Below are 44,751 nucleotides of genomic sequence, written 5' to 3'. Positions count from 1 at the left end.
ACGGCCGGACTTTTCTGTTTGCGGAACTGCATGCAAATTTTCACAAGGGAGGATTATTGGCTACCCTGCCGCCTGCCCGCCGGTTACGCCTTGCGCGGTTGCTCCACCGGCAGCACGATGCGCAGCAGGGCACCGTAAGGCACCAGCATCAGCAGTGCCATGGCGACCTTGACCATGAAATCGCTCACCCCCCAAGCCACCCAGACCGGCGCGTATAGGCTGAAGCCCAAGACGCTATAGGAAGCAACGTCCGTCACGACGCCAGCAAAGGCGAGCGAGAAGAACAGCGCCGTATCGATGGCCGATCCGATAAGACCGGAGGCGAGGGGGGCCCGCCACCATGCCAACCGCCGCAGCCGGTTGAATACCGAAACATCGAGCAACTGGCCAACCAGAAAGGCGATGCCGGAAGCAGCGGCGATTCGCGGCTCCGCCAAGAGCGCGGACATCACGACGGCAATGCAGAAGCCGACGGCGACGAGCCGGCGCGCAGCAGCAACGCCGAACCGGCGATTCGTCAGATCCGTGACGAGGAAGGCAACCGGATAGGTGAAGGCGCCCCAGGTCAGATAATCCTGCAGGCCCCACGGCGTGAACGGGTGCTGGACAGCGATGTTGGAGACGACGACGACAGCGGCCATGGCAGCCACTGGCCACCACAACCGCTTCATCTCCGCGCGCAGGCCGTTCATCGCCGCGCGATCAGTTGACCGGGACTTCCGCGTGCTTCTTCGCGATCTCGCGCTTCAGAGCGCGGGCATTCAGCGAAAGCTCGTCGTCGCCGGCCTTGATCAGGAACGCATCGAGGCCACCGCGGTGCTCGACAGAGCGCAGCGCCGCAGCGCTGATGCGCAGGCGCACGCTGCGTTCCAGCGCGTCCGACTGCAGCGTCACCTTCACGAGGTTGGGAAGGAACCGACGCTTGGTCTTGTGGTTCGAGTGGCTAACGAGATGGCCGACCAATACGGCCTTGCCCGTCAGTTCGCAGCGGCGTGCCATGACGCATTATCCTTGTTAAACGCTATCGAGGCACCGAGCTATCGCTGAAACAGCAAAAACCCGACGTTACCGCCGGGGACGCGGACACCTCATGTCCCATGAAAGATTTGGGGTGTATAGTGTACGAGGCAGGGCATCGTCAAGGCAGTGCGATCATTTTGTCATCGACATGACACGGAAGCGCTGCCCGTGCCCATCCGGGAGGTGGATTTTGGCGGGCTGTGTTTACACATCATTATCCATGGAAGACGATCCTGTGGTGACATTTGGGCGGATGATTCTCCCCGGCGGGGAGTGCGGCGCCGATTCGGTGGGCCAGGAGCGGCCCCATTAACAAGCGGATTCAGGCATGACGCGGCGATTCTTGAGAATGACGGCCTTGGCCGCGCGGCTTGCGGCGGCGGGCATTCTGGCTTCCCCCTGCGCGGCGTTGCCGGCGTGGGCTGCGGAGGCCGACTCCGGCGGCGCTTTCGAGAGCCGCTACGACATTACGCTGATGGGCATGCAGGTCGGCGTCGCGCAGCTCAAGGCGAGCGTGGCGGGTGATCGGTACAAGGTCGAGCTGTGGACCCGCCTGACAGGGCTTGCCGGCGTCATGACCGGCGGCAAGGGGGCGGCGAGTTCCTCCGGCACCGTCGCAGGCGCCATGGTTCGCCCGGCGAAGTTCGCGGTAACGACCGCGTCGGGCGACAGATCCGTCAGCGTGCGCATGGCGCTCGCCGACGGTGCCGTCCGCGCGCTCAAGGTGAGCCCGCCGATTCCCGAACGCAAGCAGCGCATCCCGCTGCGCGAAGGCGACATGCGCGATATCGTCGATCCCGTGAGCGCGCTGCTCATGCCCGTCGCAGGCAGTGTGGCCGCGGGCGATCCGGCTGCCTGCAACCGCACGCTGCCGCTTTTCGACGGTTCGGCCCGTTTCGACGTGCCGCTCTCCTTCGTCCGGGCGCAGAAAATCAACGGCCGGGCCTATGCCGGCACCATCGCGATTTGCTCGGGTCGCTACAAGCCGATTTCGGGACACGTACCCGGCCGTCCCGATACGGATTTCATGGAAAACAACCGTGACATCGAAGTGTGGCTCGCGCCTGCGGTGGAGGGGCGGCTGTTCCTGCCTTACCGCATCTCGGTGCGCTCGCCGCTCGGCCTTGTCGTGATCGAGGCGACGCGCTTCCCAGGCGGCCTGCCCGACACGGCGCCGCAAAGAACGCCGGGCCCCGCGCTCCGCGCCAGCAACTAAAGCGCCCGGCGTTCCGACGGAATCACAGTGTGCGCTCTGAATTCTATATTTTACCGCAACTTGCATTCGATTCGATGGATCGACTTGAATGCAAGTTGCGTTGGGCGGCGCCCGATACCATTTGTTGAGGGCGTGAAGGCGAACAAAAGTCGATTCTGTCGTTGTCTGCGATTCGAGCGCATTTCGTTCCGTTCGCGTTCAGCCGCGGCGGCATCCGCCCGGTCGGGCCGTGCTGACAGGCGAAAAGGCGACTCGGATGGAAAATCCGATGCAAGGCGAGAGGGATAACGCCGCAGACGCGATTGCGCGCGGGCGTTTGCCGTGCGAAAGTACAACTGGGGCACGGTCGCTTCGCTTGACAAGCGCTCAAGCTTGCCATGTGGTGCACGGGGTGGGCCAGCAATCGCGATCAGCGGGAAATGGCCTGCGGGCGGCTCCGTTCAGGAAGGTGGTCGTCATGCGTTGACAAGGCGCTTCGTTTTTTCCGCCCACCGGTTCAATCTCGCCGTTCAGTCGTTATGGCCCTGTCTCCCTTACCCCGCTCCCTGCCTCCGCGTGTCCGCGCCCGTGGCGTGACCGCCGTGCTTGGGCCCACGAACACCGGCAAGACCCATCTCGCCATCGAACGCCTGCTGGGGCACGAGAGCGGCATGATCGGCCTGCCGCTGAGGCTGCTCGCGCGCGAGGTCTACAACCGTGTCGTGGAACGGGCGGGGGCCGACGCCGTGGCACTAATCACCGGCGAGGAGAAGATCAAGCCCGCGAACGCCCGCTACTGGATCGCCACCATCGAGGCGATGCCGCGCGATCTGGACGTTGCCTTCGTCGCGATTGACGAAATCCAACTTGCGAGCCATTTCGACCGTGGACACGTGTTCACGGACCGGCTGCTGAACCAGCGCGGGCGGGCGGAAACGCTGGTGATCGGCGCCGCCACCATGCGCCCGCTGGTGGAACTGCTGCTGCCCGGCGCCAACATCGTCTCCCGCCCGCGCTTGTCGAAGCTGTCCTATGCCGGGGAGAAGAAGATCACGCGCCTGCCGCGCCGCTCGGCCATCGTCGCTTTTTCAGCGGAGGAGGTCTATGCGATCGCGGAGCTGATTCGCCGCCAGCACGGCGGGGCGGCCGTGGTGCTGGGTGCGCTCTCGCCGCGCACACGCAATGCGCAGGTTGAGCTTTATCAATCCGGCGATGTGGATTACATCGTGGCGACGGATGCCATCGGCATGGGGCTTAACCTCGATGTCGATCATGTGGCCTTCGCGGCGAATCGCAAGTTCGACGGCTTCGGGTTCCGCGAACTCAACCCGGCGGAGATCGGCCAGATCGCGGGGCGTGCCGGGCGGCATCTCAAGGATGGCACCTTCGGCACCACGGGCCGCGCGGATGCATTTGACGCCGAGGTCGTGGAAGCAGTAGAGGATCACGTGTTCGATCCGGTGCGCATCATCCAGTGGCGCAACCCCGATCTCGATTTTCGCTCCATTTCGCATCTGCGTTCCAGCCTTGCGGAAATTCCCGCCGAGTCCGGGCTGACGCGGGCGCCCATCGCCGAGGACGAGGCCGCTCTCGACATTCTGGCGCGCGATTTCGCGGTGCGAGACATCACGCAGGGAAAAAGCGCGGTTGAAAGACTCTGGGAGGTCTGTCAGGTTCCCGACTATCGAAAGGTCGCGCCGGCCGCGCATGCAGAACTTGTGGGCACCATCTACCAATCGCTGATGCTATCAGGCACCATCGCCGACGACTGGTTCGCCCGCCAGATCCGCCATGTCGACCGGACCGACGGGGAAATCGACACGCTGTCCGGACGCATCGCGCAGGTGCGCACCTGGACCTTCGTGGCGAACAGGCCTGACTGGCTGCGCGATCCTGCCCATTGGCAGGGCGTCACCCGTCAGGTAGAGGACAGACTATCTGACGCGTTACACGACCGGCTCGCCAGCCGTTTCGTGGACCGCCGCACCAGCGTCCTGATGCGACGCCTGAGAGAGAATACGATGCTCGAAGCCGAAGTCACCACAGCGGGCGATGTCCTGGTCGAAGGCCAACATATCGGCCGCTTGCAGGGGTTCCAGTTCGCGCCGGACGCGGAAGCCGAGGGGCAGGATGTGCGCGCCTTGCGCGCCGCCGCCCAAAAGGCGCTCGCGGGCGAGATCGAGGCACGCGCCGAGCGGCTTTCAGCGAGCCCGGACGAGACCTTCGTGCTTTCCAATGACGGCATCGTCCGCTGGAATGGCGATGCGATCGCCAGGCTGATGGAAGGCGAGAAGCTGCTGGCGCCCGGCCTGCGGCTCATCGCCGACGATTCGCTCGCCGGCGGCGCGCGCGAGAAGGTCGAGACGCGGCTCTCAACCTGGATCAAGGCGTATGTGACGAAGCTTCTCGGCGCCCTTGACCTTCTGGAAGCGGCCGAGGACATCACCGGCCTCGCGCGGGGCGTCGCCTTCCAGATTGCGGAGGCGCTCGGCGTGCTGGAGCGCGCGCGCGTCGCGCAGGACGTCAAGAGCCTCGATCAGGAAAGCCGTGCCACCCTGCGCCGCCACGGCGTGCGCTTCGGCGCCTACCATTTGTACATGCCGCAGTTGCTGAAGCCCGCGCCGCGTGCGCTCGCCGCGCAACTGTGGGCTCTGAAGAACGGTGGCCTCGACCAGCCGGGTCTCGACGATATCGCGCATCTCGCGGCCTCGGGCCGGACGTCGTTCAAGTTGTCCGCGGAGGTGGCAAAGGGCCTCTATCGCGCAGCAGGCTTTCGTGTCTGCGGCGAGCGGGTGCTGCGCGTCGACATCCTCGAACGTCTTGCCGATCTCATCCGTCCCGCCATCGCCTACAAGCCGGGCGTGACGCCCGGAGAGCCGCCGGCGGGGGCCGCCGACGGCGACGGCTTCGTCGTGACGGTTGCGATGACATCGCTTGCCGGATGCGCGGGCGAGGACTTCGCGTCCATCCTGCGCTCGCTCGGCTATGTCCCCGAGAAGCGGACGGGCCCCGCCATCACGGCGGAGCTGGTGCCCGCGCCCCGTCTCATTGCCGCGCCCGCAACGGACTCGTCGGCTCCTGCCGGGCAGGACGCCGCCGAGGAGCTGGCCGCGGAAGCGCCGGTCGCAGGCGATGCCGTCCCGGATGGAACGGCTGAAGCCGCCGCCACGGACACGCCGGCGGAAGCGGCGCCCGACGTTGCGGAAACAACGGAGCTTGCTCCGGCTGAGGCCGCACCGGCGGCGGAGCCGCTGCCAGCCGCTGACGCCGAACCGGCCTTTGCTGAAACCCTTGTGACGGAGGATGCCTCCACGGCACCCGTCGCCGAGGCGCACGACGCGGAGCCGGAACAGGCGGGCGCGCCCGCAGAGGCGGAGGCATCCGCCGAGGAGGCTGCACAGGAGGCCGCAGTACCGGCCGAGATTGATATCTGGCGGCCGCACCGTCATCAGCATGGTCCGCGCCAGCAGCGTCAGCGGGAAGGGCAGGGCGAGCGGCGCGGGCGTGGTGGTGCAGGCCATCCGCGCGGCCAGCAGCGATCTCCCCAGCACGCTCCGGCGGACACCGCGGCCGGCGAGGTCGCCGCACAGGCGCCGCAGGGCGAGGGGGATGCAGCAGCCCCGGCGCGCGAGCATGAGCGCCAGCGCCGGCTCGAACGCTTTGGTGATGCTGCCCGTGCGCGCAACAACGGCGGCCAGCCCGGCGGCACGCGCGATGACGAGAACCGGCGTTTCGGCCGCAACCGGGACGCCGCTGGCGGCCACGGCAAGGGACACGGCGCGGAGCGGCACGGGGGGGACAGGCCCGGCGGCGGCGCAGGGCAGGCCAAATCCTGGCAGGACAGGAAGAGTTCCGGCCGCGCCGAGCGCGCCCCGGATCCCGATTCGCCCTTCGCCAAGCTCGCGGCCCTCAAGCAGGCGCTCGAAGGTCGCACCAAGGAAAAGGGTTGATCGCTCTTGCCCGATCCCGAAGCCATCAGCCGGCAGCGCCTAGACAAATGGTTGTGGCATGCACGCATGGCGCGAACGCGCACGTTGGCGGCACGGCTTGTCGACGAGGGACATGTGCGCATCAACGGCCGGCGTGTGACGGATCCGGCCAAGGGCGTGCGTGCGGGTGATGTGCTGACATTGGCTCTCGCCCACGCGACGCTCGTCGTCAGCGTGTGCGCTTTCGCCGAACGGCGCGGCGGAGCGCCGGAAGCGCGGCAATTGTACGAGCTGCTGAGCGGTCCTGAAGCCGCTGGCCCGGATGAGCATATGCAAAATTCAGAGACCTCCGGCGACAATACGTCGCTTGCACCGGAGGACGATTGCCGCTAGAGCAGTGCTCTCACATTGGAAAGAATCCAGATATAGCGGCCGGTGGGGATGCATGCCCATCATATCCGTTGTTTCGGGTTCTTGAAAACGCGATTTGCCCGATAGACGTTATACGATAATCTGTCGGGATGCCGGGAAGGCCGCCAGCGCAGAGTGCCCGGCCGCAGGAGAGGTGGATGCCATACGTCGTCACCGATAATTGCATTCGGTGCAAGTATACGGATTGTGTCGAGGTTTGCCCGGTGGATTGCTTCTACGAGGGCGAGAACATGCTTGTCATCCATCCGGACGAGTGTATCGACTGCGGGGTGTGCGAACCGGAGTGTCCTGCCGAGGCCATCAGTCCCGATACCGAGCCCGGCCTTGAGAAGTGGCTGAAAATCAACGCCGACTACGCCAAGATGTGGCCGAACATCACTCAGAAGCGCGATGCGCTGCCGGAGGCGACGGAGTTCGACGGCGTGGCCGGCAAGTTCGAGCAATATTTCTCGCCGGAGCCGGGCGAAGGCGATTGACGGACATCAGGCATGTCCTGCCCGCCGGTCGGGACAGCTACAGGTGGAAATCGCATCCGCCACTCTGCCGCGATTTGCATTCAGCTCGATGGATCGAAGGTGAATGCCAACTGCCGCAGGCTGAAAAACGGGTCTCATTTTCCAGTTGAGGTTTCTACGGCCTCAGGCCATCAGATTATCATATTTCTGCCATGCCTTTGGTGCATGGGGATATCGTGTTTGCCCGAGTTCAAGTCCGATTCAGTCTGGCGGCGCATTGTCGCCGCGCTTTCTGATGGCCGATTGCGGCCCGCACCCCCGGCATTGGCCGGCGGGTGGGTTAACTCTTTTGATTTTTGCCGATTTTTGTGTTAGGTTAGCCTTTATTGGTCGATCTGGTGCAGAGATACGCTGCCCGTACCCGGCAGAGGTTCAGCATTCAACGTACTGATGTGACGACGCACAACAGCTCGTCGCCGCTATGTCATGGCGTGACCATGCGGCTACGGCGGTTTGGGCTCGGCTGTTATCCGGTGGCGCGTTGCCGCCGATGGGATTTTTTTGTCCGGGTGGCCCCCGGAGCGTCAGTATATCGCATCCCTTGCGGAGGCGAGAAGGAGGCAATCACAATTATGAACAACGCCAAAAAGACTGCCCATCGCCTGGGCTTCAGGACCGGTGAGTCGATTGTCTATCCTGCCCACGGTGTCGGAGAGATCATCGCCATCGAGGAACAGGTCGTTGCGGGTTGTACGCTCGAACTGTTTGTCATCTCGTTCGAGAAGGACAAGATGACCCTGCGCGTCCCCACCGCGAAGGCGGCGAGCGTCGGCATGCGCAAGATTGCCGAAAATACGCTTGTGGACAAGGCGTTGGAAACTCTTACCGGCCGCGCCCGGGTGAAGCGGACCATGTGGTCGCGTCGCGCGCAGGAATACGAGGCGAAGATCAACTCCGGCGATCTGATTGCGATTGCGGAGGTCGTTCGTGATCTGCACCGTTCCGATTCGCAGCCTGAGCAGTCTTACAGCGAGCGCCAGCTCTATGAAGCCGCCATCGACCGGATGGTGCGCGAGATCGCTGCCGTGAACGGCGGCACCGACACCGAGGCCATGCGCATCGTGGAGAACGCGCTGGCGCAAGCGCCCCGCCGCCCTGCCAAGAAAGCCGCCAACGAGGCACAAGCCGCGGCCGACGAACTGGAAGACGAGGCCGCCTGAACCGGCCCCAGCACGGCGCATTCTTCCTCCATCCAAACGACAAGACGACGGGCCGCCATACCCCCTCATATCGTAAGGCTAAGTGCCTTTCCGGCATGCGGTGCATGGCAGCCCGTCGTCTTGTGGTCTATGGGTACTGCTGCATAAAACTGGGAAATGCGCGCCGTTCTCCTGATAAATTCCGTGCACGAACAAAGAGACGCGGCACGACAGCGTTTCCCGTTTAACGCTTTTTGCCTTACTCCGAGATCACCTTGTAGCGTTCGCCCGGAACCAGGGCCTCATCCGGCCGCAGTCCGTTCAGCACACGGAAGCGTTCGAGCGGCTGGCTGACGCCGATCATGCGCTGGGCCAACGTTTCCGGAGTATCGCCGGCGGCGGCCGCGACAATGCGGATACGCAACGGTTTGATGGCACGTATCTCCGCTGGCGTCATCCGGCGCAGGCTGCCCAGTGCGGTCTGGAAATCCTGCTCGACGGCGGTGTCGCGCTGGCGCGTCGCCACAACGAGGCGGAAAACCGTGTTGTCGATACGGATCGCGCCGAGATAGAACACCCATTCCTTCCCCCGCGCGACGCCGGTTGCGGCCGGAAGGCCATTGATCGTCGTCAGTGTCGTGCTTTCGGTCGAAACGCCGTCGATCCAGCCGGACGACAGGAAAGCGTCAAGCTGCTCGGAAGGCGGCAGTTCCACCGCATCGAGGCGCAGGGCGAGTTCGCCGTTGCGCGCTACGCCCATCAGTGCCTGGAAAGAATTGTCGAGCGCGAAGCCCTCCGGGGCGGTGAAGGTGATGCCCAGGCGCGGGTGGCGGAAGACACGGCCGCGCACATCGCCGTTTTGCGGGTCTTCGCCCCACCTTATGCCATCGATGGCTTCAAGGTAGGCCCGCCGGCCCTTGTCCCCCATGCCGGGTGCCGAAACCTCGCGGGCGCTGCGCAAGGCAAGCGCGATACGTTGCGGCGTGCTCGGGTGCGTTGCCATGAAGCTGGCGGTCGCGGACGACTGCGCACTGCCGCTTCTGCCGAGGCGGACGTTGCGGTCCAGCGCCTCAAGGAAGCGGGCGGAGCCGTAGGGATCGTAACCCGCGCGCGCGCTGGTGCGGATACCGATTCGGTCGGCCTCCAGCTCCTGCTCACGCGAGAAGCCGGCGATGGTGCCCTGCGCGCTGGCGCGAAACGCCTCGTCGCGGGTAGGATCTTTCAGGACCTGCACGTTGACGCGGCTGATGAGGTCCGTCTGCTTCTCAAGTTCGTCGCGTGCCGTGGCGTGGCTGGCCGTCACATGGGCCATCTCGTGGGCCATCACGCCCGCAAGTTCCGAGGCATCGTTGGCGAGCGCCAGAAGGCCGCGCGTGACGTAGATATTGCCGGTCGGCAGGGCGAAGGCATTGACCATCGGCGAGTCGAGGATTGTGACGCGGTAATGCTGGTCCGGCCGTTCGGTGGCTGGCACGAGGCGGGAGGCGAGTTCATCAAGCATGCGCTGCGCCGCCGGCGCCTGATAGGCGCCGCCGAATGCAGCGAGCAGCCGCTGGTGCTCGCGCTCTGCCCGCTGGTTTACGCCGGTGATGCGCGGCGCCGCCGGCGGTACGGCGGCGACTGCCGGCGGCTCGACCACAGGCGAGACTGCGCAGGATGCCAGAGCCATGCCGGTGAGCATGATGGCCGCAAGCTGCGGCAAGGAGCGTTGCAACGAAATTCCCTGCACGACGATCAGTCCGTATCCGAATAGGCGAGGCTTCGCGTCACTGATACCCTGATCGTGGGCGCCCGGCCAGCCGGCGATTCGACGCCTTCCCGTAGCAGGATTTCACCCCTCACCGCAACGCGCCTGCCGTTGAGGGCGGCGGCGGTCAGCCCCTGCTTCGCGAAGTCCTCCCAGTCCTTTCGGGCAATAGAGACCGAAAAGTCCCTCCGCCAGTTCGACCCGAAGTTCAGGAATGTCATGGTGCTGCGCTCTCCGACCGAAACGACCCGTCCCTCGACAATAACGTACTGGCCGGCAAATCGTTGCAACAGAGGAATGTTGCGGGCGTCGAGCGGCAGCGCAGCAGTTCCGCCCCATGCGCCGATTCCCGCGCGGCGCGCTTCCTTTTCCAGCGAAAGCAGCCGGTCCGCACAGGCCGCGGTGACGACGATATTCCGCTTGTCGCCCGCCTTCGCAGCGATTTCTTGCGGATAGAGCAACGCCGCACCCTGCGCGACGAGGTGCTCCACGAGCGTCGTGACATCTCCGCCAGCCCGAATCGCAAGATGGCCGCGATACCGACCCCAGCGGTCGGCATGTCGACTGATGGCGGCAAGCCGGATTTCCCCCCGGTCGAGAACCTTTCGGATAGCGGCAACGGCAGCGGCTTCGTCGACAAGGGCGATGCCGGAGGGGAGGACGATCCGCCCGTCGGAAAGCACAGGCTCCCCCCGCTCCGTCACCCCCTGAACGCGCAGGGCATCGTCCGGCGATGCAACCTCCAGGCAAGCCGGAAACGCCCCGTCCGCCCCCGTCGCGGCCAGCATAAAAACGATCCCTGCAACGAACGCACGTCTCCGGCGGGCGGGGTGTCCTGAAAGGCGGGTTTCTGTGAACAGGTAGGAAAAAGGCCAAAAGAACCGCTGCAAAATCATCACGCCTATGATAGGAGAAACAACCCGTTGTTGTGAAGTGCCACTTTGGCGCATTCCTGGCAAGACGAACGCCACCATCCAGATAATAGAAGGAAGGTGCGCAACGAGGCTCCCGCACGGCACAAAGTGTGATGCGTGGGGCAGGGGAGATAGTGTATTGCGTATGATGGGTCCCGGTAGCTCAGCAGGATAGAGCAACGGTTTCCTAAACCGTAGGTCAGGGGTTCGAATCCCTTCCGGGACACCAATAAGCGCGTTGAAGCCCGAATAATTCGGGTACATTTATACCCGATTTCGGCGGTTCGGCGCGGAAAGTCCCAACGAGATCCTGAGGGATCGTTCGATGGCTGTTCTGATTTCTTGCGTAAGTCCTCACGCTCAACATCCTTGATGGCATCCTTGGACCGGGTCGGGGCCAGCACATGCTTGACATAGGCCGGGAATGCGGCGCCGTCGTAGACGAAGGGCGCGGTCATGCCCGTCTATTGGCGGAGCATGTCTGCCAGGGCATCACGCATCGGCGTGCTGGATATCCCGAAGACGCCGCGATACGGAAAATGCAGGTCGATGATAACGAACATCGCGGTTGAAACGCAGAGGACGCCAATCGCAAGAACCGTCAGGCTCAGTGCGCGCTGTTGCACCTGAAGCCCGAAGCTGAGGAAAACCAGCGCGAGCCAGAAACTGATAACGACGGTGAATAGCCTTCCTGACGGGGCATACGTGTCGTCGATGACGGACCAGCGCCCCGCCAGAACCGTTCCATATTCCGCCCGGCATCTTGCAACGATGTTCTGCGCAGCGCCGTCTGTGGGAACGAAAGAATCGATTGCCAGACCAATGTGAGTCATCAGTTTCGTCAGCGTCGCGTCCTCTCCACGTAACATCATGTGCTGTGGATCGAGGCCGGTTTCGATCCCTGGTCCCTCCTCATCGGGCCAGGTGCTGACAATGACGGCGGCGGTGTATTGGCGCAGCTGCAGCCGCGTCGCGTCCATTTGCGGAGAGAAATTTCGCAGACATTCATCAAGGCTTGCCAGTTGCGTAGCGTAAGCCGCTCTATTGCGGTTGGCGGCGTCAAATGCGGCTTTAGACGTGGAAAGGTGAAGGCTCAGGATGAGTGCGGCAAAAGACACGATCAGACCGGTCACCAAGCGCACAGCATCCATGTTATCTTTCGAAAAGTGGCCCTCGTTGAGATGGCGCCGTAGCGCCAGACCGCCATAGGCGCTCAAGCTGAAAAGCAGCAGAAAGCTCAACCCGTAGACGAATTCCATTCGAGAAAACCGCGATTTGGCCGCTGCCTATACTGACGCACAACAGATTGCCTGAGGCCTAGGCAAAGGGCAATGACACATGAGGGGCGCTGATTTCCTCCGGGATGAGAGCGTTCTGAACAATGTCTCTGAGCGATAGCGCCACTACCTGCTCATCCGCATCGTCGAGGCCGTGAAAGCAGGGAAACCATCGTCCTCCAGCGTCTCGGCCGGATGTGTGGTCATGATATGCAAGCGCGGGGAGATACTTGCGCCGCAGTGGTGATTGACTCTCGTCTAACAGCCTGTTCAATCATTGATACAAATAATGGAGGGGGCTGAAATGGCGCAACTCAGTGGGGTACAGGTCCTGTTCGAGGATCAATTCTCAATCGACGGCACGCTCAACTCTGCAGACTGGAAAATCAATAGGTGGTCTCAAACCAACAATTCGTCCTGGCTGGGCCAAACGCAGATCCGGCAGAGCTTGCCTGTCGCCGAAGGTGGCGTGGCACGAATCCGCCTGGACACCTGGCTCGACGGAAGCGGGTTCAGCGGCTCTGAGGCAATCACGAATAAGGCATGGGACTTGAGTGGTGGCGGCGTCGCTTTTGAGGGCCGGTTCAGGTTCGAAAGCTCCCAGGCGGGCATGATCGCGGGATTCTTCGCTTACCAGGCCTTTGAGTATGCCCAAGGTAAAGAGGATCATGACGAGCTGGATTTCGAGATCCTGACCTCTCAGCTTGCCAAGATCTCTACCAACGTTTTTCTGGAGAGAACTGGTCATGATTACCCTCAATCCATCCCAATAACTGGCAGCTTCGCCGATTGGCACGTCTACCGCATAGAGTGGCTCCCCGACCGGGTCCGCTGGCTCGTGGATGGCCAAGAAATTCGCGTCGACATGGAACATGTCCCAACGCAGCCGCAGAATCTCCACATGAACCTATGGGGGGTGCCCACCGACTGGGGGCCCGGCAGGGGTGACCCTAATGGGCCGAGTATTGGAGATGCAGATTTTGTGCCCGCAGGAAGTGCGGCCGAGAACAAAACCTACTACTTCGATGTCGATTATGTGAAGGTGGAGCAGCTATCGACATATTTTGCCAACGAAGCCGGTGGTCCTGTGCTTGGTGCGGATAGCAACGACGTCATCTATGGCGGCATAGGAAACGATATTATATCCGGATTCGCCGGGGCCGACATCATTCAGCTTGGCGGAGGCGCCGATATTGTGCGCGATTCTTTAGCCAATCTGCACGGCGATTCTATCTCCGGTTTCGGCGTCGACGATGTACTGGACATTGATCAGGCCATCGATCGGAAGGCTGTCTCTGTCGACACGACGGAGATCGGGGTGGAAGTTTCAGTCGCCGACACGCGCTTCCGGCTCGTCGGCGACTTCTCTCAAGGCAACTTCATGACCGTGGCCCGCAATGACGGAACCGGCGCAAACACACTGTTGAGCTTCGTACATTTTCTGCCTGACCTTCAGGAAGCGCAGGCGGTCGACCCCATCGCGATCAATGGCATCGCCAACGAGCCCTATCTCGTGGGCGACGGAGCGACGTCCTTCGCGGCGGAAATCAAGTCTGCCACTTCGAGCTTTCACAATACCCTGGGTGTCTATACGGTTGACGCAGACGGAACGATCGGGAGCGTCCGCATTCTGTTTGCCGATACGCTGAACGTCGGCAGCGAGGCGCGGACCGTCGATCTCGATACGCCGGCAGACGGTGCGCGGTTGGCCTTCTTCCTGATTCAGGACGGCTTCGGCGTGTATGGACAACTACCTGACAATCTCTCCCTCGTCACGTCAGCGGACGCCGACGCCGTCGACGGCGGGGCACTCGTGCTGCGCAGCGCGACGCTGGGTAACCTTGTGACGGCGCCAGTCTTCCACTCCATCGCGGCGTTTAACCCGAATGGGGCGCCCCAGGTGCTGTCGGGCGTTGACGATGACGGCTTGCAACTATTGATTGGATTTGAGGACCTGCCGACTGATACGGGCGACAACGACTTTCAAGATGTCATCCTGGCTATCTCGGTTTCTCCGCGAGACGACTGGTGGGCGGCTTGACGAAACTGAAGACGAGTTTGCTCAAGTCCGTGCCGCCCGTGTCGGAGCCTGGATGACAAACGGGGCGGGTGCATGGTGCATCTGCCCTTTTTGTCAAAGGGAATAACGATATGTTTTCCAATAGGATAGGAGATGTAGTTGCGTGGACTCTCCGGACGGGGATTTGGCGTCAACACGTCGCAGGGTCTCCGATCATCCCTTGCCGAGGTTCCACGATATAGTCTCGTCAGCAAAATGTTCGCTCAATCGCAGGCATCGTCGTCGAGCTACGGCGGGTCGGTTGAACTATATACGAGGCTTGCGAGCGCTACGAGGGAGTGCGGCAAGAGCCAGGAAGACGGGCTCGGTCTTACCAGCCGTGTGTTGTTCGTTCGGCGGCTGGGCGGCATGAAAACTGGGCGGGGCACGGGGGAGCCTTCCCGATCTCCGCCGGCCAGCACCCATGAGCGGGACTGAACACACGGCGCTTTCTTCATCATGCGGCTATTATCCGGATTACACGACAGGTGATGTCAGATTGGCCATCTTTATCGGATAGTCGCGGATCGTATCTTGTCCCGCCAGGCTGCTGCATGCTGCGGCAGCCTGATATCGGGTGACGGGCCGCTGGGCGATGAGCGCTGGCGTCTGTCGCCGTTTCAGCGGAATGGATGGGACAATGGCGGCGGGCGTCGAACAGGGCATCAATCCGCCATCCACGGGTGATGGCGGCGCGTACGGACTGCCAGCCGCCGCCCGGCAGATGATGGATGGACTTCAGGACGGCATCGCCCTCGGGATTCGCGGCATTGCCGACTTCGGCGGTCTGTTCGCTCCTTGGGCCGAAAAAATCGGCGCGGAAGGATATGGCTGGCTGCAGATTGCGGGGCTTGCGCTCGCGATTGGTCTTGTCGGGGCAATCGCCGGTTTCGCTGTTTACCGGTTCGCGGCTTTTCTCCTGCAGCCGCAGCGGCGCCGGTTTGCCGATTCCTTGCCTGGCAGGTTCAGGCGCGCCGGCGTCCAGCTTGCAATCGACCTTTCGGGGTTCGTCCCCTTCGCGGTGGTCACGGGTGTCCTGGCTGGCAGCGTGATACCGCAGGGTACGCTGGCGCACGATAGCGTGCAAGCGCTTCTCAATGTTGCGATAACGGCTTTGGCCTACGCGATATTCGCGCGGCTGCTGTTCGCGCCGGGCGATGCCGCCGCCCGCCTCATTCCGATCCCCAACGCAGGCTGGCATTGGAGGATGGTTGCGGCCTACGGCGCCATCGGCGGTGTGGTGGGGCAGACGGTTCGCCTCGCGCATGTGAGCGGTGCGGACGCCATCGCCATCGAAGGCTGGTTCCTTGCAGGCGCAACTGTCCTGACGCTGCTGAAGCTATGGTGGTTCATCGCTGGTGCCCGCGACATCGAGGCGGCGTTCGCCGGCAGCGAACCCGGCCTGTTCAGGCGTGCGGCTGCGGCCCTTCTGCCTTATTTCTATGTCGTGACCGCGCTGGTCATCTGGGCTGTCGGCTGCCTTGCGGCCGGGAAGCCGCAAAGCACGAGCTGGAACTTCGCCGCCGGCACGACCCAGGTCACCCTGCTGCTGCTTCCCATACTGGCGCTCGGCGCGCACGCTCTTATGTCGGCAGCCGCGGCGGCACGGTTCCGGCGCCGGCAGCCCGGTGCGCTGGAGCAGGCGGCGACGGCCGCCGGCCATACCCTCGTGACGGGGGGTATCTGGCTCATCGGCGTTTATCTGATCGTCGAACTCTGGAAGCCGATCATGGCCGATGGCGCTGCCTTCGCCGCGCTGCGGCTGGTCTCGGGCGCCATGCGGCTGCTCGCGGCCGTCGTCTTCTGCTGGACGGCGTGGAGTTTTCTGAAAACCTGGTTCGAGGCTATTGCGCCCGCGCAGCGCGCGAACCTGCCCGGTGCGGATCAGGATGAAGGCCCCGGCGCCCCGGCCAGCCGCCTGCATACGGTGTTGCCGCTGGTGCGCAATGTTGTCTTCATCGCGGTTCTCGCCATATCAATTCTTGTCGTTCTCTCGTCCCTTGGTGTGAATACAGCGCCGCTACTGGCGGGGTTCGGCATCTTCGGACTGGCTGTTTCATTCGGATCGCAAACCCTGATCAGGGATATCGTCTCCGGCATGTTCTTCCTTGCTGACGACGCCTTTCGCGTTGGTGAATACGTCGACACCGGAAAGCTGAAGGGAACCGTCGAGAAGATATCGCTGCGCTCCGTCCAGCTGCGGCACCAGAACGGCCCCTTGCACACCATTCCTTTCGGGCAGATGCAGGCGATCACCAACTACAGCCGCGACTGGAGCACCATCAAGTTCGAACTGCACTTCGACCGCGACGCGGATCCGGAGCAGATCCGCAAGACCGTCAAGAAGGTGGGCTTTGCGATGCTGGAAGACGAGGAAATCGGCAAGGAATTCCTCGTGCCGCTGAAGATGCAGGGCATCCGCGACGTGACGGACAACTCGCTCGTCGTGCGCCTGAAATTCACCGCGAAGCCCGGCAATCCAAGCTTCATCCAGCGTGAGGCGATGAAGCGCCTGTTGGCGGCGTTCCGCGAGACCGGTATCGCGCTTGCCTCCAATGCCGTCACCGTTCGCGGCGGCGAGGCCACTGCCGCTGCGGCCGCAGCTGTCCGGTTCCCATCCGGAAGAAGCAGCCCATCTGAAGCCCCCGCCGCCCACGCGAACGGATAACAGCTTCCTTGGATAGGGGGCTTGCACAGCATTTAAACTTCATCGAAAGTACTGATCTACAGTACCCTGATACTCTTTATAAAATCACAGTCTTGAAATCGTTTGTGCGTGCGGAGGCCGAAAAGTAGTTCCGCAACTTTGCAGCTGTTGATATCGGGCGATGTGCTGCTCAACTTGCGTCGTCTGTCATGGTTGTGTCGAACCATTTCCCTCCCAGAACTGCATCATCGGCCGTGAGGGCGTGGCCACCCTCGATACTGTGGGAATCGAGGTCGGCGCCGTTACGCCGGAACCACTCTTCCAGTGGCGATGCGAGCTGATCGTAAGGATCGTTGCCGCCGCGTATCATCAGCACCTTCGCTTCCGTCAGGTCCGCGTCCGGCAGGGGGGCGAGGACCGGCATCGCGCGCAGGAGAAGGGCGCGCCGGATAACACCTGGATGCAGGGCCATGACCGCCGCGGCGAAATTCGCGCCGTTGGAAAGCCCGAGAAAGACCATACGCGCCGGATCGAGGCCGTAGCCGGCGATCGCTCCGTCGACAAAGGCAGCGAAGGCTTTAGCTTCCGAGCGGATGTCGGCCTGGTCGAACGTGGTTGCGGTGGTGCGGCGGAACCAGCGCGCGATGCCTTCCTCGTGGGAGCGCCCGCGTACGCCGAGCAGCGTAGCACGTGGCGCGATGCGGTGCGCCAGCGGCATCAGGTCCGCCTCGTTGCCGCCGGAGCCGTGCAGCAGCACGACGGTGTTGCCGTCGGGATCGTCGGGGGTATGAAAGCGGTGCACGAAGGGCAGGTCGCGGCGGGGAGGGCGGGGTTCTCCCGGCAGGGCGAACTGCGGCAGGATCACTTTCAGGGCGTCCGCACGGTGTTGGTCTGATTCCGGGATGAACAGGATTCCGCCGAGCCTGTCGGCTGCCTCGTCGATGGCAAAACCGGGCCCGTCGGTCGCCAGTTCGAAGAGCGTGCCGCCGGGTTCCCGCACGTAGAGCGAGATGAAATATTTGCGGTCGTGGAAGGTTGTCGGCGATGAGTTGAGACCGGCCAATTCACTCTCGGCCTTTCGTACCGCCTCGACGGTTTCGGCGCGGAAGGCGACGTGATCGGCCGTGCCGGTTCCAGGTGCGCCCGGCACATAGCCGGAGGCGTCTCTGATGTCGACGGCGTCGGTATCGGATCGCAGTCGGGTGATCGCTCCCGCTCGCGCCTCCCGCCGGTAGCCGAAGCGGCTGACGAAAGCCGCTGTCTCCTCCGGCGTATCCGTCAGGATCGTGACCGCGCGCAGCCGGGTGATGGCGGCGGGATCGCCGTTTTCGTGGTTCGCGGGGGAAACGTCTGCGCCGACGAGCTTGACGATGATACCGTCAGGGTCTCTCAGCCGCAGGACAGGCTCGCCGAATTCGCGTGACGGCCCCTCGACGGGGACGCCTCGCGCCAGCGCCCGCGTCAACCATTCCCCGATGCCGGATGGCGGCACGGCAAAGGCGATCTCGGAAACCTGACCGTTGCCGACACGGCCCTGCGCGCCGTCCTCCCAGACGAGGAAGGTGACCAGCGAGCCGGGTGACCCTGTCCGGTCGCCGTAGAAGAGATGGAGTTGCTCGCTATCCTCGAAGCCGCCTGTGCGCTTGACGAGGTGCAGGCCCAGAAAGCCGGCGTAGAAATCGACGTTGGCCTGCACACGCCGGGTGATCAGCGTCACGTGGTGAATGCCGGTGGAGAACGTGTCGGTCATGCGCTGGCCATCCTCTTTCGTCCCTTCTCCCATATGCCGCTACGAATTGTGCTTCAATCCCCGATCCGGCTGCGCAGGTACGCGGATTATGGCGTATCCCCGTCATGCATCTGAAGCAAGCCAGGGACAGGCTGCACGTCACGTATGCGTGTGCGCTCCGTCTCCCTCACGGCCAGTCCGCGAAGGAGGCGCCGCCGATGTGTGCCGTGCCGCCCGCGTCGCGAACCCTTGCGCGGAAGGTCGAGGGCGCCATCCGGCTTTTTCTCTTGAAGAAATGGCTGAACTCGGTTGCGTCGCCGAAACCGAGCGAATGGGCGATCTCCTGAATCGTCTCGCCCGACCTTTCCAGCCGGATCGCCGCCTCGCGCATCATCCGCTGATGGACGAGCTGCAGCGGCGAACGTTGCTGGCTGCGCCGGCAGATGCTGTGCAGGCGGTCATATGTGACCCCCAGAAGAGCCGCATAGTCGGCCACGGACATCCGTGAGCGGAAATGCAGTTCCACCAGCCGCCTGAAGCCCTGAAGCAGGTGCAGTTCGCTGCTGCGTCCGAGCGTGGCGGGATCGAAGCTGCCTTCCCGCCAGAAGGAAATCAGCAACAGCCGCAGACAGGCCACGACGGCCATCTGCGATCCGCGCGTTTCACGGTGCATCTCGCGATGGATCTGTTCGGCAAGATGCACGAGATCGGGAATGAAGCGGCCGTCCTCTCCCTGTGCCACGACAAGGCGCGCGCTCACCGTTTGCAGGAGACCGGATTCCGCCTTTGCCCCGACTGCCTCTGTCCGCACCGGGGGGGCGGCACCCAGCAGCCAGCCGCCCGCACCCGCGCCAAGCCTGACGGCCATGGCGGGCGCCGGGGGCAGAATCATCGCGACGGGGCCTTCGAGACGATGTCCGCTGTCGTCGGCTTCGATCGTGACGTCGCCGGTTTCCACCAGCAGGAAATGGGTGAACTCCTCATACATCCCGCGTGACGGGCGCAGGATGACGCTGCGCAGGGCGGGGCGAAGCGGCTCGGCCCGAACCAGACTTGCGAGCGTCTGGACATCGCGGGGCAGGGTTTCGTTGGGCATGAAAAGAACCAGAAAAGCACAAGACATGCCCATAAAATGACATTTCAATCGCCGCTGCAAGGCTTAACCTTTTAAGTGTTCCGAAGAGGGACCGGAACGGACGCCAAATGAAGACAAGCGCCGGTGAACGGTCCGCCGCCCTGTGCGGCGCGATCACACGCCGGCCGCGGATCCCGGAAAGGGATCTTGGGGAGGTAAACCATGGCCGCAGTCGCGCCGGAGGGCGTGCGCCGCGCTTCCGCGATCGCCCCTGTTCGCGGGCCGGCGGGCGAGTTCGAAAGAATCGATCCCGCATCGGGAACCGTTGCCTCGCGCGCGCCGTCCTGCCGCGCGCGGGAGGCGGTAGCTGCCGCCAATGCCGCGGCGAGGGCTTTCGCGAGCTGGTCCGCGACGCCTCCGCAGGAAAGGCGCCGCATCCTGATGCGCGCGGCGGCGCTGATCGAGACCCGAGCGGCCGAGATCGGGGAGACGATGCGGGCCGAGATCGGCGCGACCGACCTGTGGCTGCGCTTCAATATCGAAGTGGGGCGGCAGCATCTGGAAGAGGCGGCCGCCATGGTGACGTCGGTAACGGGCACCGCCACACAAGGGCCGGACGGGCTGTCCTTCGCCTTCCGGGAGCCGGTGGGCGTGTGTCTCGCGATGGCGCCGTGGAATGCGCCCTTCGTGCTCGGAATGCGGTCCGTCGCCACGGCATTGGCCTGCGGCAACACGGTCGTGCTGAAGGCGTCCGAAATATGCCCCGCGACACATCTGCTCATCGGAGCCGTCTTTGCGGGGGCGGGTCTGCCCGACGGTGTCCTGAACGTCGTCACGCACGCGCCGGAGCACGCTGCCGAGGTCGTGGGGGCGCTGATTTCGCATGACGCCGTGCGCCGGGTGAACTTCACGGGATCGACGCGGGTCGGCCGCATCGTGGCGGAGACGGCGTCCCGGCATCTGAAGCGATGCCTGCTTGAGCTTGGCGGGAAAACACCGTTCGTGGTCCTGGAGGACGCCGATCTCGATGCTGCTGCGGACGCCGCGGCTTTCGGAGCGTTTTTCAATCAGGGGCAGCTCTGCATATCCACCGACCGGGTGGTCGTGCTGGAGCCGGTGGCCGATGCCTTCGTGGAGAAGCTGGCCGCGCGCGCGGCGCGGCTCAGGGCGGGGGACCCACGCACGGGTGCCTGGCCGTTGGGGCCTGTCGTCAGCACCGCCGTCGCGCGCAGGCTCGCGGAGCTGGTGCAGGACGCCGTGGCGAAGGGCGCGCGGCTGCGCGCCGGTGGTCCCGCCGACAACACCTTCATGGATGCGACGGTGGTCGATCATCTCGCGCCCGGCATGGCGCTCTACACGGAAGAATGTTTCGGGCCCGTGGCCGGCATCTGCCGTGTCGCGACCGAAGACGAGGCCGTCAGCATCGCCAACGATACCCAATATGGGCTTTCGGCGGCCGTCTTCAGCCGGGATGTCGGCCGGGCGCTCGCCGTTTCGCGACGGATCGAGAGCGGCATCTGCCACATCAATGCGCCCAGCGTTTCCGACCGGCCGGACGTGCCCTTCGGCGGGTTAAAGGACAGCGGCTATGGCCGCTTCGGCGGGCCGGCGGCGCTCGATGAATTTACCGAACTGCGCTGGGTGACCGTCGCGGCGGGCGGGCGGGAATACCCGTTCCTGCAGCAGGACCCGTGAGGCGGCGGTCCCGTCCTCACCTCCCGGCCGGCGCCGGACCAACTGCTTCTTGAAGGAGAACGTCATGTCAACTGAATTGCTGATCAATGGCCAGGCCGTCGCCGCCACCGGAAATCGCACCTTCAGCCGGCTCGATCCGGTGACCGGCGAGGTGGCGACCGTGGCCGCCGCCGCCAGCGTCGCCGATGCGCTTGCCGCTGTCGCCGCCGCGCAGGCCGCCTTCCCGGCATGGTCGCGCACGAGCCCGCAGGACCGGCGCGCGCTGCTGAACAGGGCGGCCGACATCATGGACGCCAGGGCGTCCGATTTCATCGCCGCCGCCGTGGCCGAGACCGGCGCGACCGCGCCGTGGATCGGCTTCAATGTGGCGCTGGCCGCCAACATCCTGCGTGAGGCCGCGAGCATCGTGACGCAGGTCGGGGGTGAGATCATCCCCTCGAACAAGCCCGGCACCCTTGCCACGGCTGTGGCGAGGCCCAAGGGCGTCTGCCTCGGCATCGCGCCGTGGAACGCGCCGGTGATCCTTGCCACACGCGCCGTCGCCACGCCCGTGGCGGTCGGCAATACGGTCGTGCTCAAGTCGTCCGAACTCTGCCCGGAAACCCAACGCCTGATCGGGCAGTGTTTCCTCGACGCGGGCTTCCCGCCGGGCGTGCTCAACGTCGTCTCGAACGCGCCCGAGGATGCCGCCGAAGTGGTGGAAGCACTGATCGGCGCGCCGGAAGTCAGGCATGTGAACTTCACCGGGTCTACCCGCGTGGGCCGCATCGTCGGCCGTCTCGCCGGCGAAAACCTGAAGCCGGCGCTGCTGGAACTGGGCGGCAAGGCGCCGCTGGTCGTGCTGGCCGATGCCGATATCGACGGCGCCGTGAACGCGGCGGTCTTCGGCTGCTTCATGAATCAGGGCCAGATCTGCATGTCGACCGAGCGGGTCATCGTGGACGAGAGCATCGCCGACGCCTTCGCCGAAAAGTTCGCCGCCCGTGCGGCCGCGCTGCCGGCGGGCAACCCGCGCGGGCACGTGGTTCTGGGCGGCCTTGCAACGCCCGGCGCCGGTGAGAAGATGGATGCCCTGATCGCCGACGCGGTGGCGAAGGGCGGCAAGGTGCTGGCCGGCGGCACGCGGGACGGCGCGGTGGTGGCCGCGACGGTGATCGATCACGTCACCCCCGGGATGCGGATTTATGCCGAGGAGAGTTTCGGCCCGGTCAAGCCCATCATCCGCGTAAAGGGCGACGACGAGGCCGTGCGTGTGGCCAACGACACCGAATACGGCCTCTCGGCCGCCGTGTTCAGCCGCGATATCGGGCGCGCGCTCGCGGTGGCGGACCGCATCGAAAGCGGCATCCTCCACATCAACGGTCCCACGGTCGCGGACGAACCGCAGATGCCCTTCGGCGGCGTGAAGGCCTCGGGCTACGGGCGCTTCGGCGGCAAGGCGGGAATCGCCGAATTCACGGACCTGCGCTGGCTCACGATCGAGGATCCGAACCAGCATTACCCGTTCTGACGGGCTTCTCGCATAAATCATAAGGGAGGGATAACCCATGCTTTCGAGGCGCATCTTTCTGCAGGGTGCCGCCGGCGCCCTGACTGTGCTCTCGACCGGCGCGGTCGCGGGGATCGCGCGGGCCGCGGCCGTCGATGTCGTGACGATCGACAGCGTCGAGACGCCGCTTGCCACCGCCGCAGAGGCTTCTCTGGCCGGGCATCGTCACGTCCGTCTCTCGGGCACGCAGCTCGAACGCTACAATACGCTGAAAGCGCTGTTCGGCTCCGCGTCCGGATTGCATGTGCGCGCCCATCTCGACCATGCGGCGCAGGTGCTGCTCGACACCGCGCTGAACGAAACCGGCCGGGCGATCATCGCGCCCGTCCGGCGCGGTGCGTCCATCGGCTTCGTCGTGAAGGCTGCGTAAGGGGAGAGGAACTGTGTCGCTTCTCGATAAATCACTCAGGATCGCCGCTGTCGCGGCCCTCGCGCTCATGGCGTCCGGCCTCGCCGCCACGGCGCGGGACACCGTCACCGAGCGTCTCGACGACAGGCGCATGTTCGGCTCGGGGCGCGAGGCTTTCACCAAGACCTGCGCGCGCTGCCACACCGGCCTCGACAGCGCGGTGGGGCCCAACCTTTTCCAGAAGGAATACGACCCCGAAGTCTTGAAGTACTTCGCGCGCCACGGTTTCGGGCCGATGCCCGCCTTTACCGAATCCATGATCGACAACGCCACGCTCGACGAACTGGCAGCCTATGTCGCCAGGCAGGGCAAAGGAGAATCCCGATGACCACCGCACGCGAAGTGGCGCACATTCCCGATGGCGTGACGAAGGAGGCCTTTCTGGCAGCGCTCGCCAGATTTGAGGCAATCGTCGGCGCGCACAACGTCCTGACCGGGGAGGAGCGGCTCACTCCTTACTACAAGACGATGATGCCGGCGGATGATACGGACTATGCGACGTCGGCCGTGCTGCAGCCGACCAGCACCGAGCAGGTTCAGGCAATCGTCAAGGTCTGCAACGAATTCGGCGTGCCCGTCTGGCCGACGTCGACCGGCCGCAACTTCGGCTACGGCACCTATGCCCAGGGCAACGCGAAGGGGCATCGGCACCAGGTCGTCATCGATTTCCGGCATATGAACAGGATTCTGGAAGTTGACGCGGAACTCGGCACGGCCCTGCTGGAGCCGGGCGTCACCTATCAGCAACTCGTCGACTATCTCGAAGCGAACGACATCCCGCTGTGGGTCTCCTGTCCTGCGCCGTCGGCAATTGCATCGCCGGTCGGGAACACGCTCGACCGCGGTGTGGGCTACACGCCATACGGCGAGCATTTCATGATGCAATGCGGCATGGAGGTCGTTCTGGCGAATGGCGACGTCCTGCGCACGGCCATGGGCGGCGTCGAGGGCAGTAATTCGTGGCAGGTGTTCAAATGGGGCTTCGGCCCGTATCTCGATGGCATCTTCACCCAGTCGAACTTCGGGATCGTGACGAAGATGGGCCTCTGGCTCATGCCGAAACCGCCAGCGTACAAGCCGTTCTACATCCGGTTTCCCGACGACGAGGACATAACGGCGATCGTGGACATGATGCGCCCGCTGCGCATGGCGAACATCATCCCCAACGCGGTCGTGTTCGCCCACGCCCTCTGGGAGGCGCCGGCCGTCATTCCGCGCTCCAAGTACTATGACGGCAAGGGCGCCATGCCGAAGGACGCCATCGAGCGGATGAAGACGGAGGAAGGCTTCGGCGCCTGGAACGTTTACGCGGCCCTCTACGGCACCCCGGAGCAGGTCGAGGTGAACTGGAAGATCGTGACGGACGCGGTGAAGCGGCTCGGCAAGGGCGAGATCTTCACCGAGGCGGAGCTGGGCGGCAAGGAGCCCTTCAACTACCGCGCGGCGCTCATGCGCGGCGGCATGAACCTGCAGGAGTTCGGCCTCTACCGCTGGCGCGGCGGCGGCGGGTCGATGTGGTTCGCACCGGTGACTGTCGCCAAAGGCTCGGAAACCCTCACGCAGACGAAGCTGGCCACGGAAATCCTGAACAAGTGGGGCTTCGACTACTGCGGCGAATACATCGTCGGCATGCGCGACATGCACCATGTCATCGATCTCCTCTTCGACAAGACCGACGAGGAGGACACGAAGAACGCGCACGCCTGCATGTCCGAACTCATCGAGGAGTTCCGCAAGCGCGGCTATGCCGTCTACCGGACCAACAATGCGTTCATGGATCAGGTGGCCGACTGCTACGGCCCGGTGCAGCGCCGCATCAACCAGACGCTCAAGCGCGCGCTCGACCCGAACGGCATCATCGCCCCCGGCAAGTCCGGCATCGGCGCCTGACAGCCCCGGACGGCCAGCGGCGGAACGGGCCAGCCCCTTCCGCCGCGTCATGCTCCTCATGAATGAGAATCCGAAAGCAGTCGTCATGAAAAGATACGTCGCCGCGCTGGCAGCGCTTGCCGGGATTTCGGCCACGCCGGCATGCCGGCGTCAGGAAGCCGGATGAGGTCGCCAACCTCATCGAATATCTCAAGAATCCCGCGGCGGCGGAATAGGCGGAGACAGGGCTGGCGCTATCTCCGGCGATGACGCGGCCGATGCCTCGACAAGCCTGGCGCGTTCCTCCAGCCTGAAGCGGCGCGGCGTCACGCCCACCTCTCGCTGGAACATGCGCGAGAAGTAGGCGGGGTCGGTGAAGCCAAGGCCATAGGCGATGTTCTGCACGGAAGTGGGGGTGACGACGAGGTCGCGCCTTGCGGTATCGATGAGCTTGCGGATCAGCAATTGCTGCGTCGTCAGCCCCGCCGCCGCCTGTGCGATCCGGTTGAGGTGGGTCGGCGATATGTTGAGCGCGTCCGCGTAGAAGGAGACGGGCCGGTGTTCGCGGAAATGCCGGTCGATCAGTTCCAGCAGTTGCTCCAGCCGCGCATCCCGCTGTGCGGCGGCCCGCCCGTCCGCATCGTCCGCCCCGGCGGCGCGCGCCACGAGCATCAATGCCGAGACGAAATAGGCTTCCAGAAGCCGCGTCTTGTTGGGTTTGCGGCCTGAGAACTCGTCCATGATGCGCGCCACCGTGGCGCCGATGTAGGCGAGGTCGGAAGGGTCGGCCCCGCGCAGGGCGACGAGCTGCGGCTGGCGCAGCCAGCGCGAAAGCGGCCCGTTCCGGGAGCTGGCGAGCAACGGCACTTCCGGAACGAGCACCGTGACGATGTGGCCGACGATGTCGTTCGAAAAGGCGAAGCCGTGGCTGAAGCCGGGCGGTACGACGATGGCGGCGGGTGTCTCGAAGGCGTGCTGGACGCCGTCGAAATTCGCGCTGCCCGTACCGCTCTCGATGTGCAGAAGCTGGAAGAAGCTGTCGTGCCGGTGCAGGCCGATCTCGAACCGATGCAGGCTGCTGCGGGAAAACAGCGTCTCGCAATGCAGCCAGAAATCCGGCCTGTCGTCCGGTCTCTCTCCATAGAGTTCATAGGTCGGGACTTCCCTGCGCATCGGAAACGTACCTCCGGCATGTTCCGTAAATGCAATTTCTTGCACGGAAAATCCATTGAAAGGAGCAAAGTTGACCACAGAATAAGGCGAATTTTCACAAAACAGGATTCATAGGGAGGTACGATGCGTACTCAGGTCGTCATCATCGGTTCGGGTCCCTCGGGCCTGCTGCTCGGCCAGCTTCTGACCAAGGCTGGCATCGACAACATCATTCTGGACCGGGTCAGCCCGGACTATATTCTGGGGCGCGTGCGCGCCGGCGTGCTCGAAGAGGGCATGGTGCGCCTGCTGGACGAGGCGGGCGCGTCGGAGCGGCTGCACCGCGAGGGCCTGCCCCATGAAGGCATTTCACTGGCGTTCGACGGCCGGGACCATCGCATCGATCTGACGAAGCTCACGGGCGGCAAGCGCGTCGTGGTCTACGGCCAGACGGAAGTGACCCAGGATTTGCTTGACGAGCGCCGGAAAAGCGGCGCTGGAGGTTTTTACGAGGCGGCCAACGTCACGCCGCATGCTTTCGACACCGACAGCCCCTACGTGACCTTCGAGAAGGACGGCGTCACCCATCGCATCGACTGCGACTTCATCGCCGGTTGCGACGGCTATCACGGCGTCAGCCGCAAGTCCGTGCCGGAAAACGCGATCCGGACATTCGAGAAGGTCTATCCGTTCGGCTGGCTCGGTGTGCTCATCGACCGGCCGCCGGTCGACCACGAACTGATCTACGCCAACCACGAACGCGGCTTCGCGCTCTGTTCCATGCGTTCGCTCACGCGCAGCCGCTACTACATCCAGTGCGCGCTCGACGAGAAGATCGAGGACTGGAGCGACGCGCGCTTCTTCGACGAGCTTCGCCTCCGCCTGCCTGCCCCCCACGCCGAGGCGCTGGTCACGGGCGAATCCTTCGAGAAGTCCATCGCGCCGCTGCGCTCCTTCGTGGCCGAGCCGATGCGCTTCGGCCGCCTGTTCCTGGTGGGCGACGCCGCGCACATCGTGCCGCCGACGGGGGCGAAGGGTCTCAATCTCGCGGCCAGCGACGTCCACTACCTCCACGAGGGCCTGCGGGAATTCTACGCCGAGCGGTCGTTGGCGGGCATCGACGCCTATTCCGCGCGGGCGCTGGCGCGGGTGTGGAAGGCGGAGCGCTTCTCGTGGTCCATGACCACGCTGCTGCATCGCTTCCCCGACACAGGGTCCTTCGACCGGAAGATGCAGGAGGCCGATCTGGACTATCTCGTCCATTCGCTGGCGGCTTCCACTGCGCTGGCCGAAAACTACGTCGGGCTGCCGTTCTGAACTGCGGATCAGGCGCCCGCCGCGGTCTCGCGGATGGTCTGCATCAGGATCTGCAGGCCCGCCGAGGGAACCGTGTCGGTGCGCATGGTCAGCCCCACGGGTCCGGTGGTTTCGCCGGTATCGATGGGCAGCGGCACCAGCCGGCCTTCCGCGATATCGCGCGCGACGACGCCTTCCGATATGATCCATACCGCGTCGCTCTCCTGCACGAAGGCGCGGCCGAACGCATCGGATACCGTCTCGATCTGCACGGGCGGCGGGGCGATCCCGTTGACGATCAGCAGGCGCTCGACAAAGGGCCGGATGATCGAGTTGCCCGTCGGCATCAGCACGGGATAGTCGCCGAGGCTGGCGTAGAGCGAGGGGCCGTGGTTCAGCAGCGGATGGCCGGCCCGCACCAGCAGCACCACCTTTTCCGAGTAGAGATGCTCGAAGGAAAAGCCGGTCATCTTCTCCGGCGCCGCGAGGCGGCCGACCACCAGGTCGAGATCGCCGACGCGAAGCTGCTCCAGCAGCACGGCGTTTTCGCCGGTGACGATCTTGACGCGGCTGCGGGTTTCCTCGGCCAGAAACAGGCTCATGGCGCGCGGCATGACGCGGCTCGACACCGTGGGCAGGGCGCCGATGCGGATGGGCGTGCCGGTGCCCTGCCGTTCCTGCGAGACGGAATCGAGGCCCTGCCGCAACGCCGTCAAAGCCGAACCCGCATGTCGCAGGAAAACCTCGCCATAGCGCGTGATGCCGATGCCGCGCCCCTCGCGCTCAAGCACCGGCACGCCCAGAATCTCTTCCAGCTCGCGGATGGTCTTGGTCACGGCAGGCTGGCTGACATGCAGCAGCTCCGCCGCCTTCACCACGCTTTTCTGTCGCGCCACTTCCACAAACGTGTGCAGATGACGAAACTTGATACGATTGCCGATCACGCTTTTCATAACCCATGAATTATATGATGGCGAATAAATATCATTTTACTTAACCATATGAAAGCGCCAACTTTGGAGCAGGAGGAAAGTCCGGTGCAATTCGCTCTGATCGACGACATCGCCGTCCATTACGATTTCCGCCCTGCCGGGGCGGGCGCCTCGGACGCGGGTCCGGTGATCGTATTCATCAACTCGCTCGGAACCGATCTGCGGATCTGGGACGAGGTCAAGACTCGCCTGGGCAGCGACCGCGCCGTGCTGACCTACGACAAGCGCGGCCACGGTCTTTCCGGTATCGGGGCGACACCCTACACGATCGAGCGGCTGGCGCGCGATCTGATCGGGCTGCTGGAGAAACTGTCGATCGCGCGTGCGGTCCTGTGCGGCCTGTCGGTCGGCGGGCTCGTGGCGCAGGGCGTCCATGCCCTGCGGCCCGATCTGGTGGCCGGGCTCGTGCTGTCCAACACGGCCCACAAGATCGGCACGGCGGAGATGTGGAACGCGCGCATGGAGGCCATCGGGAAGGACGGCCTCGCCAGCATTCTGGACGCGACCATGCCGCGCTGGTTCACGCCCGCCTTCCGCGTGCCGGACAACGCCGCTTACGCCGGCTACCGGGCCATGTTCGCGCGCCAGCCGCTCGATGGCTACATCGCGACTTGCGCGGCGCTGCGCGAGGCCGACTACACCGCCGCGGCGCGGGCGATCACCGTGCCGACGCTCTGCATCGTCGGCGATCAGGACGGCTCGACGCCGCCCGATCTGGTGCGGGAACTGGCGGGGCTCGTTCACGGCGCCCGTTTCGAGGTGATCGCCGGTGCCGGTCATATTCCCAACGTGGAGCAGCCCGCGGCCTATACGGACCTGCTCCGCCAGTTCTTGCAGCAAATTCCGCCTCACATTCCGCAGGGAGACTGAACCCATGGCTCAATCCGCCGGGCGATCCGACCGCTACAGTCTGGGCATGGAAGTGCGACGCTCCGTTCTGGGTGATGCGCATGTGGATCGGGCATCCTCGGCCGCGAACGATTTCGACGCGCCGTTTCAGGAACTGATCACCGAGACCGCATGGGGCACGCTGTGGGCGCGCCCGAACCTGACCCGGCGCGAGCGCTCCATCGTCACCATCGCGCTGCTGGCCGCGCTCGGCCAGGACGAGGAGCTGGCGATGCACATCCGCGCCACGGTCAACACCGGCGCGACGCGGGACGACATCCGCGAAGCGCTGCTGCACGTGGCCATCTATGCCGGCGTGCCGGCATCCAACCATGCCTTCAAGATCGCCAAGAAGACTTATGAAGAAATGACGACTTGCGAAGAGATCAAGGCAACCGGAACAGGGGAGGGAGCCTGAACCATGAGGAATACGATACCGGAAGCGGGCCCGTTGTTCGTCCGCGATCGTGCCATGCAGCCGCCGGCCTATACGCCGTGGTACAAGACGTCGGTCCTGCGCGCGCCCACGCGCGCGCTGCTCTCGCTTGAGGGAACGCGGAGCGAGATCACCGGGCCTGTCTTCGGCCACAACATGCTGCATGAACTCGACAACGACTTGATCCACAACTACGCCAAGCCCGGCGAGTCGGCCATCGGCCCGCGCATCCTGGTGCACGGGCGGGTGCTCGACGAGAGCAACCGCCCGTTGCCGGGCGTGCTCGTCGAGTTCTGGCAGGCGAACGCCGGCGGCCGCTACCGCCACAAGAAGGATACCTATCTCGCCGCGATCGACCCGAATTTCGGCGGCGTCGGCCGCGCGATCACCGACGACGACGGCTATTACTGGTTCAAGACCGTCCAGCCCGGCCCCTATCCGTGGCCGAACGGCGTCAACGACTGGCGGCCGGCGCACATCCATTTCTCGATTTTTGGCAAGTCCTTCGCCCAGCGCCTCATCACGCAGATGTATTTCGAGGGCGATCCGCTGATCTGGCGCTGCCCGATCGTGCAGACCATCCCGGACAAGGCGGCCATAGAGCGCCTCGTCGCGCCGCTGGACATGAACGCCACCTTGCCGATGGACATGCGCGCCTACAAGTTCGACATCGTGCTGCGCGGCCGCCGCTCCACCATGTTCGAGAATCGTCGGGAGGGAAATTGAATGGTCCAGCCGCTCGGTTATCTGAAGGAAAGCCCGTCGCAGACGGCGGGTCCCTATGTCCACATCGGCCTCACGCCGAACTTCGTCGGCATCCATGGCATCTACGCGGAAGACCTGGGCGTGGGCGCGCTGGTCAACGAGAAGACGCGCGGCGAGCGCATCGTCATCCGTGGCCGCGTCATCGATGGCAGCGGCACGCCGCTGAAGGACGCGCTCGTCGAGATATGGCAGGCCGACGCCGCCGGCCTCTACAACAGCCCGCTGGAGACGCGCGGCAAGGCGGACGAGAATTTTTCCGGTTGGGGACGCTCGCCCGCGCATTTCGAGACGGGCGAGTTCGTCTTCGAGACCGTCAAGCCGGGCCGGGTGCCGTTCCAGGACGGTCGCCTGATGGCGCCGCACGTGACCTTGTGGATCGTCGCGCGCGGCATCAACATCGGCCTGCACACGCGCATGTATTTCTCCGACGAGGCCGACGCCAACGCGGAGGACCCGGTGCTGGCGCGCATCGAACACAAGGTGCGCATCCCCACCCTGATCGGCCAGCGCGACGGCGATGCCTATCAGTTCGACATTCACCTGCAGGGTGAAAGAGAAACCGTCTTTTTCGATATGTGAGCCGATGCCGGGCATTTTTGACCATCCCTTCCTGTCGGGCCTGTTCGGTGACAGGGAAGCCGCAACGCTTTTCGAAGCTTCCGCCGACATTCGCGCCATGCTGCGTTTCGAGGCGGCGCTTGCCGTCGCGCAGGCAAAGCTCGGCCTCATTCCCGCCGTGGCGGCAAGCCACATCGCGACCGTTGCGGAGACGTTCGCGCCCGACATCGCGGCACTGGCGGCGGGCACGGCCCGCGACGGCGTCGTCATCCCGGAGCTGGTGCGCCAGTTGCGGGAGGCCGTCGGCAACGAACATGCGCGGGAGGTGCATCTCGGCGCGACGAGCCAGGATGTCATCGACACCAGCCTCGTGCTCCGGCTGAAAGAGTTCTGCCGGCTGCTCGACACGCGCCTCGCGGGGCTGATCGCTGCCTACGATGGGCTCGACCGCGCCTTTGGCGCCCGGCCCCTCACGGGCTACACGCGGATGCAGGCCGCCATCCCCATCAGCGTGTCGGACCGCATCCGGGCGTGGCGCGAACCGCTGACGCGCCATCGCGGGCGGTTGGCCAGCCTGAGCTTTCCCGTGCAATTCGGCGGTGCCGCGGGCACGCTCGACAGGTTCGCGGAGCAGGGGCCGCCGCTGCGCGCCGCGCTGGCGGCGGCGCTCGGCCTCGACGACGCGCCGCAGTGGCAGAGCCAGCGCGACTACGTGGCCGAGTACGGCCATGTCTTCGCGCTCGTCTCGGGCAGCTTGGGCAAATTCGGGCAGGATGTCGCGCTCATGGCGCAGGCGGGCGGCGAGATCGCGCTCGCCGGCGGCGGCGGCTCCTCGGCCATGCCGCACAAGCAGAACCCCGTCGGCGCGGAGGTGCTGGTGTCCCTTGCCCGTTTCAACGCGGTTCAGGCGTCGGCCCTGCAGCATGCGATGGTGCACGAGCAGGAGCGATCCGGTGCCGCCTGGACGCTCGAATGGATGATCCTGCCGCAGATGGCGATGGCGGCGGCAGCGTCGCTGAACAGGGCGCAGGACCTCGCAGGCGCGATCCGGCGGCTGGGAGAGGCGGCCGCTCCATAACCGGTTGATTATCGGTCCGCACGATCAATTCATTTTACATTACGGAGCGGACTGGCAAGGTGGTACAGAACAGAAGACGCGGCGGGGTGCCGTCGGGCGGCAAGGGCCGTCCGGCTGCGTCCGGAACCGGGTTTCGCTTCGGGAGGAAAACATGAGGAAGTTCGCAATCGCTGCGGCGGCTGCAATCGCGTTCGGCGCCACCGCTGCCGAGGCCGACGTCGTCAAGGTCGGGGTGATCGGTCCGTTCTCCGGCCCCTTCGCCATTCAGGGCAAGAACTTCAAGGCCGGCATAGACGCCTATATCGCGGAGCATGGCAACAAGATCGGCGACAACACGGTCGAGATCGTTTACCGCGACGTGCCGCAGGCCGATCCGGCCCAATCCAAGGCGCTGGCGCAGGAACTCGTCGTCAAGGAAAAGGTGCAGTATCTGGCGGGCTTCTATTTCACGCCGGACGCCATGGCTGTGACGCCACTGCTGAAGCAGGCCAATGTGCCCATGGTGGTGATGAACGCGGCCACTTCTTCCATCGTCGCCAAGAGCCCCTATGTCGTGCGTGTGTCCTTCACGACGTGGCAGACCTCGACGCCGATCGCGCAGGTCGCCCTCGATCTCGGGGTGAAGAAGGTCATCACCGTGGTGAGCGACTACGGCCCGGGTGTCGACGCGGAAAATGCCTTCAAGGCTGCGTTCACCAAGGCGGGCGGTGAGGTGGTGCAGGCCATCCGCATGCCGCTCAGCACCAACGATTTCAGCCCGATCATGCAGCGCGTGAAGGATTCCGGCGCCCAGGGCGTGTTCGCCTTCCTGCCTTCCGGCCCCACCACGCTTGGCTTCATGAAGGCTTACGCGGACAACGGCCTCGGCAAGGCCGGCGTGCGGCTCTTCGCGCCGGGCGACCTGACGCAGGAATCCGACCTGCCGGCGCTGGGAGAGGCGGCGGCAGGCGCGCTCACCACGTTCCACTACGCGCTGTCGCACGACTCCGACGAGAACCGCCGGTTCGTGGAAAACGCGAGGAAGGCCATCGGCAACCCGGCCGAGCTTTCCTTCCCCTCCGTCGGCGCCTATGACGGCATGCACGTCATCTACAGGATGATCGAGGCCACGGGCGGCCGGCAGGATGCGGAAAAGGCTGTCGAAGCCGTGAAGGGCCTCTCCTGGGAAAGCCCGCGCGGACCCGTCTCCATCGATCCCGAAAGCCGCCACATCACGCAGAACATCTACCTGCGCGAGGTGGCCCGGGCCGAGGACGGCAGCTACTACAACAAGGAGATCCGGACGTTCGAGAAGCAGGGCGATCCCGGCCTCGCGGCGCAATGAGGAAGGGGCGCGCGGCGCTCCCTCATGACTGGACCTGACTGATGCAGACCGTGCTGAGTATCGCCGTCGACGCCCTTGCCTACGGCATGGTGCTGTTCGTCATTTCCATCGGCTTGTCCGTGACGATGGGGCTGATGCGCGTCATCAACCTCGCGCACGGCGCCTTCGCCATGGTGGGCGGCTATTGCGCCTCCTATGTCGCGCATGCGGGCTTTGGCTATGGCATCGCCATCGTGGCGGCAATGGTGGCGACCGCCATTATCGCCCTGCCGCTGGAACGGCTGCTCTACCGCCGCATCTACGGCGCATCCGAGTTGACGCAGGTGCTGATGACCATCGGCATCACCTTCTGCGTCATCGGGCTGGTCAACTACATTTTCGGGCCGACGCTGAAGACGGTGCCGCTGCCGGAGGCGCTGCGCGGCTCCGTCGATCTCGGCTTCCGCTCGGTGGCGAAGTATCGCCTGTTCGCCATCCTATGCGGCCTCATCGTCGCGGGCGGGCTGTGGTACCTGATCGAGCGCACGGCCTTCGGCGTCCGCCTGCGCGCCACTGTGGACAATGCCAACATGGCGGCTTCGCTCGGCGTGCGCACGCAGATCGTCTATGCGGCGAGCTTCGCCCTTGCCGTCGCGCTCGCCGCCTTCGGCGGGGTGGTGGGGTCGGAGCTGCTGCCGCTCGAACCCTATTACGCGCTGCGCTATATGGTGACATTTCTGGTCGTGGTGTCGGTCGGCGGTCCCGGCTCCATTCCCGGCGCGCTGCTCGCCTGCCTGCTGCTCGGCGCGATCGATACCATCGGGCGCTACCTCGCGCCCGAATACGGCGAGTTCTTCTTCTATCTCGCCGTCATCATCATCGTGACCCTGTTTCCCCGCGGCCTTGCGGGAAGGTTGAAGAAACAATGACCGCGATTTCGCAGCCCGCCGGGCAATCCTTCAACCGGACGCTTTCCGGGCTCGTCGGCCTCGCAGCCATCGTCGGCTGCGGTGTTGCCGGCTACTTCCTGTTCCCCGATAATCTGGCGCTGCTGACGCGCATCGTCGCCGTCGCGCTGCTGGTGTTGTCGCTCGATCTGGTGACGGGCTACTGCGGCATCGCGACACTCGGCCATGCCGCCCTGTTCGGTGCGGGCGCCTACGGCGCCGGCATCGCCGCCGCGCATTTCGGCGTCGTGAGCCCGCTGGCGATGACGGGGATCGGGCTTGCGGCGGGTGCCGTCGCCGGCCTCATTTCCGGCGTCGTGCTGCTGCGCGCGCACGGCCTCGCGCAGCTCGTGCTGTCCATCGCCGTCGTGCATCTCTTCCACGAGGCGGCGAACAAGGCGTCCGGATGGACGGGCGGCAGCGACGGCCTCAGCGGCATTTCCCCCGACCCGCTGCTCGGCCTCTTCGAGTTCGACCTGTGGGGCCGCACGGTCTATGTCTATGCCGTCGTCCTCCTCGTGATCGTCTTCGTCCTGCTGCGCTTCGTCGTCCATTCCCCCTTCGGCATGCTGTGCCGCGGCATCCGGGAGGACAAGGTCCGTGTCCACGCCATGGGCGCGTCGGTGCACGGCGCACAACTGCGCATGTTCGTGATCTCCGGCGCGGTCGCGGGTGTCGGCGGCGCGCTCAACGCCATCTCGACACAGGTGGTCGGCCTCGACAGCCTGTCCTTCACGCTGTCGGCGGAGGCGCTCGTCATGCTGGTGCTGGGCGGTGTGGGTTCGCTCTACGGGGCGCTGATCGGCACCGTGGCCTTCATGTGGTTCGAGGACGTGGTCTCGGCCGCCAACCCGTTCCACTGGCTCACCATGGTCGGCGTGCTGCTCATCGCGGTGGTGCTGTTCGCGCCGCGCGGCCTCTACGGCTCGGCCGCGGCCTTGCTGACGCGCGGGAGCGGCCGGCGATGAGCACCGTCTTCGAAGTCACCCGGCTGCGCAAGAACTTCGGCGGCCTCACCGTCACCGACGACGTCTCTCTGTCGATGGCGACGAGCGACCGCTTGGCGCTGATCGGCCCCAATGGCGCGGGCAAGACGACGTTCGTCAACCTTGTCACGGGCAATCTCGCGCCCACCTCCGGCACCGTGACGCTCGCGGGTGCGGACATCACGCGCCTCAACGCCATGCAACGTGTGCGGCTGGGGCTGGTGCGCTCGTTTCAGGTCACGCGCCTTTTTCAGGAGATGACGCCGGAGGAGCACGTGGCACTCGCTGTCCTGCAGCGCGAGGGCAGGACCGGCCGCCTGTTCGGCGATTTCAGGCGCATGCCGCGCGTCATGGAGGAGGTGCGCGACATCCTCGGCACGCTCGGCCTCGACGGGCTGGCGACCCGCAAGGTGAGCGAGATCGCCTATGGCCAGCAGCGCCTTCTGGAAATCGCTCTCGCACTTGCCCTGCGGCCGCGAGTGCTTTTGCTCGACGAACCGGCGGCGGGCGTGCCGCAGAGCGACACGGGGCGCATCGAGCGGGCGCTGGAGATGCTGCCGCCCGATCTCGCCGTGCTGATGATCGAGCACGACATGGAGCTGGTCTTCCGCTTCGCCCGCCGCGTCATCGTGCTCGCGGCCGGAAAGGTGATCTTCGACGGTCTGCCTGACGACGTCGTGAAGGACGCGCGCGTGCGCGAGGCCTATCTCGGGAGTTACGCGCAATGACGACCGCTGTCTCGCTCGACGTCCGCAACCTCAGCGCCGGCTACGGCCCGACGCGGGTGATAGAGGACGTCTCGTTCAGCGTCGCGCCCGGTTCCCGGCTCGCGGTGCTGGGCCGCAACGGCGTGGGCAAGACAAGCCTGTTCGCCACCATTGCCGGGCATACGCGGCGCTACGGCGGCGAGATCAGGCTGGGCGGCACTGACATCGCGCCGCTCGCTCCCGCCGCCCGCGCGCTTGCCGGGCTCGGCTACGTGCCGCAGACGCGCGACGTCTTCTCGACGCTCACGGTGGAGGAGAACCTGTCCGTCGGCCTGAAGAAGCGCCCGAAGGATGCGATCGAGGAAGCCTACAAGCTGTTTCCGCGCCTCAAGGAGCGGCGCCGCAACCTCGGCTCGCAGCTCTCGGGCGGTGAGCAGCAGATGCTCTCGACCGCGCGCACCATCCTCGGACAGCCGACCGTGCTGCTGCTGGACGAGCCGCTGGAAGGGCTGGCGCCGGTGATCTGCGAGGAGCTGACGGCGGTGTTCTCCGCGCTGGCGCAGCAGGGCGGCATGACGATCCTGCTCGTCGAACAGCGTATCCAGAGCGCGCTCGACTTCGCCGACGACGTCATCATTCTGGAGCGCGGCCGCATCGCGTGGTCCGGCGCCAGCGCCGCGCTCGCCGGCGACAGGAAGACGGTGGAGCATTTCCTGGGCGTCGGCGGCCTGCACTGAATGAACGGACGGCCGTCTACTCGGCGCCCTTCCAGACGCGGGCGAGGAGTTCGCACAGCGTGCGCCTTTCGCCGGCCGTCAGCGTGTGGAAGAGCTTTTCCTCCCGCTCCACCACCCGCGCCCGCCAGCCGGGCAGCAGGCTCTTCGCCTCCGCGCTGAGGCTCAGCCGCTGGATGCGCTGGTCGTTGGGATCCGAGTGCCGTTCGATCAGGCCGCGCTCGTCGAACTCCGCGAGGATCGAGACGATGTTCGCGCGCTGCAGACCGAGAATCCGGCATATCTCGGCGGACGTCGTTCCCGGCTGCTCATCGATGGCACAGAGCACCGAAAACGGAATCGGCCGCAGGCCCTCGGCCCGGAAACAGCGGACGAAGTCGTTCATGTCGGCGACCGAAGCACGGCGAAGATGATAGCCGACAAGGTCCTCAAGCCGGCTTTCCCCGGCGACGTCCGGCTCAATGGCCTTCTGGATCATGGGCATCCGACTCTTCTCATCAAATTCGTCTGTCCTGATTTCATTATATCTCTTGCCAAACGCCAGAATGCTATGCGATATAGCGATTAATGGTTATGCTTCATAGCAACATGACCGGCGATGCCGGCGCGGCCATGAAACCGGGAGGAAAAAATGAATACCACAGTTTCCTTGCGAGTCGCGGGGTCTGGGCGTGGCATGCCGCATCCGCGCCGGATCAGTGTCGAGACCGTGGCGGGCCGCTGCCCGGGCTGAGCTACCATTCCACCCGACCGCCGTTCCGGCTCTTCGCGACAGCTCGCGCGGACTGTCTCCGCGCATCGGCGCCGCACGGCCCCATCCCTCATCGGAGACCACCATGACTGATCCCGTCATCCACGACATCGACAACGGCATCGCCTGGGTACGGTTCAACCGTCCCGAAAAGCGCAACTGCATGAATCCCGCCCTGAACCGGCAGATGATGGATGTCCTCCGGGAGCTGGAGTTCCGCGAGGATGTCGGCGTCCTTGTGCTCTCGGGCGAGGGCACCGCCTGGTCGGCGGGCATGGACCTCAAGGAATATTTCCGCGAGACCGAGGTCCAGGGGCTTGGCGCGGTGCGCAAGGCGCAGTCCGAGTCCTACGGCTGGTGGCGCAAGCTGCGTTGGTATCAGAAGCCGACGATCGCGATGGTTAACGGCTGGTGCTTCGGCGGCGGCTACGGTCCGCTCTTCGCCTGCGACCTCGCCTTCGCGGCGGACGAGGCGCAGTTCGGCCTCTCCGAGATCAACTGGGGCATCCTGCCCGGTGGCGGGGCGACTAAGGTCGTGGCGGATCTCCTGTCCATGCGCGACGCCATGTACCATGCGCTGACGGGCGAGATGATCGACGGCCGCAAGGCGGCGGAATGGAAGCTCGTCAACGAAAGCGTGCCGCTGGCGCAGCTCAGGGACCGGGTGACGGAAGTGGCGCGTGTGCTGCTCCAGAAGAATCCGGTGGCGCTGAAGGCGACCAAGGATGCCGTCCGCCGTGTCCAGGAAATGACCTACGACAACGCCGAGGATTATCTGGTGCGGGCGCAGGAGGCGGCGAACTTCTACGACGACGGGGGCCGCAAGGAAGGCATCCGCCAGTTCATCGATGAAAAGACCTACAAGCCGGGCCTCGGCGCCTACGACAAGACCCGGGCCTGACCGGGGCGGCGTCCATGGGAGGAGAATCCGATGCAGCACTGGCAGACACCCGATCTCATCGCGCTCCACGCCGGGCTGCGGCCTGATCGTCTGGCCTGCGTGGACCTGGCGACGGGCAGGCGCTGGTCCTACGCGGAACTCGACCGCGCCGTCCGGCAGATGGCCGGCGTGCTCGCCGGGCGCCTCGGCATCCGGCGTGGCGGGCGTGTCGCGGTTCTCGCCCGCAACAGCGCGGACCAGCTCATCCTGCAGCAGGCCGTCATGCGGCTTGGGGCGATCCTCGCGCCCCTGAACTGGCGGCTGGCCCGGCAGGAACTGGCGCCGATCCTCGCCGATTGCGCGCCGTCCCTGCTCGTCACGGACGGCATCGCCCAGGCCGACCCGCCGGCGGGATGCGTGGCGATGACGATGGCGAACCTCATCGCATTGCGCGATGCGGGCGAGCCGGCCCGGCCCGCGGCCCTGCCGGCCGCGACTGATCCCTGCGTGATCCTCTACACGTCCGGCACATCCGGCGTGCCGAAGGGGGTGGTGCTGACCGGGCAGACGATGTTCTTCACGGCGATCAACTTCGGCGTGCTCGCGGATGTGAGCGGCGATTCAGTCTTTTTGCTCGAATCGCCGATGTTCCATGTCATCGGCCTCGTGACCAGCATCTGGCCGCCGTTGAAGCACGGCGCGACCATTCTCGTCTCGAACGGCTTCGATCCCCTCGCCACCAACGACCGGCTGGCCGACCCCGCGCTCGGCATCACCCATTATTTCTGCGTGCCGCAAATGGCGGATGCGCTCCGGCAGGCGGCGAACTTCGCGCCCGCGCAATGGTCGCTGAAGGCACTCTTCACCGGCGGCGCGCCCAACCCCCGCGCCAACATCCTGTGGTGGCTGAACCGCGGCATCCGTATGGTCGACGGCTTCGGCATGACCGAGGCGGGCACCATCCTCGGCATGTCGCTGGAACCGGAACTGATCACCGCCAAGGCGGGCTCGGTCGGCCTGCCGGGGCCCGGCACAGCGGTGCGCATCGTCGACGACGAGGGCCGCGAGGCGCCTGACGGCGAGCCGGGCGAGATCCTCGTCGCCGGACCCAACGTCACGCCCGGCTACTGGAACCGCCCGGAGGAGCGCGAGCGCGCCTTCACGCCGGACGGCTGGCTGCGGACCGGAGATGTGGGCTGCCGGGACGCGGACGGCTTCGTCACCATCGTCGACCGGCGCAAGGACATGTTCATCTCGGGCGGCGAGAACGTTTATCCCGTGGAAGTGGAAACGGTGCTGCTCGACCACCCCGCCGTGGCGGAGGCGGCCGTGATCGGCATTCCCGACAAGCGGTGGGGCGAGGTGGGGCGCGCCTATGTCGTGCTGAAGAGCGACGTGGATGCGCTGCCCGAGGCCGCCGATCTCGCCGCGCACTGCGAGGGGCGGCTCGCCCGTTACAAGATCCCCAAGGAGTTCCGCTTCGTCGAGGCGTTGCCGCGCACGGGATCGGGCAAGCTGCAGAAGAGCGCGCTGAAGCAGCAGGCGCTGGCGGAACTACCCCTTTCCCCCGCGCCCGGGGCTGCGGAAACGGCGCCGCGCTGACCGAGGGCAGGCTTGTGCCCTGCTGGTCCGGGCAACATTATCGCTATTGTCCATAACAATATTTTCCGCTATAGTTCATAGCATTCAGGCTGGCCGGACGTGTTCCGTGCCGGCGGCTGCACGGCGCCCGATGCCGCGCGGAAAGCGAATAAGGGGCCGGCAACAAAGGGCTCCGAGAGGGAGGATAGGATGCAATCAGTTCCGCAGTCTTCTGCGGGAAGGCGAGCTATTGTGCTCGTTTTCCTGGGCGCCGTCATCGAGGGGTTCGACCTTCAGGCGGCTGGCGTCGCGGCGCCGAAACTCGGCCCGGTGTTCGGCCTGACGCCTGAGCAGATGGGCGTGTTCTTCTCGTCGGCGACGTTCGGCCTCATCTTCGGCGCGCTGCTCGGCGGCGTCATCGCCGACCGCTGGGGGCGCCGCGCCGGGCTGGCGACCGCGCTGCTGCTGTTCGGCGTGTTCTCGATCGCGACGGCCTGGGCCACGGGCTTTCAGTCGCTCGTCGTCATGCGCTTCCTGACGGGCGTCGGCCTCGGCGGCGCGCTGCCGAACCTCGTCAGCATCGCCGCCGAGGCTGCCGAGCCCGGGCGCCGCGGCCGCGCGGTGGCACTGATGTATGCGGGCGTGCCGTTGGGCGGCGCGGTGGTCAGCGTCGTGGCCATGCTCGGGCTGCACGACGACTGGCGTTCGATCTTCGTCGTCGGCGGCGTCCTGCCGCTGCTTCTGGTCGTGCCGCTGATGACCCTGCTGCCGCCGCTCACGGTCGACAAGACGGCGCAGAAGAACGGGGAGCGGACAAGCATCCGCAGCGCGCTTTTCCGCCCGGAGACGCTCGCGCCGACGTTGCTGCTGTGGGCCGCCTTCTTCTTCGGGCTGCTCGTCGTTTATCTGCTTCTCAACTGGTTGCCGCAGCTTCTGGTCGGCAGCGGGCTCAGCCGCGGCCAGGCCTCCTTCGTGCAGATACTGTTCAACGTCGGCGGCGCCATCGGCAGCCTCATCGCCGGCCGGCTTCTCGACGGCGAGCGGCCCTCGCTCGCGGTCGGCAGTTGCTTCGCCTTCCTGATCGTCTCGCTCCTCGCCATGTCTGCGGTGTCGGGCAACTTCGCCAGCACGCTGGTAGCCGGGGCGGTGGTCGGCGGCGCGGTGCTCTGCGCCCAGGCCCTGCTGTATGGCATTGCACCTCAGTGCTATCCCGCCGAGGTGCGGGGCACGGGCGTCGGCATTTCGGTGGCGGTCGGCCGCCTGGGGTCGATCGCCGGTCCGCTCTATGCCGGGGCGCTCCTCGCGCGCGGCATGAGCCCGGAGCAGGTGCTCTACGCCATCCTGCCCATCGCCGCGATTTGCGGCCTCGCCACCGTGATGCTGGTGTCGCGGCGCCACCGCCTCGCCGTCCCCGCCGCGTGAGCCCGCGCTCCCCGGCCCGCCGGGGAGCGCTTCACCGAAAAACCGGGAGAACAGCCATGGTCGACCTCGACACCATCCGCGCCATCGACTTCCACACCCATGCGGAGGAGCCCTGCGGCTGTCACGCCGACGACGGCTATGACGCCTTGCAGGCCGCCATGGCGCGGCATTTCCGTGCCTCCTGGGCGCATCCGCCGACGATCCCGGAAACGGCGGCACACTACCGGGAACAGAAGATCGCGGCCGTGATCTTCCCGGTGGATGCCGAGCGGGAAACGGGATACCGCCGCTATGCCAACGAGGAGGTCGCGGAGGCGGCGGCCGGGCATGCCGACATCCTCATCCCCTTCGCCTCCATCGACCCCGCCCGGGGCGTGGCCGGCGCGCGCGAGGCCCGGCGGCTGATGCGGGAGTTCGGCATCAGGGGTTTCAAGTTCCACCCCACCATGCAGGGCTTCTTCCCGAACGACCGCATGGCCTATCCGCTTTACGAGGCCATCGCGGCGGAGGGCGGCATCGCCCTGTTCCACACCGGCCAGACCGGCGTCGGCTCCGGCATGCGAGGGGGCAACGGCATGCGCCTGAAGTACTCCAACCCCATGCATCTCGACGACGTGGCGGTGGATTTTCCCGACATGAAGATCGTCCTCGCCCATCCCTCCTTTCCCTGGCAGGAGGAAGCGCTCGCCGTGGCGCGCCACAAGCCGAACGTCTGGATAGACCTTTCCGGCTGGCTGCCGCGCTATTTCCCGCAGATCCTCGTGCACTATGCCAATACGCTGCTGAAGGATCGCGTGCTGTTCGGTTCGGACTGGCCGATGATCGCGCCCGAGCGTTGGCTCGACGAGTTCGCGCAACTGCCCATCCGCGACGACGTCCGCCCGCGCATCCTCAAGGACAACGCAGCCAGGCTGCTCGGTCTCGTACAAGAAACCGCATCGGCGAAGGAAACCGCATGATCCCCTTCAGAGCCCCCGTCGACGACATTCTCGCCGCCTTCCGGGCTGCCGGCGCCGCGCATCTGCCCGGCTGGGACGATGGCCTCGCCGCCGAAGTCGTCGGCCATTTCGCCCGCTTCGCCGAGACCGCGATCGCGCCTCTCGACGGTCCCGGAGACCGCGAGGGCTGCCGGATGGAAGGCGGGCGGGTGCGGATGCCGGCCGGCTTCGTCGCGGCCTATGCGGACTATGCGGCGCAGGGCTGGCCCGGCCTCGGCCTGCCGGAGGCATCCGGTGGGCAGGGCCTGCCCGCGCCGATCCTCGGCGCCGTGACGGAGATATTCGCCGGCGCCTGCCATTCGCTGCAGATGGTCTGTGGCCTCGTGCCCGGCGCGGCGCGCACGATCCTGCGCTTCGGCACGCCGGAACAACAGGCGCTGTGGCTGCCGCGCCTCGCCTCCGGCGAGTGGCTGGCAACCATGGCGCTGACGGAAGCGGGGGCGGGCTCCGACCTATCGGGCATCCGCACGCGCGCGTTCCCGGTGGATGACGGCTGGCGGATCGAGGGCGAGAAGATCTTCATTTCCGGCGGCGATCAGGACATGACGGACCGCATCCTCCACCTCGTGCTCGCGCGGACCGGGCTGCCGGAGGAGGGCACCCGCGGCCTGGGCCTGTTCCTCGTGCCGTCCCATGACGAAGCGGGCGGGCTGGCGCCGGTGCGCGTTCTCCGCATCGAGGAGAAACTCGGTCTGCACGCCTCGCCCACCTGCCAGATGGCGTTCGACGCCGCGCCGGCCACGCTGCTGGGCGAGCCGGGCGGCGGCCTCGCGGCCATGTTCACCATGATGAACCATGCCCGTCTCGACGTGGCGCTGCAGGGCATCGCCCATGCGGCGCGGGCGCACGACATCGCCGCCACCTATGCCGCCGGTCGCCGGCAGGGCGGGCGCGCCATCGCCGACCACGCGGATGTGCGGCGCAAGCTGACGACCATGCGGGAAGCGGCGCGCGACGCGCGGCAACTCGTCCACACGGCGCTCGTCGCGCTGGAGAGCGGCGAGAACCCGGACCTCGTCGACTTCCTCACCCCTGTCTGCAAGGTGATGGGGACCGAGGCCGGCATTCGCGCCGCCGACATGGCGATTCAGGTGCTCGGCGGTTACGGCTATCTGCGCGAATACCGGGTAGAGCAGATCTGGCGCGACGCGCGCATTACCGCGATCTACGAAGGCACGAACGGCATCCATGCGCTGACGCTGGCTACCCGGCTGTTGCGCGGCCGGGGCAGCCGTGCGGCGGAGGCCTTCGATGGCTGGGCCGCGCAGCGGGCATCCGCCGGTGAACTCGCGCAATGGCGGGAGGTGCGGGACTGTGTCCTCGCTGCTGAGACGCCGGAGGAATTGGCGGAAGACTTCATGCACGCCACGATCCGCCTCGCGGCCGCCGCCGTTGCGGGGTTCTCGCGAGGGACGGGCACGTAAAGCCTGCGACGCCCGCTTCAGCAGTTTGCATTCAAGTCGATCCGTCGAATTGAGTGCAAGTTGCGGCAAAATATAGAATTCAGAACGCACGGTCTCATTCCGTCAGAACGCTTGGCGCTCCAGCATTTGCTTGCGGAAGAGAAAGCTTCTTTTTTCAAAGCTCTAGGTGGTGTCTGCATTCATTGATTCCCTTTTTGTGTTGGTTCTGATTCAAGGTCTCCAAAGGAGATAACCTTGAGCAGACGGACCCTGACGGATGAACAATGGCGACGGATCGAAGGGCTGTTGCCCGGTCGCGTCGGAACGCCAGGACGAAGCGGCGTTGATAACAGATTGTTTATCGACGCCATCCTCTGGATGGCCTGCAATGCGGCTCGCTGGCGTGACCTGCCGGCCGCTTTCGGCAAGTGGACGGCTGTTCACGCCCGCTTCCGACGTTGGGCTCACACCGGGGTTTGGGAGGGTCTTTTCAAGACGTTGGCAGACGACCCCGACTTTGAATACGTGCTGATCGACAGCACCATCTCGAAGGTCCACGCTGATGCGACAGGATCAAAAGGGGGGCTCAAGCTGCCGCAATCGGCCGCTCGCGTGGTGGCTTGACGACGAAGTTGCACGCGGTTGTCGATGCGCTTGGCATGCCGTTACGCATT

General features: G+C 65.3%; 39 protein-coding genes, 1 tRNA gene and 1 pseudogene. 30 read left to right on the top strand and 11 right to left on the bottom strand.

The window, feature by feature from the left end:
* Nucleotides 1–83: 83 nt before the first annotated feature.
* On the bottom strand, nt 84–692 hold the full coding sequence (locus tag ACFFJ7_RS18200; RefSeq protein ID WP_377594262.1) for a queuosine precursor transporter: 609 nt from the start codon (nt 690–692) through the stop codon (nt 84–86).
* Nucleotides 693–702: 10 nt separating this feature from the next.
* Nucleotides 703–999, bottom strand: coding sequence for a 50S ribosomal protein L28 (gene rpmB / locus ACFFJ7_RS18195; RefSeq protein WP_377594260.1), 297 nt, complete (start codon nt 997–999; stop codon nt 703–705).
* A gap of 370 nt (nt 1,000–1,369) precedes the next feature.
* Here rpmB and ACFFJ7_RS18190 point away from each other — a divergent pair, with 370 nt between their 5' ends.
* The 5 genes from ACFFJ7_RS18190 (at nt 1,370) to ACFFJ7_RS18170 (ending at nt 8,251) form a co-directional block, all read left to right on the top strand.
* On the top strand, nt 1,370–2,236 hold the full coding sequence (locus ACFFJ7_RS18190; protein WP_166955772.1) for a DUF3108 domain-containing protein: 867 nt from the start codon (nt 1,370–1,372) through the stop codon (nt 2,234–2,236).
* A 518-nt stretch (nt 2,237–2,754) separates the two neighbouring features.
* Nucleotides 2,755–6,165, top strand: coding sequence for a helicase-related protein (locus ACFFJ7_RS18185; RefSeq protein ID WP_377594258.1), 3,411 nt, complete (start codon nt 2,755–2,757; stop codon nt 6,163–6,165).
* 24 nt (nt 6,166–6,189) lie between these two features.
* Entirely contained in the window at nt 6,190–6,537 is a 348-nt protein-coding gene (locus ACFFJ7_RS18180; protein WP_377594410.1) for an RNA-binding S4 domain-containing protein, read from the top strand.
* A gap of 176 nt (nt 6,538–6,713) precedes the next feature.
* Nucleotides 6,714–7,052, top strand: a complete 339-nt coding sequence (gene fdxA, locus ACFFJ7_RS18175; protein WP_166955776.1) for a ferredoxin FdxA — start codon at nt 6,714–6,716, stop codon at nt 7,050–7,052.
* 611 nt (nt 7,053–7,663) lie between these two features.
* Complete coding sequence (locus ACFFJ7_RS18170; RefSeq protein ID WP_166955778.1) at nt 7,664–8,251, top strand: CarD family transcriptional regulator; 588 nt, start codon at nt 7,664–7,666, stop codon at nt 8,249–8,251.
* Between the two features lie 238 nt (nt 8,252–8,489).
* On the opposite strand, the gene ACFFJ7_RS18165 is transcribed toward ACFFJ7_RS18170, so the two are convergent.
* Both ACFFJ7_RS18165 and ACFFJ7_RS18160 read right to left on the bottom strand, forming a co-directional pair.
* Entirely contained in the window at nt 8,490–9,944 is a 1,455-nt protein-coding gene (locus tag ACFFJ7_RS18165; protein WP_377594255.1) for a M48 family metalloprotease, read from the bottom strand.
* Nucleotides 9,945–9,964: 20 nt separating this feature from the next.
* A complete protein-coding gene (locus ACFFJ7_RS18160) occupies nt 9,965–10,765 on the bottom strand; it encodes a hypothetical protein (protein ID WP_377594254.1) in 801 nt (266 codons plus the stop codon).
* 278 nt (nt 10,766–11,043) lie between these two features.
* On the opposite strand from ACFFJ7_RS18160, the gene ACFFJ7_RS18155 reads away from it, so the two are divergent.
* Nucleotides 11,044–11,120, top strand: a tRNA-Arg gene (locus ACFFJ7_RS18155).
* A gap of 235 nt (nt 11,121–11,355) precedes the next feature.
* Here the strand turns inward: ACFFJ7_RS18155 and ACFFJ7_RS18150 are convergent.
* Nucleotides 11,356–12,150 (bottom strand): bestrophin-like domain, encoded by a 795-nt coding sequence (locus ACFFJ7_RS18150; protein ID WP_377594252.1) that lies wholly within the window; start codon nt 12,148–12,150, stop codon nt 11,356–11,358.
* Between the two features lie 322 nt (nt 12,151–12,472).
* Between ACFFJ7_RS18150 and ACFFJ7_RS18145 the strand changes: the two genes are divergently transcribed.
* Nucleotides 12,473–14,209, top strand: a complete 1,737-nt coding sequence (locus ACFFJ7_RS18145; protein ID WP_377594249.1) for a family 16 glycosylhydrolase — start codon at nt 12,473–12,475, stop codon at nt 14,207–14,209.
* A gap of 475 nt (nt 14,210–14,684) precedes the next feature.
* Here ACFFJ7_RS18145 and ACFFJ7_RS18140 read toward each other — a convergent pair whose 3' ends face one another.
* On the bottom strand, nt 14,685–15,314 hold the full coding sequence (locus ACFFJ7_RS18140; protein ID WP_377594247.1) for a hypothetical protein: 630 nt from the start codon (nt 15,312–15,314) through the stop codon (nt 14,685–14,687).
* Between the two features lie 27 nt (nt 15,315–15,341).
* On the opposite strand from ACFFJ7_RS18140, the gene ACFFJ7_RS18135 reads away from it, so the two are divergent.
* Nucleotides 15,342–16,895: a mechanosensitive ion channel family protein gene (locus ACFFJ7_RS18135; protein ID WP_377594244.1), complete on the top strand. Its 1,554-nt coding sequence runs from the start codon at nt 15,342–15,344 to the stop codon at nt 16,893–16,895.
* Between the two features lie 169 nt (nt 16,896–17,064).
* Here ACFFJ7_RS18135 and ACFFJ7_RS18130 read toward each other — a convergent pair whose 3' ends face one another.
* Both ACFFJ7_RS18130 and ACFFJ7_RS18125 read right to left on the bottom strand, forming a co-directional pair.
* Nucleotides 17,065–18,624: a VOC family protein gene (locus ACFFJ7_RS18130; RefSeq protein ID WP_377594242.1), complete on the bottom strand. Its 1,560-nt coding sequence runs from the start codon at nt 18,622–18,624 to the stop codon at nt 17,065–17,067.
* A gap of 166 nt (nt 18,625–18,790) precedes the next feature.
* Complete coding sequence (locus ACFFJ7_RS18125; RefSeq protein ID WP_377594240.1) at nt 18,791–19,699, bottom strand: helix-turn-helix transcriptional regulator; 909 nt, start codon at nt 19,697–19,699, stop codon at nt 18,791–18,793.
* Nucleotides 19,700–19,900: 201 nt separating this feature from the next.
* Here ACFFJ7_RS18125 and ACFFJ7_RS18120 point away from each other — a divergent pair, with 201 nt between their 5' ends.
* From ACFFJ7_RS18120 to ACFFJ7_RS18100, 5 genes are all read left to right on the top strand, one after another.
* On the top strand, nt 19,901–21,373 hold the full coding sequence (locus ACFFJ7_RS18120) for an aldehyde dehydrogenase family protein (RefSeq protein WP_377594238.1): 1,473 nt from the start codon (nt 19,901–19,903) through the stop codon (nt 21,371–21,373).
* Between the two features lie 64 nt (nt 21,374–21,437).
* Nucleotides 21,438–22,883: an aldehyde dehydrogenase gene (locus tag ACFFJ7_RS18115; protein ID WP_166955790.1), complete on the top strand. Its 1,446-nt coding sequence runs from the start codon at nt 21,438–21,440 to the stop codon at nt 22,881–22,883.
* A gap of 37 nt (nt 22,884–22,920) precedes the next feature.
* Nucleotides 22,921–23,292, top strand: a complete 372-nt coding sequence (locus tag ACFFJ7_RS18110; protein ID WP_377594236.1) for a hypothetical protein — start codon at nt 22,921–22,923, stop codon at nt 23,290–23,292.
* 13 nt (nt 23,293–23,305) lie between these two features.
* Nucleotides 23,306–23,659, top strand: a complete 354-nt coding sequence (locus ACFFJ7_RS18105) for a c-type cytochrome (protein ID WP_166955792.1) — start codon at nt 23,306–23,308, stop codon at nt 23,657–23,659.
* Nucleotides 23,656–25,221, top strand: a complete 1,566-nt coding sequence (locus tag ACFFJ7_RS18100; protein ID WP_377594234.1) for an FAD-binding oxidoreductase — start codon at nt 23,656–23,658, stop codon at nt 25,219–25,221. Before ACFFJ7_RS18105 ends, ACFFJ7_RS18100 begins: the two co-directional genes overlap by 4 nt.
* Nucleotides 25,222–25,410: 189 nt before the next feature.
* Here ACFFJ7_RS18100 and ACFFJ7_RS18095 read toward each other — a convergent pair whose 3' ends face one another.
* Nucleotides 25,411–26,373, bottom strand: coding sequence for a helix-turn-helix domain-containing protein (locus tag ACFFJ7_RS18095; protein WP_377594231.1), 963 nt, complete (start codon nt 26,371–26,373; stop codon nt 25,411–25,413).
* A gap of 123 nt (nt 26,374–26,496) precedes the next feature.
* On the opposite strand from ACFFJ7_RS18095, the gene pobA reads away from it, so the two are divergent.
* Nucleotides 26,497–27,669, top strand: coding sequence for a 4-hydroxybenzoate 3-monooxygenase (gene pobA / locus ACFFJ7_RS18090; protein WP_166955796.1), 1,173 nt, complete (start codon nt 26,497–26,499; stop codon nt 27,667–27,669).
* Nucleotides 27,670–27,677: 8 nt separating this feature from the next.
* Here pobA and pcaQ read toward each other — a convergent pair whose 3' ends face one another.
* Nucleotides 27,678–28,592: a pca operon transcription factor PcaQ gene (gene pcaQ / locus ACFFJ7_RS18085; RefSeq protein WP_166955798.1), complete on the bottom strand. Its 915-nt coding sequence runs from the start codon at nt 28,590–28,592 to the stop codon at nt 27,678–27,680.
* Between the two features lie 93 nt (nt 28,593–28,685).
* Here pcaQ and pcaD point away from each other — a divergent pair, with 93 nt between their 5' ends.
* From pcaD to ACFFJ7_RS18035, 10 genes are all read left to right on the top strand, one after another.
* Nucleotides 28,686–29,510 carry a 3-oxoadipate enol-lactonase gene (gene pcaD, locus ACFFJ7_RS18080; protein ID WP_377594228.1) on the top strand — a complete coding sequence of 275 codons (825 nt, stop codon included), beginning with the start codon at nt 28,686–28,688 and terminating at the stop codon, nt 29,508–29,510.
* A 4-nt stretch (nt 29,511–29,514) separates the two neighbouring features.
* Nucleotides 29,515–29,946 carry a 4-carboxymuconolactone decarboxylase gene (gene pcaC / locus ACFFJ7_RS18075; protein WP_166955805.1) on the top strand — a complete coding sequence of 144 codons (432 nt, stop codon included), beginning with the start codon at nt 29,515–29,517 and terminating at the stop codon, nt 29,944–29,946.
* A 3-nt stretch (nt 29,947–29,949) separates the two neighbouring features.
* The gene (gene pcaH, locus ACFFJ7_RS18070) at nt 29,950–30,690 is read left to right on the top strand and encodes a protocatechuate 3,4-dioxygenase subunit beta (RefSeq protein WP_166955808.1); all 741 of its coding nucleotides are present in this window, start codon (nt 29,950–29,952) and stop codon (nt 30,688–30,690) included.
* The gene (gene pcaG, locus ACFFJ7_RS18065) at nt 30,691–31,308 is read left to right on the top strand and encodes a protocatechuate 3,4-dioxygenase subunit alpha (protein ID WP_166955820.1); all 618 of its coding nucleotides are present in this window, start codon (nt 30,691–30,693) and stop codon (nt 31,306–31,308) included.
* A 4-nt stretch (nt 31,309–31,312) separates the two neighbouring features.
* A complete protein-coding gene (locus ACFFJ7_RS18060) occupies nt 31,313–32,365 on the top strand; it encodes a 3-carboxy-cis,cis-muconate cycloisomerase (protein WP_377594225.1) in 1,053 nt (350 codons plus the stop codon).
* Between the two features lie 151 nt (nt 32,366–32,516).
* On the top strand, nt 32,517–33,689 hold the full coding sequence (locus ACFFJ7_RS18055; RefSeq protein WP_166955827.1) for an ABC transporter substrate-binding protein: 1,173 nt from the start codon (nt 32,517–32,519) through the stop codon (nt 33,687–33,689).
* Nucleotides 33,690–33,730: 41 nt separating this feature from the next.
* Nucleotides 33,731–34,597 carry a branched-chain amino acid ABC transporter permease gene (locus tag ACFFJ7_RS18050; protein WP_377594222.1) on the top strand — a complete coding sequence of 289 codons (867 nt, stop codon included), beginning with the start codon at nt 33,731–33,733 and terminating at the stop codon, nt 34,595–34,597.
* Nucleotides 34,594–35,583: a branched-chain amino acid ABC transporter permease gene (locus ACFFJ7_RS18045; protein WP_166955831.1), complete on the top strand. Its 990-nt coding sequence runs from the start codon at nt 34,594–34,596 to the stop codon at nt 35,581–35,583. The genes ACFFJ7_RS18050 and ACFFJ7_RS18045 overlap by 4 nt, the downstream gene beginning before the upstream one ends.
* Complete coding sequence (locus tag ACFFJ7_RS18040) at nt 35,580–36,329, top strand: ABC transporter ATP-binding protein (RefSeq protein WP_377594220.1); 750 nt, start codon at nt 35,580–35,582, stop codon at nt 36,327–36,329. The genes ACFFJ7_RS18045 and ACFFJ7_RS18040 overlap by 4 nt, the downstream gene beginning before the upstream one ends.
* Nucleotides 36,326–37,045, top strand: coding sequence for an ABC transporter ATP-binding protein (locus ACFFJ7_RS18035; protein WP_166955835.1), 720 nt, complete (start codon nt 36,326–36,328; stop codon nt 37,043–37,045). Before ACFFJ7_RS18040 ends, ACFFJ7_RS18035 begins: the two co-directional genes overlap by 4 nt.
* A 16-nt stretch (nt 37,046–37,061) precedes the next feature.
* On the opposite strand, the gene ACFFJ7_RS18030 is transcribed toward ACFFJ7_RS18035, so the two are convergent.
* Complete coding sequence (locus ACFFJ7_RS18030) at nt 37,062–37,526, bottom strand: MarR family winged helix-turn-helix transcriptional regulator (RefSeq protein ID WP_208394348.1); 465 nt, start codon at nt 37,524–37,526, stop codon at nt 37,062–37,064.
* A 352-nt stretch (nt 37,527–37,878) separates the two neighbouring features.
* On the opposite strand from ACFFJ7_RS18030, the gene ACFFJ7_RS18025 reads away from it, so the two are divergent.
* The 6 genes and pseudogenes from ACFFJ7_RS18025 to ACFFJ7_RS18000 form a co-directional block, all read left to right on the top strand.
* Nucleotides 37,879–38,694: a p-hydroxycinnamoyl CoA hydratase/lyase gene (locus ACFFJ7_RS18025; RefSeq protein WP_166955839.1), complete on the top strand. Its 816-nt coding sequence runs from the start codon at nt 37,879–37,881 to the stop codon at nt 38,692–38,694.
* Nucleotides 38,695–38,724: 30 nt separating this feature from the next.
* Complete coding sequence (locus tag ACFFJ7_RS18020) at nt 38,725–40,275, top strand: AMP-binding protein (protein ID WP_377594216.1); 1,551 nt, start codon at nt 38,725–38,727, stop codon at nt 40,273–40,275.
* 189 nt (nt 40,276–40,464) lie between these two features.
* On the top strand, nt 40,465–41,676 hold the full coding sequence (mhpT, locus tag ACFFJ7_RS18015) for a 3-(3-hydroxy-phenyl)propionate transporter MhpT (protein WP_166955843.1): 1,212 nt from the start codon (nt 40,465–40,467) through the stop codon (nt 41,674–41,676).
* A 56-nt stretch (nt 41,677–41,732) separates the two neighbouring features.
* Nucleotides 41,733–42,635, top strand: a complete 903-nt coding sequence (locus tag ACFFJ7_RS18010; protein ID WP_377594213.1) for an amidohydrolase family protein — start codon at nt 41,733–41,735, stop codon at nt 42,633–42,635.
* Nucleotides 42,632–44,098 (top strand): acyl-CoA dehydrogenase family protein, encoded by a 1,467-nt coding sequence (locus ACFFJ7_RS18005; protein ID WP_377594211.1) that lies wholly within the window; start codon nt 42,632–42,634, stop codon nt 44,096–44,098. The genes ACFFJ7_RS18010 and ACFFJ7_RS18005 overlap by 4 nt, the downstream gene beginning before the upstream one ends.
* A 234-nt stretch (nt 44,099–44,332) precedes the next feature.
* Nucleotides 44,333–44,751: pseudogene (locus tag ACFFJ7_RS18000) on the top strand (IS5 family transposase); the annotation flags it as partial.

It is taken from the genome of Pseudochelatococcus lubricantis (genome assembly GCF_042432495.1).
Classification (GTDB): domain Bacteria; phylum Pseudomonadota; class Alphaproteobacteria; order Rhizobiales; family Beijerinckiaceae; genus Pseudochelatococcus; species Pseudochelatococcus lubricantis.
Note: the sequence above shows the minus strand (reverse complement) of the source record. Positions and strands in the feature narration are given on the sequence as shown.

What these genes read in the sequence shown, in the direction of transcription:
- ACFFJ7_RS18200 (WP_377594262.1), bottom strand. Translation starts at nt 692, where the DNA reads ATGAACGGCCTGCGCGCGGAGATGAAGCGGTTGTGGTGGCCAGTGGCT.
- rpmB (WP_377594260.1), bottom strand. Translation starts at nt 999, where the DNA reads ATGGCACGCCGCTGCGAACTGACGGGCAAGGCCGTATTGGTCGGCCAT.
- ACFFJ7_RS18190 (WP_166955772.1), top strand. Translation starts at nt 1,370, where the DNA reads ATGACGGCCTTGGCCGCGCGGCTTGCGGCGGCGGGCATTCTGGCTTCC.
- ACFFJ7_RS18185 (WP_377594258.1), top strand. Translation starts at nt 2,755, where the DNA reads ATGGCCCTGTCTCCCTTACCCCGCTCCCTGCCTCCGCGTGTCCGCGCC.
- fdxA (WP_166955776.1), top strand. Translation starts at nt 6,714, where the DNA reads ATGCCATACGTCGTCACCGATAATTGCATTCGGTGCAAGTATACGGAT.
- ACFFJ7_RS18170 (WP_166955778.1), top strand. Translation starts at nt 7,664, where the DNA reads ATGAACAACGCCAAAAAGACTGCCCATCGCCTGGGCTTCAGGACCGGT.
- ACFFJ7_RS18160 (WP_377594254.1), bottom strand. Translation starts at nt 10,765, where the DNA reads ATGCTGGCCGCGACGGGGGCGGACGGGGCGTTTCCGGCTTGCCTGGAG.
- ACFFJ7_RS18150 (WP_377594252.1), bottom strand. Translation starts at nt 12,150, where the DNA reads ATGGAATTCGTCTACGGGTTGAGCTTTCTGCTGCTTTTCAGCTTGAGC.
- ACFFJ7_RS18145 (WP_377594249.1), top strand. Translation starts at nt 12,473, where the DNA reads ATGGCGCAACTCAGTGGGGTACAGGTCCTGTTCGAGGATCAATTCTCA.
- ACFFJ7_RS18130 (WP_377594242.1), bottom strand. Translation starts at nt 18,624, where the DNA reads ATGACCGACACGTTCTCCACCGGCATTCACCACGTGACGCTGATCACC.
- ACFFJ7_RS18125 (WP_377594240.1), bottom strand. Translation starts at nt 19,699, where the DNA reads ATGCCCAACGAAACCCTGCCCCGCGATGTCCAGACGCTCGCAAGTCTG.
- ACFFJ7_RS18120 (WP_377594238.1), top strand. Translation starts at nt 19,901, where the DNA reads ATGGCCGCAGTCGCGCCGGAGGGCGTGCGCCGCGCTTCCGCGATCGCC.
- ACFFJ7_RS18115 (WP_166955790.1), top strand. Translation starts at nt 21,438, where the DNA reads ATGTCAACTGAATTGCTGATCAATGGCCAGGCCGTCGCCGCCACCGGA.
- ACFFJ7_RS18110 (WP_377594236.1), top strand. Translation starts at nt 22,921, where the DNA reads ATGCTTTCGAGGCGCATCTTTCTGCAGGGTGCCGCCGGCGCCCTGACT.
- ACFFJ7_RS18100 (WP_377594234.1), top strand. Translation starts at nt 23,656, where the DNA reads ATGACCACCGCACGCGAAGTGGCGCACATTCCCGATGGCGTGACGAAG.
- ACFFJ7_RS18095 (WP_377594231.1), bottom strand. Translation starts at nt 26,373, where the DNA reads ATGCGCAGGGAAGTCCCGACCTATGAACTCTATGGAGAGAGACCGGAC.
- pobA (WP_166955796.1), top strand. Translation starts at nt 26,497, where the DNA reads ATGCGTACTCAGGTCGTCATCATCGGTTCGGGTCCCTCGGGCCTGCTG.
- pcaC (WP_166955805.1), top strand. Translation starts at nt 29,515, where the DNA reads ATGGCTCAATCCGCCGGGCGATCCGACCGCTACAGTCTGGGCATGGAA.
- pcaH (WP_166955808.1), top strand. Translation starts at nt 29,950, where the DNA reads ATGAGGAATACGATACCGGAAGCGGGCCCGTTGTTCGTCCGCGATCGT.
- pcaG (WP_166955820.1), top strand. Translation starts at nt 30,691, where the DNA reads ATGGTCCAGCCGCTCGGTTATCTGAAGGAAAGCCCGTCGCAGACGGCG.
- ACFFJ7_RS18060 (WP_377594225.1), top strand. Translation starts at nt 31,313, where the DNA reads ATGCCGGGCATTTTTGACCATCCCTTCCTGTCGGGCCTGTTCGGTGAC.
- ACFFJ7_RS18055 (WP_166955827.1), top strand. Translation starts at nt 32,517, where the DNA reads ATGAGGAAGTTCGCAATCGCTGCGGCGGCTGCAATCGCGTTCGGCGCC.
- ACFFJ7_RS18050 (WP_377594222.1), top strand. Translation starts at nt 33,731, where the DNA reads ATGCAGACCGTGCTGAGTATCGCCGTCGACGCCCTTGCCTACGGCATG.
- ACFFJ7_RS18045 (WP_166955831.1), top strand. Translation starts at nt 34,594, where the DNA reads ATGACCGCGATTTCGCAGCCCGCCGGGCAATCCTTCAACCGGACGCTT.
- ACFFJ7_RS18040 (WP_377594220.1), top strand. Translation starts at nt 35,580, where the DNA reads ATGAGCACCGTCTTCGAAGTCACCCGGCTGCGCAAGAACTTCGGCGGC.
- ACFFJ7_RS18035 (WP_166955835.1), top strand. Translation starts at nt 36,326, where the DNA reads ATGACGACCGCTGTCTCGCTCGACGTCCGCAACCTCAGCGCCGGCTAC.
- ACFFJ7_RS18030 (WP_208394348.1), bottom strand. Translation starts at nt 37,526, where the DNA reads ATGCCCATGATCCAGAAGGCCATTGAGCCGGACGTCGCCGGGGAAAGC.
- ACFFJ7_RS18025 (WP_166955839.1), top strand. Translation starts at nt 37,879, where the DNA reads ATGACTGATCCCGTCATCCACGACATCGACAACGGCATCGCCTGGGTA.
- ACFFJ7_RS18020 (WP_377594216.1), top strand. Translation starts at nt 38,725, where the DNA reads ATGCAGCACTGGCAGACACCCGATCTCATCGCGCTCCACGCCGGGCTG.
- mhpT (WP_166955843.1), top strand. Translation starts at nt 40,465, where the DNA reads ATGCAATCAGTTCCGCAGTCTTCTGCGGGAAGGCGAGCTATTGTGCTC.
- ACFFJ7_RS18010 (WP_377594213.1), top strand. Translation starts at nt 41,733, where the DNA reads ATGGTCGACCTCGACACCATCCGCGCCATCGACTTCCACACCCATGCG.
- ACFFJ7_RS18005 (WP_377594211.1), top strand. Translation starts at nt 42,632, where the DNA reads ATGATCCCCTTCAGAGCCCCCGTCGACGACATTCTCGCCGCCTTCCGG.